This window comes from Streptococcus pyogenes (genome assembly GCF_002055535.1).
GTDB classification, from domain to species: domain Bacteria; phylum Bacillota; class Bacilli; order Lactobacillales; family Streptococcaceae; genus Streptococcus; species Streptococcus pyogenes.
In genome coordinates, this window is sequence record NZ_LN831034.1 from 1,610,026 (window position 1) to 1,667,696 (window position 57,671).

The following is a 57,671-nucleotide window of genomic DNA, read 5'->3' on the forward strand; positions in this document are numbered from 1 at the left end:
CAAAGGGAGTAAAGATAGTCTTGTCAAATATCTGGTCTAAAGATTCACTAAAGAGCTCTTCTAACATGAAGCCTAACAAGAGGAAATTGACATCTGTGTAATAAAAGTTTTTATTTTCTTTTTGAGTAAGATGATTAAGTGCTTTTCTTAATTGTTGTGCATTTAAAACATCTCTGTTAGGAATATAAGGATCAAGACCACTGGTATGAGTCAATAACTGTCGAATAGTGACAGTCGCATCAGCAATACTAGGATAATATACCTTTAAGGGATCATCTAATGCTAACGTACCATTATTCAATAAAATATTGCATATTGTGGCCACACCAACAACTTTTGAAACACTAGCCAAGTCATAAACTAAGTTAGCATCAACTGGTCGTCTTCCATCAATTGTTCCGATATGGTATTCTTGCCATCGACCAGATTGAAAGAGAGCCAGACTGGCCCCTTTGTATACTTTTTTGTGAAGATGGTTTTCAATACATTTAATGACCGCCAAAGTCATTTCGTAAACCATACTTCGATCTGACTTGGATCAGAAAGGACCAATACTTTGTGTTTTTTATCAATGTAGACCTTGTGCCCGTCTTCTTCTAAAGTTGCTTTTAGGACCTTCATATCATAGTCCTTTGAGACTTGAAATTCTAAAATTTCTAAATCCCAAGCAATATGGGGATCAATTGCCAAATCGGGACCTTCTTCTTGAATAAAATCCATAGTAATAGGTAACTGATCACTAAACAGATCCCGATAAAAAGCTTTTGAGCGTTCTTCACTAATAACATTTAAAACAATAATATCAAACTTAAATTGAGTTAAACCTTTAAAAGTCGCATCTTTTTCAAGCGATGGTAAATCAGTACCTTGGAGATGTTTAATATCTTGTTCAGCATGCAACAAGAATCGGTCTCCTTCTGGGGAAATAGTCTCAAAGGCATAGCCATTTTGACCTTTAAAAAGAGCGTCATAATGTGCTCCATGAGCTAATAATTGTTCGATTTCTTTAGGTTGATTTGTTTTGATGACAATCGTATTAACCTTTTTAGGGCCTTCTACCGCACGCGTTCTAACTGAAGGTGACTCTTCAATTACAAAACATTCCTGCCCTTCTCCCCAAGATGAAAAGATAGCAATCGCATTTTCTTCAGATACTAAACGAAGCCCTAAATTATTTTGATAAAATGCAATATTAAGGTCGCGATCATTAACGCGTAATACTGGAGTTTTAAAGGTAATATTTTCCATTAAAGTCATAATTTCCTCCTAATCCTCTGCTATTATAGACAAAATTCCTCTATTTGACAAGAAATTATACGTATTCATCCTACTAGATTTTTGATAAAGAGCGACAAACTAGCCTTTTAAACATTCACTACAATAACAGCTAAGCTCAGTAAGGGAAAAAGGAAGGCGTCCCCTTTCATGCAATATTAATATTTTAGCTTAATTTTAACAAAATACATCGAACTAAAGCTCTTCTAAGCATAGTGGCATGTTTTAATGAAGTAAATCACGTTGACGGCTAAGGTTTTTTTTTGTAAACTAGTCTTTATGAACGAATTGCTTATCCTTAGACTGATACAAGCTTTGCTAGTTTCGGCAATGCTTTTTATTTTCTTTATGTTAGTAAAACATCTTAAAAAAAATAAGATCAATCCTTTTAAACGCTTTTGGACGGGGTTTTGGATTGGCCTGCTAACAGATGCCCTTGACACCCTTGGGATAGGGTCTTTTGCTACTACCACAACGTGCTTTAAGTTAACTAAATTAGTCACTGACGATAGACAATTGCCTGGCACTATGACCGTAGCTCATGTGCTTCCGGTGCTCATTCAATCTCTTTGCTTTATTTTTGTCGTAAAAGTTGAGGTTCTAACTTTACTTGCTATGGCTGCAGCAGCCTTTATTGGAGCTTATTTTGGGACTCATATTACAAAAAACTGGCATGCTCCAACTGTCCAACGAATCCTTGGTAGTCTTTTAATCATAGCAGCTATAATCATGATCATTAGAATAATCTACCATCCAGGAGAACACCTTTCAGACACCATTCATGGCCTCCATGGCATCTGGCTTTTTGTTGGAATTGGTTTTAATTTTATCGTTGGAGTCTTGATGACTATGGGGTTAGGCAATTATGCTCCAGAATTGATTTTCTTTTCATTAATGGGTCTTAGCCCAACAGTTGCTATGCCTGTTATGATGCTAGATGCAGCTATGATTATGACAGCTTCTAGTAGCCAGTTTATCAAAGCAAACCGTGTCAGTTGGGATGGTTTTGCTGGAATTGTTTCTGGTGGTATTATTGGCGTTTTACTAGCTGTGTTTTTCTTAACGAATTTAGATATTAATAGCTTGAAACTTCTGGTCATCGCTATCGTTTTCTTCACTGGTGGAATGCTGATTCGTTCCTCCTTTACCTCTCATAAGCAACAAACAAATAGATAAGATAACGTTTCTGGGAATCACTAACCAGAGACGTTTTTAATATTTTACAACAAAAATGAAAAATTGTTTTTTGACTCTATCAGTGATTTAGTCCGTGCAAAATAGTTTCAACACCAGATAAAGGAAGTTAGAGATGCCTCGTTTATTTGTAACACCGTTTAGAGGCATTAGTCATCTTATCTGAGGAGAGGCTTTTTACAAGAAGTCTAATAAAATTTACAAAATACGCTATACAAGACAGTCAAGTTTGTATTAGATTTCGCTTAACTCATATAAAAAAGACAAGTTCCTTAAGCGAGCTTGTCTTGAGTCTAAAAGAAGCTTTAGTTCTTTTTTTATCTGATATAAAGGTATTTAAACGCTGCTACGGCTACTATCGCCGCTAAGATAGGTGCAACTACAGGAACCCATGCATACCACCATTTTGAATCACCTTTGGCTTGACCAAGAACTGATTTTGGTAAGAAGTGGTGTAACAAACGAGGCCCAAAATCACGCGCTGGGTTTAGTGCTGGCCCAGTTGGTCCACCTAATGAAGTAACCAAGACCATAACTAAGAAACCAATACCAATGTGAGCAACCGCCAATGAGCCTGTCACGTATGGTGAAATTTGTGTTGCTGCAGTTGTTTGGTCGTAGCCTGCTTCAATCAATTTACCAACTAACTCTACCCCAAAGTAGTTTTTAGTCAAAGCCAAAGCACCAAAGAAAAGAACAAATGAACCTACAAATTCGTTTAAGAAACCATTGATATAAGAGGCTTTATGACTGTCTTTTTGACCATTATCAAGAGATGAAATCGTTGAGAATGAGCCTAAAACATGATTTGGATTTTCAGTTTTCATAAAGTAAGGTTTATAAACCATTACCACTACCAACTGACCAAAGATAGCTCCAAGTAATTGTGCCACAACGTATTGTAAGACGTGAGCCCATGGGAACAAGCCTGATACTGCTAGTCCAACTGTGAAAGCAGGATTAATATGGTTTCCAGATACATTACCAAACATCAAAGCTGGCATCATAACTCCTAAGCCATAGCCAAAAGCAATCACTAACCAACCTGAGTTATGTCCTTTTGTTCCTTTTAAGTCGACGTTAGCAACAGCTCCATTTCCCAAAATAATCAAAAAAGCCGTTGCGATAAATTCTGTGATGTATTTCACAGTCCATGTCATTTCCATGTTTTCTGGTTTCCTCCAAATAATAAAATATAACAAATACCATTTTAACAGGCTTATTGATGAATGTAAAGGTAATAAAATAATAAATAAAATGATCATTAAGTGTTATTTTCACACAATAATAAAAGCGGTAAAGAAAAGGACCATAAAAGGCCTTATCTTTATCACTTTATTTCATAGTATTATAACATTTTTTATTAGCTCTCACTATCAACAGATCAATCTTAACATGACAAAGCCTATATTCTGATGTTAATCCAATTGTCATGTATCTAAACGTGCTTAATCCAATTGTACCTACTAAAAATAAGGCCACATTTTCTCTTTCACGAATGGCTTTTGCGAGTCATTTTTATTGACATGTACCAATAGCAAACTAGGATTATTTCAAAGCGCTATAGTAATGGCTTTACCCACAGCTAATCCCGGCTCATAGGAACTATCTACAGCTGTTAAGATACGTTTGTATTTAAGTATAAGACTAAACTCCTTTTCTTGTCCTTAAGACACAACCTGTCTTGTCTTTGTTTTTAACAAGTAAAGCAAGGTACAAATCAGTGGAATCACAGCAGCTAACCAGAATAAGTGCCTAAAGGAAGCCACACCACTACCAAGTGCCAAATCTTTAATCAAGCCCAAGAGGTAAGGCCCAGCACCTAAACCTAAATCAAGACCAATCATATAAGTAGACATAGCCGTATTAAAGCGGTGCTCATCCACTCCTTGTATGGAGGCGGCTTGACCACAAGACATAAAAGTGCCATAACCAAAGCCAATCAAGGCTCCTGAAAGCAAATAGCTTCCTCCAGACGATACACTACCTAGCAAGAAGAGTCCCATTGCTAAAAAAAGATAACTTGGGTACAAGACCCATTTATCGCCTTTAGCATCCATTAAACGTCCCATTGCTGGACGAGTGATGGTAATGATTAAGGCATAGACCACAAAGAAATAAGCGCCTACTGTTGTCAAATGAATTTCAGACGTGTATAATTTTTGAAATCCTAAAACTGAAGCATAGGCAATCCCCATTAAAAAGGCGATTGCAGTGATAAACAAGGCTTTTTTCTCAATGAAACTATCCACAGTCCACGATTTGGTTTTAGCCAATTGCTCCGCATTTAAAGACATGTTTTTGACTGGAAAAGCAAAAGCACCAACAACCACACACCCAATCAAGACGCTACATAAGACAATAATCATGCGAAAATCAATATGAAGATTATCCAACATAAAGGTTCCTACAAAAGGGCCAATAGCTGCTGCTAGACTGGTTGACAAGCCATAAAAATTAATTCCTTCTCCTCTTTTACGAGCTGGAATATAGGCTGTTACAATGGTATTTGTCGCAGTTGATACTACACCATAACCAAATCCGTTCAAGAAACGAACCAAGTACATCATGCTAATCGTTGGCATATAAAAGTAGGCTAAGGTCGTTAAGAGGTAAAAAATAGCACCTCCTCTTAAAACCAAACGACGACCAAACACCTCCAACTGCTTTCCAAAAATCAAACGGGCTAATAAAGTCCCTAGAATATAAATCCCTGTTGCCAATCCTGCCTGGCTAGTCTGAGCTCCTAGCTCTCTAGTCGCCACAAAGGCAATAATAACTGTAAAAAGATAGTAGACCATATAGACTATAAAGTTTATTACTGTGATGGCCACAAAATGTTTGTTAAACAATTTTTCTTCCATTGAAAATGAACTCCTCTCTATTTTCATAAACATTTTACAAAAAAAGCAGAATATAATATATTTCAATGGTATAATATAAGTGTTACTATCAAAGGGCATTAGCAAATGTTAATTTCTCTTGAAGATACAAATTATACATTGGTAAAAGAATATTTGGAGAAAAGCGTGAATCATCACATTTTGCAACGGTATATTGATAATCATAACTTTCCTATCATTGAAAAAAGTTATCACAAGTACTTGACTTTTGAAAGTCTCGAAGAGGACTTCACTTATATTTTAAAAGACGGCATTGTGAAACAGAGTGTTCTTTCAAAATATGGAATGGAATTTAATTTGAGATATGTTACAGGACTTGAAATTACTTCTGTTCTCAACACTGGTTATTCAAAAGATATGGGAGAGCCTTATAATGTTCGCATCGAGTCAGAGAAAGCTAGTTTTTACAAGGTTCGCCGCTCAGCATTTTTAAAAGATATAAACGAAGATATTGAACTACAAGGATATGTGAAGGACTTTTACCATAATCGTCTTCAAAAATCCATGAAAAAAATGCAATGTATGTTAACTAACGGCCGTATCGGTGCCATTTCTACTCAAATATATGACTTAATGACCCTATTTGGCGAAGAACTACCAAATGGCCAAATTTTAATTAATTTTGTCATTACTAATGAGGAACTCGGTAAATTCTGTGGCATTTCTACCGCTAGCAGCGTCAGCCGTATTCTAAAACAGTTGAAAGAAAAAAACATCATTCGCATTGATAAACAACATATTATCATTACCAATCTTGATAAATTAAAAGATAATATCGTTTTCTAAGCCACTAGAAAGGAAACTCCTATGCGCTATAATCAATTTTCCTATATTCCAACTAGTCTAGAAAGAGCGGCTGAAGAATTAAAAGAATTGGGCTTTGATCTGGATCTGCAAAAAACTGCCAAAGCTAGCCTAGAAAGCTTTTTACGTAAACTCTTCTTCCACTACCCTGATAGTGATTATCCTTTAAGTCATCTAATCGCCAAAAATGACATGGACGCATTGAGCTTTTTTCAATCAGAGCAAGAGTTATCCAAAGAGGTTTTTGATTTACTGGCCCTGCAAGTCCTTGGCTTTATTCCTGGAGTTGATTTTACAGAGGCCGATGCTTTCCTTGATAAACTGGCCTTTCCTATCCACTTTGACGAAACAGAAATTATCAAGCATATCCACCACTTATTAGCGACCCGTTGTAAGTCTGGCATGACCCTGATTGATGATTTGGTCAGCCAAGGAATGCTTACTATGGACAATGATTACCACTTCTTCAACGGTAAATCATTAGCTACCTTTGACACGTCACAGCTGATTCGAGAAGTTGTTTACGTTGAAGCACCTCTTGATACCGATCAAGATGGCCAACTTGATCTTATTAAGGTTAATATCATTCGTCCTCAATCTCAAAAACCATTACCAACTTTGATGACACCTAGTCCATACCATCAAGGTATCAATGAAGTAGCCAACGACAAAAAACTTTATCGTATGGAAAAAGAGTTAGTCGTTAAAAAAAGGAGACAAATCACTGTCGAAGACAGGGATTTTATTCCTCTTGAGACACAGCCTTGCAAACTTCCTATAGGTCAAAATCTAGAAAGCTTTAGCTACATTAACTCCTATAGCCTCAACGATTATTTCCTCGCACGTGGGTTTGCTAATATCTATGTTTCAGGTGTGGGAACTGCTGGTTCCACTGGCTTTATGACGAGTGGAAACTATGCTCAAATTGAAAGCTTTAAAGCCGTTATTGATTGGCTAAATGGAAGAGCCACAGCCTACACCAGCCACTCAAAAACCCACCAAGTGAGAGCTGATTGGGCAAATGGTCTAGTTTGTACGACTGGAAAGTCCTACTTGGGAACTATGTCTACTGGTTTAGCCACTACAGGCGTAGACGGATTAGCCATGATTATTGCAGAATCAGCTATTTCTTCTTGGTACAACTACTACCGCGAAAATGGCTTAGTTTGTAGTCCTGGTGGCTATCCTGGAGAGGATCTAGATGTCCTAACTGAGCTCACCTACTCGCGTAATTTATTGGCTGGCGATTATCTTCGCCATAATGATCGTTATCAAGAATTGCTAAACCAACAGTCTCAGGCGTTAGACCGACAATCTGGTGATTATAATCAATTTTGGCACGACCGCAATTACTTAAAAAATGCTCATCAAATAAAGTGTGATGTCGTTTATACTCATGGCTTACAAGACTGGAATGTCAAACCAAGACAGGTCTATGAGATTTTCAATGCGCTTCCTTCCACAATCAACAAGCACCTCTTTTTACATCAAGGTGAGCATGTTTACATGCATAATTGGCAATCCATTGATTTTCGCGAAAGCATGAATGCCCTTTTATGTCAAAAACTCTTAGGCCTAGCTAATGATTTTAGCCTTCCTGAAATGATCTGGCAGGATAACACCTGCCCACAAAACTGGCAGGAGCGTAAAGTCTTTGGAACCTCAACCATCAAAGAGCTTGACCTCGGTCAGGAACTGCTTTTAATTGATAATCACTATGGTGAAGATGAATTTAAAGCTTACGGTAAAGATTTCCGTGCGTTCAAAGCAGCTCTCTTTAAAGGCAAGGCCAATCAAGCCCTGATTGATATTTTACTGGAAGAGGACTTACCTATTAACGGTGAAATTGTCCTACAGTTAAAAGTGAAATCAAGTGAAAATAAAGGACTTCTATCTGCACAAATCCTTGACTATGGTAAGAAAAAACGCTTGGGCGATCTTCCTATTGCTCTCACCCAATCAAGTATTGACAATGGGCAAAATTTCTCTAGGGAACCCCTTAAAGAGCTACCATTTAGAGAAGATTCTTACCGTGTTATTTCGAAAGGTTTCATGAATTTACAAAATCGCAATAATTTGTCGTCAATTGAAACTATTCCTAATAATAAATGGATGACTGTTAGACTTCCTTTGCAACCAACCATCTATCATCTAGAAAAAGGAGATACCCTTCGAGTCATCTTATACACAACCGATTTTGAACATACTGTCCGTGACAACAGCAACTATGCTTTAACTATCGATCTCAGTCAGTCTCAATTGATTGTGCCAATAGCATCAAATTAACAAAGAAAAGTGCTTAGCAATATAACTAAGCACTTTTTTGTTAATTGGTCTTACTAATAGCAAACAGAAAACGATCGTCTTAGTTCATAAATTCCGAATCTATTCCTAAAAAAATATCATCAACGGAAACCGCTAATGCTTGTGCAATACCTTTTAGCTTCTCATATTTTGCTCGCCTTAGCTTTTTAGTATCTTTTTCATACCTAGCAATCGTTCTGACAGAAATACCTGTTAAGTGAGACAATTCCTGCTGTGTCATTTTCTTTGTTGTTCTTAACTCTTTTAAAGTTGATTTGGTCACAATTTTCCCTCCACACTAAAATGAGATTAGTTAATCATGTTAAGTTTATTATAAACTTCGGTTTTTATGAAGTCAAGTTTTTAGAGAGTTTTTAGACCATCTTTTACGATACCTTTTGCTTTAACCTCTTTTATGGTATCATATTTTATATAAAGAAAAGGAGAAAAATATGTCCGCCAAGAAAACTTTTTTGCAAGTAATTTAAAGTACCTTAGATTAAAAAAGAACATGGAACAATTAGAACTTGCTAATCTCCTAGGACGAAAAAGCTCTTCTTCAATCAGTGAGTGGGAAAAAGGAAAATATACTCCAAAGTCTGGTCTATTAAGTGATATTGCTGCTATCTTTGATGTTAGTTTAACCGCCCTAATGGAAGAAGATTTAACCTTAGAAAATAAGGGAGTCTCTTATCAGTTGCCACAACGAGAGTTAGCGATGATTTCAGAACAATTATCCGAAAATAACTACACTAAGTGGGTTGACTTCGCACAAATTCTTTTAGAACAACAAGCTAAAGAAGATCGTGAATTAGATAACCACTAAGTCGGACTAGTCTATGACAAAAATAGTTCATTTCTAGACTTATTCTGTCATTAGCCAGACCCTTGCTGCTAATCCATCTTATCCATAGCGACTTTCTTACTGATACAGGCTAGTCTACTAACTGACATTGTTTTTATTGCCTCTTTTTATGTGTTATAATAGTTAGTATTAAATTAAGGAGAGTATAGTCTTATGATGAACATGCAAAACATGATGAAGCAAGCACAAAAGCTTCAGAAACAAATGGAGCAAAAGCAGGCGGATTTGGCTGCTATGCAATTTACTGGAAAATCAGCTCAAGACCTTGTCACTGCCACTTTCACGGGTGATAAAAAATTGGTTGGGATTGACTTCAAAGAAGCTGTTGTAGATCCTGAAGATGTAGAAACGCTTCAAGACATGACCACTCAAGCCATTAATGATGCCCTTACGCAAATTGATGAAACAACTAAGAAAACATTAGGCGCTTTTGCTGGTAAATTACCATTCTAAAAAAACAAAAACTAGCTTGAGAAGGATCTCAGGCTAGTTTTTTTATGAGTTAGTGCTTATCTTCTTGAGACAGTGTCCTCTTTTGCCAGTTCCAAGCAATACGATTTTTGATGGCAATGGGAGCAGGTTAACTTTCTGGTTCGTGGTGTATGGCCTGCAAGGGCAAATTCATTAAAGCTAGGTTCAAATTTCTGATGACAATGGGGACAGAGATAAATAAATTGCTTCCTAAAATAAATTACCAACCAACTGAAACCTGGTAGAAATAGTCCCATAGCAACATAAACTAACCAAAATTTTTGCAGATAACTAGATAGTAAAATAAGTCCTACATATGAAACAATGGCTAAAAATATACTGATACCCATCTTCCATTGTAATTTTTTCCAAGCTTTTTGATTTTTCATGCTAAGCGAAATGTCCATCAGAAAATCTAGTGACTGGGGGTCTTGTTTTCGAAGTCTGTCAAGTATCTTGACAGCTATGTCAACTTGTTGCTCTTTTGCAGCCAAGTCTTCCTTGGCAGTCGCAATATGATCAACTAGAAGCAATTCCAGCACCTGGGCTGCATTTTCCTCTGCTAAGACTTTGCGAATCTGCTCAATGGAAAATCCCAAATCGCGCAGAAAGCAAATCATGCGTAATTGTTCTAAATCAGAATCCGTATAGAGTCGCCGTCCACCTGCTGTCAATGCTGTCGGAATCAAAATCCCACGTTGGTCATAGTATTGGACAGTTCGAATAGAAACGCCAGCTAAGTTGGCCAATTCTCCAGTCGAATAGAATTGAGACATTTCCACACCTTCTTTCTATCATTTAGTGATCAAAAGCAACTCGTGTGCACCCGACTCCCTCTTGATATGCCCCTATCTTACATGACCTAGCGTTATAAGCAAGGGCTAACCCTAGGAATTTTTTTATTTTTCAAAAATAGCAGAGCCTTTAGTCGAAAAAGTCTCCCAAAGCTGCGAAAGGGTTATCTGTGGTTACCTCTTCTTGCTGGCTGAGATATGCTTTGTTTGTATCTGTTTCTAAAAAAGACTTATAGATTACTGCTGTCATTCTGGCATCTTCTAAGCTATTATGACCTCGACCCTTAATGCCTAAAAAGGTTGCCACTGTTTGCAGACGAAGGTTAGCAATCCCATTTAAGTCTGCGCTACGTCTATCGTAAGCTTCATCAAAGAGGTCAATCTGGTATTGGTCCCTTAAATCCAAGCCATTTTCAGCTAGAATAGGCAGGTCAGATTTTTGAGCATTATAACCAATCAGTGGTAACTCTCCCACAAAATTTTTAAACGCAGCCATAACCTCCTCTACTTTTGGTTCCGCAGCAATCTTGTCAGATGTGATTCCTGTTAGGCCATTGATAAAGCTCTGTAAGGGAACATCTGTGTAAACATAGGTGTCAAAGCTGTCAACTTCTTTATGGTGGTCATATTTGACTGCTGATACTTGAATGATATGACTAACGTCATTGACAGTGTTAAATTCTAAATCAAAGGCAATATAAGTATCTAAGTGTTTCATGTTTTCCTCCAAAAAAGACCCTGATAGGGCCTTCGTCATTTTTTGTGATTATTTCGCAAACAAGCGGGTGAAAAAGCCTTTTTTAGGGCCAACTTCAGCCTGAACTTCTTCGACTTGTAAGCGAGCTTGGTTGGCTTCTGCTTTAGCTTCTTCCAATTCTAATTTTAGGGTTTCTTTATCAGCCATGGCTTTAGCAGTTAATTGTTGCTGCTGATCCAATTGTTTATCTTTTTCAGCGATCTGCACGTCTTTAACACGCATTTGCTCATCTTTTGAGGCAAGTTGAGCATCTTTGGCTTTGAGTTGCTCATAAAGGCGCGTGATTTCAGTGTTCTTCTCATCCACGAGAATCTCTAAAAGCTCACGTTGTTTCGTTTCTTCACTGATAGGCTCATCGTCAAAAATTGTTTTTTTATAGATCTCTTCCAGCTTAACAAGACCACTGCGCTTAACCACAGTAACGCCTTTTTCATTTTTGTCAAGATCTTCTTCGGGTAAAGACTTAACACGATTATTGACGGCCTGACGACTCACTCCCAAAATATCAGCTAGTTCACTAACTGTCTTTTCAATTCCCATATTTTCCTCTTTATCACTATCACTGAATATTCTTATTAAAAATAGTACCATAATAGGAGTATTCTGTCAATTTGACCTCATTTCAGTCGTGCCAAAGGCATCAATTATTTCTTGAAAGCATTGTTTAAATGCGTAAAAAACGGTATGCCATGTTAGTTCATTTACCTGACTATTAAATCCCCCGCTTTTATGCTAAAATAAGGCTATGACTCAATACGATACGATTATTATTGGAGGTGGCCCTGCTGGCATGATGGCCGCCATCTCCAGCAGCTACTATGGCTATAAAACTCTCTTAATTGAAAAAAATCGCCGCTTAGGCAAAAAATTAGCGGGAACCGGTGGTGGACGCTGTAATGTCACTAATAGTGGTAACCTTGATGTCCTTATGGCTGGCATTCCTGGAAATGGCCGCTTTTTATATAGTGTTTTTTCCCAGTTTGACAACCATGACATCATTGCCTTTTTCGAGGAAAACGGCGTCAAACTCAAAGAAGAAGACCATGGACGGATGTTCCCCACAACAGATAAATCAAGGACAATCATTGATGCTCTGGAGAAAAAAATCAAGGCTCTTGGGGGTCAGGTGCTAACCAGCACTGAAGTGGTTTCCGTTAAAAAACAAGATGACCTCTTCTACCTCAAATCTGCAGACCAGACTTTCACCTGCCAAAAATTGATTGTGACCACAGGAGGCAAGTCCTACCCTTCAACGGGTTCAACAGGTTTTGGACATGATATTGCACGGCATTTTAAACTGACCGTGACTGATTTAGAAGCTGCTGAGAGCCCTCTGTTAACTGATTTTCCTCACAAAGTCTTGCAAGGTATTTCCCTAGACGACGTTACTCTTAGTTATGACAAACACGTCATCACACACGACTTACTCTTCACCCACTTTGGCCTTTCAGGACCTGCAGCTCTTCGTCTGTCCTCTTTTGTGAAAGGTGGAGAAATTGCAGAGCTGGACTTTTTGCCACACTTATCAACAGATGACTTAACCGCTTATCTGAGTGATCAACGTGATAAAAACATCAAAAATGCTCTTAAAGGCCTACTGCCTGAACGAGTAGCTGATTTTTTATCAGAAGATTACCCCGAAAAGGTCAAACAACTCTCTCCAAAACAAGAAAAGGAATTGCTTGATAAACTCAAACACCTCCAGATACCCATTACAGGAAAAATGTCTTTGGCTAAATCATTTGTGACCAAAGGAGGCGTAGATTTAAAAGAAATCAACCCTAAAACCTTGGAAAGCAAGAAAGTTCCTGGCCTGTATTTCGCTGGAGAGGTCTTAGATATTAATGCTCATACCGGAGGGTTTAATATTACCTCAGCTCTTTGTTCAGGATGGATCGCAGGGAAGTCTTCATAGCTAAAAAAGCCTATTATCACTAAGATAGTAGGCTTTTTAACTCCTATTATATGAGTTTTTTGTTTTAGTCTCAAGCTAAATCGGTATGATTAAGTTAATAGCTATCGGTTTTTGTAGCTTCGTTCTTAACAATCTTGATGATACGGCTAGTACCCAAGCGTGAAGCTCCTAAAGCAATAAATGTTTTAGCATCTTCCAATGATGAGATTCCACCTGCTGCCTTAATTTTAACACCTTCGCCGACATATTTTGCCATCACTTCAACATCTTCAAATGTAGCACCTGCTGTCGAAAAACCAGTAGAGGTTTTAATAAAGTCTGCACCTGAACGTGTGACAACTCCACAAAGTTCGATAAGTTCTTCTTTAGTTAATTGACATGTCTCAACGATAACTTTTAAGATATGGTCTTGACATTTAGCTTTGATTTGACGAATTTCTTCTTCAACAGTATCAAAATCCCCATTTTTAACGTCTGTCAAATTAATGACCATGTCAATTTCATCAGCACCATTTTGAATAGCATCTTGACATTCAAAAACCTTCGCCGCAGTTGTACTATAGCCATTTGGGAACCCAATAACAGTACAAATAGCTAATTTACCTGAAACGTATTCTGCTGCTTTTTTGACGTAAGAAGCTGGAATACATGCTGAAGCTGTTTCATAAGCCATGGCATCATCTAAAATTGTTTGGATTTCTGGCCACGTTGCTGTTGTTGCTAGCAAAGTATGGTCTACCGTTTTTAAAATATCTTTTACTTCCACGTTACTATCCTTCTTTCTTTTGTCAACGTTTAGAATAGAGTTACAATACCGACGATAAAGGCGCTAAGCATACTTACAGCAATACCACCAATCATTGCACGGAAAACAAGTCGAGCTAGGGTGCTACGTTTCTCCGGGCAAAGAACAGCAATACCTGAAACACAAATACCTAAACTTGATAAATTAGCAAAACCACAGAGTGAAATAGTTGCTACCAATGCTGTACGATAATCTAAAGATTTGATTAGGTGACCCAATTGTTGGAACGAAACAAACTCATTTAAAATCAACTTACTTCCAAGAAGGTTTCCTTCTAGAAGAATGTTTTTGTGGTCAAATCCCATAAGAAAACCAAATGGAGCAAAAACATATGAAAAGATTTGTTCTAAGCGGATTCCCAATCCACTTAACATCATATTAATCAAAGAAACTAAACCAACAAAGGCAATCAAACTAGCACCAATTGAGAAAGCCATTTGTGCACCTGTGCTTGCACCCTCAGCGATTGCATCAATCACATTGGCGTTATTACCTTTATTATCCATCTTAATGTCATCAATTTTTTGAACAGGTTCTGTTTGAGGCAATAAGATTTTAGCAATGAGAATACTGCCAATAGGAACCATTGTTGAAGCAATCAAGAGATATTCCATTGGAATGCCTAATGCAATATAGCCACCAAGAATAGAAACTGACATACTTCCCATACCTGATACCAACACAACCATTATCTCACTATCAGTCATACGACCTAGGTATTTGCTAACCAAGATTGGACTGTCTGTTTGACCAAGAAACATATTAGCTACAGCAACAAAACTCTCAACCTCTGAGGATTTCATAATTTTACCAACGCCCTTACCTATCCATTTTACTACAAATCCAAGGATTCCTACATAATAAAGTAGACTAACTAGGGCAGATAAGAAAACAATATTACCAAGCGTTTGAATAGCGAAAATAAAACCAGTTTTTGCGCCACTATCTGCTAATGACCCAAACACAAAATTTAAACCAGCTTGACCACAGTTGATTACGCTAGTAACTCCAGTTGAAACAACACTAACAATTTGTTGGCCTAGTGGGATACGTACTAAGATTAGCGCAATAATGAATTGAACGATAAGAGCTTTTCCAATTAAACTTAGAGAAACACTCTTACGATTGAAAGAAATTGCATACACAATTCCTAATACCAATAAAATACCAATAATACTATAAATAAATTGCATGATGACTTCCAAAACCTCGCTTATTGTGATTTATCATTTTCAATAAGTGTGCGGAGTGCTTCAACAGCAACTTGAATAGCTGCTTCTGTATCATGAGCCATTGGGTTATCCATACCCAAAGCGTTGCGTTCTTGATTACCAACAACAAGGAAATCTGATCCACAACGAACTCCTAGATGACTTGCTGCTACAAAAAGAGCTGCAGATTCCATTTCAGACGCTTTTGTTCCCAGACGTTTCCATGCTTCCCATTTATTTAATAATTCATAACTAACTGGCATACGTTCTGGCTCATGTTGCCCGTAAAATGCATCTTTACATTGAACTACTCCTGCGTGACTTGTATAACCAAGCTTTTTAGCTGCATTAACTAGAGCATTTGTCACTTCCAAGTCAGCTACAGCAGGAAATTCAATCGGAGCATATTCTTTACTGGTACCTTCCATACGGATAGCTCCAGTTGCAATAACGATGTCTCCGCCTTTAACATCAAGGTCAATACCACCACATGTTCCAACACGGATAAAGGTATCAGCGCCACAAAGTTTCAATTCTTCCATCGCAATAGACGCTGATGGACCACCAATACCAGTTGAAGTAACACTAACTTTTTCACCGTTTAATGTACCTGTATACGTAACATATTCACGGCTGTCTGCTACAAGAACTGCATTATCAAAATGTTCTGCAATTTTTGCACAACGTTTTGGATCACCTGGCATGATAACATAACGACCTACATCACCTGGACGAATCTGTAGGTGATATTGCAATCCGACTTCACCTGAATAATTTTGCATGTTAAAAACCTCCTGTATTTTACTTGTCTAATTTTTGATACACTTGTATAGTATCACACACACTCTATTTTGTAAACGCTTTTTTAAGGTGTTTTTCATCTCTTTTTTGACAAAAAGTACCTGAGTGTGAGATACTAACACTATAGATGGGTACAATTCTAATCAAGGAATACTGTTAGTGCTAAAATAGTTTTTAGACAAGTTAAACTCCACTAAAGATTATTAATGAGGTAAGTGATATGTCTACTAACGACTTAACCAAAAAACTCAAAAAACTTAAACATGTGCAAGTATATAATACTATTTTTCAACTTATTCAAGATGGTACATATAGTCCTGGCATGCAACTGCCATCAGAACCTGAACTTGCTAGACAGCTCAATGTCAGTCGGATGACACTACGTAAATCCCTAGCCCTCCTCCAAGAGGATCATCTCATAAAAAATATCAGAGGAAAGGGAAATTTTATACTCAAGACTCCTGAAACTAAATATCACCAAGGTTTCGAATATCTTCAACACCCCATATATGCAAGCCTATCATCTGACATCACAAAGGTTGAGTTGGAATATCGGATTGAAGTGCCCACTGTTGCCATTACAGCATCCCTAAAACAAGAAACTCCTGTTGTGATTATTGTTGATCGCTGGTATCATAGCCAAAATAAAGCTATTGCTTATAGTTTATCTTTTATCCCTATTGAGGTTATTTCTAAATATGCTATAAATCTCAATCAAGAAGAGCCCCTTCTTACTTTCTTAGAAGAGAAAATCTATGAATCTGGTAAAGCTTCTCATTCCTGCAACCAAATCGGCTATACCAAGACTGGCAATTACACAGCAACTAAGTATACTCTATCAGAAAATAGTGCTTTTATTTTAATCCAAGAAACTCTCTACAATGGTAAAGACATCTTGGTCTCAACCAAACACTACGTTCCTGCTGATTTATTTGACTTAAAAGTTCAATCTCAAAGTTGCTAAAGCGACACTCATTAAACACCTTTAAACAGTTATTAATACCTGACTCCCACACTTAGATGTGGAGTTTTTTGATATTATGGCTAAAAAAGATAACTAGTTAATTTTTTTTATTTGCTTTTGCTTTTATTTATTGTATAATGATTATATATCCACTTAACCAGTTAAATACCAGTTAAGTGGATTCAGAGCGCTGATAACGACTCTGAGGTTATTAAATATTAAGAAGGAGAAAGCAATGGCAAAAAAGTCAAAAATTGCTAAATACCAAAAGCAGCTCCAACTGATTGAACAGTACGCTGACCTTCGTCGTGACTTAAAAGCGAAGGGCGATTATGAATCACTGCGCAAATTGCCTCGTGATTCAAATCCAAACCGCTTGAAGAACCGCGACAAAATTGACGGCCGTCCTCATGCTTACATGCGTAAGTTTGGTGTTAGCCGTATCAATTTCCGTGACTTAGCTCACAAAGGACAGCTTCCTGGCGTCACTAAAGCTAGCTGGTAAGCTTACTTCACCTTAGGCAGACAATTATTTTGCAGGTAATTATCTGAATTATTAGTAACCATAGAAGCCAATTACTTATCATCATGACAACCCGGTATGCCAAGATACCGGGTTGTTTTTTCAAAGGGAGATTCTTATCCATTATAAATCTTACTAACTAGCAAGTGTGACTAGTTTATTACAAAACTGTCTGGAAACTGGTCAAAAGCTAAACTAGGCTTCGCGTTTAGGCTCATATTAGCAAAATGCTGTTTGTCATACTCAATAGCTGCTGCTAAAGCAATCATACCCGCGTTATCTCCACAGAGTCTTAGTTTAGGAATCACAACTTCTATATGTGTAATTTCTTGTGCTAATCTATCTCGTAATCCTTGATTTGCCGCTACACCACCAGCCACTACAAGCATCTTTGCAGGGTATCTGCTCAGAGCTTTTTTTGTTTTGGCCAATAAAATATCTAGAACAGCTGCTTGAAAAGATGCACACAAATCTTCTAGAATCAGTTCATCGCCTTTTTGCTTAGCATTATGATGAAGATTGATAAAAGCGGACTTGAGTCCTGAAAAGGAAAATTCTAAGTGGTCTTCTGTTATCATAGCACGAGGGAAATGATAAGTATCTTGACCTTTATGAGCCAACTGGTCAATTTCACGTCCTGCCGGATAGGTTAAGCCCATCACACGCCCAACTTTATCATAAGCCTCACCAACAGCGTCGTCACGCGTCTCGCCAATAATATGATAATCCCCTGGCTCTGGGACATAAACCAATTCTGTGTGTCCTCCTGAAACCAACAGTGCTATTAAAGGATAAACTAAAGGCTTTTGTTCACGCGCTGCCATTAAGTGACCTGCCATATGATTAACCGGAATCAAAGGTAAATGATTTGCCCAAGCAAAAGCCTTCGCAGCTGCTAATCCAACTAACAAGGCTCCAACAAGTCCAGGGCCATAAGTTACCGCAACTGCTGATAAATCTGAAGCACTGATGCCAGCTTCTTGCAAAGCATCCTCAAAGCAAGTCGTAATCACTTCGACATGGTGTCTACTAGCTACTTCTGGCACCACACCACCAAAGCGTTTGTGGCTCTCAACCTGACTTGCAATGACATTACTTAAGAGGGTACTTTCGTTTTTTAAAATCGCTACACTGGTCTCATCACAAGAACTCTCAACTGCTAAAATATACCTATCTGTCATGTTTTCCTTCCCGTTTCATCAATAAAGCTGTTTCTATAGGATTTCTATAGTAGTCTGGTCTTTTGCCAATAAATTTAAAACCAAACTTCTGATATAAACCCTGTGCTCTATGATTAGATTCTCTAACCTCTAAAAAGATGTCACTTTCAATGCTATCTAAATGCGTCATCAATTGAGACGCTAGCCCAAGTTCTTGATGACTAGGTAGTATAGCAATTTGAGTCATTTCAACTTCACCAGCTAAATCTTGAATAGCTAAAAAACCTAGCAATTTATCATGATCATATAGTAGGAAATAATCTGTTTGATCCCGCCGTATATCGATTAATACTTGTTCTAAAGTCCAAGGAGACGTGCCATAAACCATTTCCAAAAGCTGATAAATATTTTTTGCTTGTTCTTCAACTGTTTTCATATTAGATTCGCTTAACGTAGTGACTATCATCTTTTATCTCATTATCTTTGAGCCAGTTTTCTTCAGCTTCCACTCTCTTGAGATATTGAGGGACAAAGGCGTCTACATTTTCTGGTGCCAAACTTTGCCCCAAAAGACCACATTCGTAAGCAGAAGGAAGGGTTGGAAGTAGTATCGCCTGAGGTAGTTTCTTTTGAATTTTCTCAGCAAAAGGAGCAGTCTCCCCAACAAAAATCAGCTGTCCTTCTTCTACTAATTGTTCTATAATAACTTCTAGTGAAGCATGGGCTTGTGGCATCACTGATTTTCCTTGCCGATAATAACCTACATACGCATTTTGCCTTCTAGCATCAATCAATGGCACCACCAAAGTATTTGGATACTGTTTACAAGTAGACGCAGCCAAAGCATATAGACTCGAAATCCCGACCAATGCAATATTTAAACTGTACGCTAACGTTTTTGCAGTAGCAACTGCCACTCGTAAACCTGTGTAAGATCCAGGGCCTTTTGCAACCACTATTCTTTCTAAATCTTGAGGTTTAAGATCAGTACAAGTCATCAAAAAATCAATAGCAGGCATAAGGCTAACACTATGATTTTTCTGAATGTTAAGGGTCATATCTGCTAGAAGTGTCTCATCATCAAGTATAGCAAGGGACAAGGTTTTATTTGAGGTATCAAATGCAAGTGTCTTCATTTTATGCCTTTCTACTGCAAGTTCTAGTATCAATTATAACACAAATTAAGAATCATAAACAAAAAGGCTGACTCTTAATTTGATTTAGACTATACCATAAATGTACCTAAATTTTTTACTAAAAGCTAAGTTTATGGTATAATTGTAATAATTGCACAGAATCAGGAATTAATCTACTACACAATAATGACAACATATAAAACCGTCAAAATGGAACACCTACCTTTTGACCTATTTATTATTGTTTGGATAATTGATTCATAACGAAAGGAATTTAAAAACAAATGATTTATAAAGTTTTCTATCAAGAAACAAAGGATCAAAGCCCACGTCGTGAAAGTACTAAAGCACTCTATCTTAATATTGATGCTACTGATGAACTCGATGGCCGTATCAAGGCTCGTCGTCTCGTTGAAGATAACACCTATTATAACGTGGAATTTATCGAGCTACTTTCTGACAAACACCTCGATTACGAAAAAGAGACCGGTGTTTTTGAATTAACGGAGTTCTAAGATGACAAATATCAGTTTAAAACCTAATGAAGTTGGGGTGTTTGCCATTGGTGGTCTGGGAGAGATTGGGAAGAATACTTATGGTATTGAGTATCAAGACGAAATCATTATCGTTGATGCCGGTATCAAATTCCCAGAAGATGATCTTTTGGGAATTGATTACGTTATTCCAGACTATTCTTACATTGTCGATAACTTAGACCGGGTCAAAGCTCTTGTTATTACACATGGTCACGAAGACCACATTGGTGGTATTCCATTTCTTCTCAAACAGGCTAATATCCCTATCTACGCAGGACCTTTAGCACTTGCTCTTATCCGTGGTAAATTGGAAGAACATGGTCTTTGGCGTGAAGCAACTGTTTACGAAATCAATCACAACACCGAGTTAACTTTTAAAAACATGAGCGTCACTTTCTTCAAGACTACTCATTCCATTCCAGAACCGGTCGGTATTGTTATCCACACCCCTCAAGGTAAGATTATCTGTACTGGTGATTTTAAATTTGACTTCACGCCAGTAGGAGATCCTGCAGATTTACAACGTATGGCAGCGCTTGGTGAAGAAGGTGTCCTTTGCTTATTATCAGACTCAACTAATGCTGAAATCCCAACCTTTACTAACTCTGAAAAAGTTGTTGGCCAATCCATTTTAAAAATTATCGAAGGTATTCATGGTCGTATTATTTTTGCTTCCTTCGCTTCAAACATCTACCGTTTGCAACAGGCTGCAGAAGCTGCTGTTAAAACGGGACGTAAAATTGCCGTTTTTGGTCGTTCTATGGAAAAAGCAATTGTTAACGGTATTGAACTTGGCTATATTAAAGTTCCAAAAGGTACCTTCATTGAGCCAAGCGAACTTAAAAATCTTCATGCTAGTGAAGTTTTAATTATGTGTACAGGTAGTCAAGGTGAGTCTATGGCAGCACTTGCTCGTATCGCTAATGGCACTCATCGTCAAGTAACTTTACAGCCTGGTGATACTGTGATTTTCTCATCAAGTCCAATCCCTGGTAATACCACAAGTGTCAATAAATTAATCAATACCATCCAAGAAGCTGGTGTTGATGTTATTCATGGAAAAGTCAATAATATTCATACTTCTGGTCATGGAGGACAGCAAGAACAAAAGCTCATGCTTAGTTTGATTAAACCAAAATATTTCATGCCAGTACATGGTGAGTATCGCATGCAAAAAGTTCATGCAGGACTGGCGATGGATATTGGTATTCCAAAAGAAAATATCTTTATTATGGAAAATGGAGACGTTCTAGCTTTAACCAGTGACAGTGCGCGTATTGCTGGTCACTTTAATGCCCAAGACATCTACGTGGATGGTAATGGCATCGGGGATATTGGAGCAGCCGTTTTACGGGACCGCCGTGATTTGTCAGAAGATGGTGTTGTCTTAGCTGTTGCAACTGTTGATTTTAACACACAAATGATTTTAGCTGGACCAGATATTCTGAGCCGTGGTTTCATTTATATGCGTGAGTCAGGTGACTTGATCCGCGAAAGCCAACGTGTGCTCTTTAACGCTATCCGTATTGCTTTAAAAAATAAGGATGCTAGCATCCAATCAGTTAACGGTGCTATCGTCAATGCTCTTCGTCCATTCTTGTATGAAAAGACTGAGCGTGAACCAATTATCATTCCGATGGTCTTAACACCTGATAAGCACTAAAATCAAATAAGACTCATTTCTTAATACTATCTGTCTATATCTTTAACATATCAGTTCTAGTTCAGATAATTATCAAACTAAAACCAGTCCTCATAGAACATGGACTGGTTTTTAGTTTTCTATAATGGAAAATCAATTGGTGTCCGATCAGCTAATAATAGCTTGCTAGCTCAAATACAATAGCTCATCCAAAAGACCCACTCAACTTGAGCAGGTCCTGATAAGTCTAATAATTATGAATATAATGGTCAATTTCCCATTGAGAAACAAAAGTTGCATAGGAAGACCATTCAATTCGTTTTGCTTCTAAGAAATTAGTGTAGATATGGTAACCTAGTGCCTTTTGTACCACATCATCTTTTTGAAGAGCTTTTAAGGCATTATGAAGCGTTGATGGCAAATCAATAATGCCTGCTTCATTTCGTTCTTCCATTGTCATGGTATAAATGTTAGCTTCAACGGGTTCTGGAGCTTCAATTTTGTTAATGATACCATCTAATCCAGCTTCCAAGAGAACAGCCAAGGCTAAATAAGGATTAGCTGTCGGATCAACCGAACGTAACTCCAAACGCGTTCCCATACCACGTGATGCTGGAACACGGATAAGCGGTGAACGATTACTTCCAGCCCAAGCGACATAAACAGGTGCCTCATAACCTGGAACTAATCGTTTATAAGAATTCACTGTAGGGTTAGTGATAGCAGTGTAGTTATAAGCATGCTTCATTAGTCCTCCCAAGAAATAATAAGCATCTTCTGATAACTGCATCCCTCGCTTATCAGCTTCATCATAAAAAGCATTATTACCTTGGTTATCAAACAAAGACATGTTACAGTGCATCCCTGATCCAGCTATTCCAAATTTTGGTTTAGCCATGAAAGTAGCATAAAGTCCATGTTCACGGGCAATCGTTTTTACAACTAGCTTAAAAATTTGAATATTATCACAAGCTTTCAAAACATCTGCATATTTAAAATCAATCTCATGTTGACCAACAGCCACTTCATGATGACTAGCTTCCACTTCAAAACCCATTTTCGTTAAAATATTCACAATTTCACGGCGCGTGTTGTCTGCTAAGTCAATTGGCGCTAAATCAAAATAACCACCATTATCGTTAACTTCAAGTGTCGGATTACCTTTATCATCCATCTTAAAAAGGAAAAATTCTGGTTCTGGTCCAAGATTAAATGATTTGTAGCCGATCTCGTTCATGTGTTTCAGGGCTCTTTTTAAATTTCCTCTAGGATCTCCTGCAAAAGGCTTTCCTTCTGCTGTATAAATATCACAAATTAAACCTGCAACTGCTCCATTTTCATCTCCCCAGGGAAAAACAATCCAAGTGTCTAAATCGGGGTAAAGGTACATATCTGACTCATTGATCCGTACAAAACCTTCGATAGATGAACCATCAAACATAACCTTGTTAGACAATACTTTGTCTAACTGTTCTTTAGTTGCAGGAATCTCCACATTTTTCATAACGCCCATGATATCAGTGAACATCAAGCGAAGAAACGTTACATTTTTTTCTTTGACTTCACGACGAATGTCAGCTACTGTTATTGCCATTAAATAGGTCTCCTTTAAATTTTATACAATTCATATCTTAAATACGAAAATTACCAATATGCTGTGAGGGAGTAGAAAAACCGCTTTGTGTCAGCATTTCATCATGTAAGATCCGTCTGACATCTGCATCTGTTAGAGCTTTTTGTTTTTGCATTAACTTACCTTGACGCTCGACATATTCGCGTTTAATAGCTGCAATATTTAATCCCTCAGACAAAAAATCTTTAATTTCCAAAAGTCGGTCCATGTCATTTAAGGAAAACATACGCCGATTCCCTTGCGTTCGTTCAGGCTTAATTAAACCTTGATCTTCATAATAGCGAATTTGTCTCGCAGAGAGATCTGTTAATGTCATCACCGTTCCAATAGGAAAAACAGCCATTGAGCGTCTAAGTTCTTTTTCTTTCATGACAAACTCCTTTCATCTTCCTTATTATAGGCTGAAAAAAATAACCTGTCAAGTATATATGTTATATTATCTAACATCACTGTGTTTTTTGTTAAACCATTTATTTTTAATAAGTTCAACATCAGTATTAACTAAAATAGCTACAAAGACGCCACAAAATGTTTCAAATACCCGCGAAGTCACATAAATAAACGTTTGTCCTGTTGGAATAGACAGTGTAATAATCAAAAGAGCAGCCACTGCCCCAATAATACCTGATTTATTATTACATGCAACATTAACCATGATACATAACATGGTACAAATAGGAACAATTAATAAAGTAACCCAAAAAGCTTGATGAAATATCTCATTGAATGCAAAAAATACTAAGGAGAGTAGGCCACCTATACTATTACCAATAATTCTAGAAAAGCCAAAGTGCACGCTTTTATCAAAGTCTTCTCTTAAACTAAATACAGCAGTTAGAGCACCAATTTGGAGCCCTTTCCAACCAAATAAATGAAAAACCAATAAAACTAAAAAGACCGATAAGCCTGTTTTCAATGTTCTCATTCCCAATTTAAACTTTTTAATATCAAACTTGTAATTAGATAATAATTTTCTTAACGTTTTCATACCTATCCCTTCACTATCTATTTTAACATATCAATCCATAAAACCCTTTTGGTAAACGTTTTATTTATGATTAGGATATCTTTTATAAACCAATTGATATGAAATCGTCATAAACTTTTGAAAAATGCAGTGTCAGCCAAATACCACTATATCTAAAAACTAGTAAATGATAAGTGAAGTTAGGGAAAGTTCAATAACTCTACATGATCAACTAAAAAAAGACATGCATCAGCATGCCCTTTACTATATATTATAATGACTATTATTTTTCAGTCAATGCTGCCAAACCTGGTAATACTTTACCCTCGAGAAGTTCCATGCTAGCGCCTCCGCCAGTACTGATCCATGAGAATTTGTCAGCACGGCCAAGGTTGATAGCAGCAGCTGCTGAATCACCACCACCGATGATGGATTTAACGCCTGGTTGTTTAACGATAGCGTCCATGACACCGATTGTACCAGCTTGGAAGTCAGGGTTTTCAAAGACACCCATTGGACCATTCCAAACAACTGTTTTAGCACCAGTAAGTGCTTGGTCAAACTCAGCGATTGATTTAGGACCGATGTCAAGACCAAGGAAGCCTTCTGAAACTGCTTCACCTTCAGTGTCGCGAACTTCAGTGTAACCAGCAAATGCGTTTGCTTCTTTCGAGTCAACTGGCAAGATCAATTTACCATTTGATTTTTCAAGGAGGTCTTTAGCAACATCCAATTTGTCTTCTTCTACAAGTGAGTTACCGATTTCGATACCTTGAGCTTTGTAGAATGTGTAAGTCATACCACCACCGATAAGAACTTTATCAGCTTTTTCAAGAAGATTTTCGATAACACCAATCTTATCAGAAACTTTTGATCCACCAAGAATAGCTACGAATGGACGTTCTGGAGTTTCAACTGCTTCTTGGATGTAAGCAATTTCGTTTTCAAGAAGGAAACCAGCTACAGCTTTTTCAACGTTTGCTGAAATACCTACGTTTGATGCGTGAGCACGGTGTGCTGTACCAAATGCATCGTTAACGAAGATTCCATCTCCAAGTGAAGCCCAGTATTTACCAAGTTCTTCGTCATTCTTAGATTCTTTCTTACCGTCAACATCTTCAAAACGAGTGTTTTCAACCAAAAGAACTTGTCCATCTTCCAAAGCATTGATTGCTTCTTCTAATTTTGAACCACGAGTAACACCTGGGAATACAACATCTTGACCAAGTTTAGCAGCTAAATCAGCAGCTACCGGTGCAAGTGATTTTCCTTCTTTGTCAGCTTCTTCTTTAACACGTCCAAGGTGAGAGAAGAGGATAGCACGACCACCTTGTTCGATGATATACTTGATTGTTGGAAGAGCCGCAGTGATACGGTTGTCGTTAGTGATAACGCCGTCTTTCAAAGGCACATTAAAGTCAACACGAACGAGGACTTTTTTACCTTTCAAATCAACGTCTTTAACAGTCAATTTAGCCATGTGAATAGACTCCTTAATATTTTTTATACTCCTCCATTATACCACAATTCCTAGCATAAAGATAAAATATGAAAATAATAAAATAATCATTTCACAAAATCAACATTTTTTTCAGTCATTAACCCTATTTTCAGAAAATAATAGTACTTAAAAAGAGGTTACATTTTCTTTTGCACCTCTTTTTCAATTACTTTATTTAAAGCTTTTTAAACTTTTACGGCGTTCCTCTAGTTGCTTAAGCACATCCAGCTTTTCACCTTTATAAATGGCACCTTCCCATGAACCATACATAGGATTAGGGAAAATGATAAAGCGTCTTCCAAACTCTTCTTGTAAATCTGATAATAAAGCTGTTCTATCTTCTTGAGATTTTTTTGAAAAATCAGCAAAATCTAGAAGATTATCACCAAATAGCATCGTTACATTAGTTGTTTCTTTGACCTTTTGACGACGACTCTCCTTTGATTTTACGCCTTTTTCTAAGAATAGAAGATGATCACGACCTTGTACTGGAATACCTTCTTTTTGGAGATTTTCCATTGTAGCATCTACTTGAGTAGTTGATCTGTCTGAAATGTAGTAAATTTGAACACCATTTTGGTCTGCAAATTGCAAAAAGTCTTTAGCACCAGCAACCGGTTTTGCTTCTTTCTTTTGTACCCAATAATCCCAGCTTTCAGGTGTAAATCCTGTTCCTTCCAAAACATTTTTAGCTTGATAAGGGCTATTATCAAGAACTGTTTCGTCAATATCTAATACAATTGAATAAGGTTTATCCGTTGGTTTATTGAGTTGTTCTTTTAAGCGATCCGTTGCTAACTGATACCCCTGTAAATAAAGCGCTTGAGTTTCCGCAGCTCGCTGGTACCATAAAACAGACATGGTATTTTCACGCGATCTTAATTGGTCATCACTATAGCTATTATAGGTTTGTTTAGTAGCAGGCTTAAGATTAACTGATTTGTTGTTATCAACTTTAGCACAACCTGTCACCAAAAAAAGGGATAAGGTAAGTGATATAACACTAACAACTTTTTTGGATTTCATTGAAAATCTCCTTTTTGCTTATTAAGTTGATTTTAAACTTATTTAATTTAAAAGTCAATACAACTTAACATTTAATCAATACTATGTTGTTAATCATGAAAAAGGCTTTTTTTACTTTCATTTCTCCAATAAAAGTAATGTATTCATTTCGTCGTTTGCCACTTCACAAGGTATGATAGCCTTCTGCTAAATCCAGTATTGAGCAACTTTTTAGCCAAGCTTTTACACGTTATTTTGTTTTAAGGGCAGATAAAACTTGTGTACGGATATCCTCTACCCCACTTGGTGTATTTGGTAGAAAAAGGGTTTGGTTTCCTTTTGCCGCAAAGGTATTGAGGGTATCCAGGTATTGGTTGGTCAACAAAATGGACATGATTTGTTCTTCGTTTAAGGAAATATTCGCTTCTTTAAGCTCTTGAATAGACTCCGCCAAACCATCCACAATGGCCTTACGCTGTTGGGCAATCCCTACCCCGTGCAATCGATCTTTTTCAGCCTCTGCTTCTGCTGCTGTCACAATTTTAATTTTATCTGCGTTTGCCAACTCTTGAGCAGCTACACGTTTGCGTTGAGCCGCATTGATTTCATTCATTGACTGTTTGACTTCAGCATCAGGCTCCACCTTGGTAATCAAGGTTTTGACAATAATATATCCATAGGTTGACATTTCTTCTGCCACTTGATGTTGTACTTCCAAGGCAATTTCATCTTTTTTCTCAAACAATTCGTCTAAGGTCAACTTCGGCACGGATGACCGCAAGGCATCTTCAATATAAGACTTGATTTGAGATTCAGGTTTCATTAATTTGTAGTAAGCATCTGTTACATTTTGTTCGTTAACACGATACTGAGTGGCAACATTCAAAGTTACAAACACATTGTCCTTGGTTTTGGTTTCAACGATGATTTCTGACTGTAAAAGACGCAGCTGCACACGCGCAGCAATTTTGTCAATCCCAAACGGAAGTCGGATATGAATACCACTCGTGGCTGTTTTTTGGTATCTACCAAAACGTTCCACGATGGCAACAGATTGTTGACGAACAACATAAAGGGTACTGGCAACAATAGCTAGGATTACAATAACCCCAAAAGCAATAAAGATAAATGGTCCTAACATAAAATCTCCTCCTTGTCATATCTTAGAACTGAACCGTTTTCAGTTCTTGACTTATTGTTATAATACAATTATAATGTTTTTCTAGGTTTTGTCAAATTAAATCGTAACCATTAGCTTTGTGATGGATTACCCTCATTTTTTAGGGGCTTACCATCACTAAAACCACTCATTACGACATCAATATAGACAAAAAGAGTCAGACCTTTGCCTAACTCCTCTTTTTTTATTATATTCTATTATTCTACACTCATGAGATATGGGTAAACAGGCTGATCTCCTTGATGGATCTCAACTTCCACATCTTCGTAAGTCTCTCCTAAATACCCAGCAAGTTCTTCTGCTAAGTCTTGATCACCTTCTTCACCAACAAAGATAGTCACAATCTCGCTATCTTCGTCAATCATCTTTTCAAAGGCAGCTTTTAGAGTTGCTTCCATGTCTGGGTTTGAAACGATGATTTTACCATCAACCATTCCCAAGAAATCATTTTCATGGATTTCTAAACCATCAATGGTGGTGTCACGGACTGCCAAAGTAACGCTTCCACTGACCACGTCAGAAAGACTAGTTGACATATCTGCTACATTGTCCTCTAAAGATTTTGAAGGATCAAAGGCCAACAAGCTGGTAAATCCTTGCGGAACAGTACGTGTTGCAACAACAGCAGCCGGAATATCCACCACTTCTGCAGCAGATTGGGCAGCCATAAAGATATTTTTATTGTTTGGCAAGATAATGACTTGTTTGGCATTAACTGCTTCAATAGCTTTAACAATATCTTCTGTAGATGGATTCATGGTTTGACCACCAGAAATCACGTAATCAACACCTTGCGCCTTGAAAATTTCAGATAAACCTTCTCCAGCTACTACTGCAATCAAGCCAAAGTCTTTTACTTCAGCCTTGTTTTTTTCGACATCAGTCTTTTGAACCTGTGCTTCATGCTGGTTACGCATATTGTCCACTTTAATCTTGATGAGCGAACCATATTTAAGACCTTCTTGCATCACAAGTCCGGGGTCTTCAGTATGGACGTGAACTTTAACAATCTCATCATCATTGACCACTAACAGCGAGTCACCAAGGCCACTAAGGTAGCCTTGAAACTCATCATAGTTGAATTCTTTCACATAGGTTGGGCCTTGTTTAAGGGCAACCATGATTTCAGTACAATAACCGTAGGTAATGTCTTCAGTAGCCACATGACCAACAACGGATTTGTGATGCTCAGCATTAATCATTTCAGACATGTTAGCAGGAGTCGCTTTAAAGTCTGCTGAAGTCACATAGTCGCCATTCAAAGCAGATAGGAAACCTTCATAGATAAAGACAAGACCTTGACCGCCTGAATCAACCACACCAACTTCTTTAAGGACTGGTAATAAATCAGGTGTCTTAGCAAGGGCACCTTTGGCACCGTCTAAAGCAGCTTGCATGACTTCCACGGCGTCGTCTGTAAGATCTGCTTTTTTTAAGGCAGCAGTCGCTGCACCCCGAGAAACAGTTAAAATTGTTCCTTCAACAGGTTTCATCACTGCTTTGTAGGCAACTTCTACACCCACTTGAAAGGCTTGTGCCAAATCTTTACCTGTCAGCTCATCTTTTCCCTTAATGCTTTGACCAAAACCACGAAAAAGTTGTGAAGTAATAACTCCAGAATTTCCACGCGCTCCCATCAAAAGACCTTTTGATAACATTTGTCCAACTTCTCCCACAGTTGACGCAGGTTTATCAGCAACTTCCTTGGCACCATTGTCCATAGTCATGCTCATGTTTGTTCCTGTATCACCATCTGGAACAGGAAAAACATTTAAGGAATTAACATATTCTGCTTGTTTGCCAAGGCGAGTCGCTGCCGCTTGGACCATTTCTTGGAATAAGCTTGTTGTAATATTTGACACTAATTTTCTCCTACAACCTTAATATTTTGCACGTAAACATTAACCATATCAGCAGTGAGACCAAGCTGACTTTCAAGGTTAAATTTCACGCGTTCTTGGATATTTTTAGAGACTTCACTGATTTTCACACCATAACTCATCACAGTGTAGACATCAACAGAAATACCCAGATCTGTTGATTTTACTACAACACCCTTAGCGTAGTTTTCTTTGCGAAGTAGTGATTGAAAATTGTCTTTTATTGCACTTTTGCTGGCCATTCCAACAACACCAAAAATTTCCGTTGCTGATCCTCCCACGACAGTTGCAATCACATCGTCGGATAGCTCGATTAGACCATCTTTTGTATTAATTTTTACAGTCATAGTTACTACCTCAAAAAGTTTTTATCATCCTATTTTATCATATTTTAGAAGTAATGTAAAAGAGATAGAATAGCTAACGATAGCGTTTATTACCTTGACTAGCTTATGGATAGAAATAAGCTAATAAAAAAAGCCCTAAGGCTTATTTCTATTAGATGCGTTCTACTTTACCAGATTTAAGCGCACGAGCAGAAGCCCAAACTTTTTTAGGTTTACCATCAACAAGGATAGTAACTTTTTGAAGGTTTGGTTTAACTGTACGTTTTGTTTGGTTCATCGCGTGTGAACGGTTGTTTCCAGAAACGGTTTTACGTCCTGTAAAATAACATACTTTAGCCATTTTGATCTATTTCCTCCTACGTAGAATATGTTTACGGATGTGCTAGCACCACATACCTATCTATTCTATCATAGGGTGCTTAATTTGACAAGGTATTTCCCATTTTCTTTTTCAACAATTTTACGGAATTACTATTACAATAGTCTACGTACTCATTTTTCACTACATTTTTTAGCTAAAACATATTAACATTACGCTTAACCTCTTTAACAATAACAAAAAGACTTACCATAGATAGCAGGGTCCAGATTTTAATACTCTAAATTATGCTTTGTTTGTTCACAATCAAAGATTATTTCACAGAAACTGGTATCCATTTTAGGGTGTCAATTATATCTAAAAAAGCCCTCAAGAGGGCTTTAGGGTGTTTAATACTCTAAATTATGCTTTGTTAGCTGATCCGAAAACATCGATACGTTCTTCAACAGCACCTTGAACAGCTTTCATACCTGGAGCCAAGAATTTACGTGGGTCAAATAATTTTTTACCATCATATTCTGCTTCGTTAGCTTCGTAGTTACGAGCAAATTCACGAGTTGCGTTAGAGAAAGCGATTTGACTTTCAGTGTTAACATTAACTTTAGCAACACCAAGACGGATTGCTTCTTTGATTTGATCGTCAGGAATACCAGAACCACCGTGCAATACGATTGGGAAACCTGGTACAGCTGCTGTTAATTTTTCTAAGTGGTCAAGAGCAAGACCTTCCCAGTTTTCTGGGTATGGACCGTGGATGTTACCGATACCAGCTGCCAAGAAGTCAATTCCAGTTTCAACCATTGCTTTAGCATCTTCGATTGGAGCGAGCTCACCTTTACCGATGATACCGTCTTCTTCACCACCGATTGTACCAACTTCAGCTTCAACTGAAACGCCTTTAGCATGTGCAATTTTAACAACTTCTGCAGTTTTAGCAAGGTTTTCTTCAACTGGAAGGTGTGAACCGTCAAACATGATTGAAGTGTAACCTACTTCGATACACTCAAGAGCATCTTCGTAGTGACCATGATCAAGGTGGATAGCAACAGGAACAGTGATACCCATTGACTCAACAAGGTTAGTAATAAGAGATTGACATACTTTATAACCACCCATGTATTTTGCTGCACCCATTGATGTTTGGATAAGAACTGGAGCTTGTTTAGCTTCTGCTGCACGCAAGATTGCTTGAGTCCACTCTAAGTTGTTTGTGTTAAATCCACCAACAGCATATCCGTTTTCACGAGCTGCTTGGACAAATTTTTCTGCTGAAACGATTGCCATTTGTAAGGCCTCCTCTTATTTTTCGGGATAACTCCCCGTTTACATTGTTCATTCTAGCACAATTTTCCATAAATTTCTAGCCTTTCACAAGCTTAAAGCGTTTTCCAAAAGCAGATTATCAAAAGTTTTCTCCAGTAAATCTATGCCTTCTTATCCTTCATTTAACCAAAAAAAAGAGACGAATCAATGATTCACCTCTTACATTATGCGGAGAGTGGGACTTGAACCCACACGACCTAAAGCGGTCACAGGATCCTTAGTCCTGCGCGTCTGCCAATTCCGCCATCCCCGCTACTCATCAGTAACATAAATTATTATAGCAACTGTGAGTTTAACTGTCAATACTTATTTCTCAACTTTTTTCAAAAAAGCGGCAATTTTTTTCTGGTATTGTTCTGGGTTTGTTTCAAAGGATTTGGCGTGTTTTGCCCCTTTAACAATCAAGATTTCCTTAGGACCTTTCGTGGCCTTATAATTGTCATAAACCATTTTTGTAGGAACAAAATCATCCTTATCACCGTGGATAAATAAAGTTGGACGTTTATTTTTAGCCAGCTGTTTCACTGAGCTCGCTTCTCCGTAACTAAAACCTGCTCGAATCTTAGATAAGGCAGAGACTTCATAGAGTAAAGGAAAGGCAGGCAAGTTGTACATAGCCTTGGCCTGAAACTTCAATTCGTCCCAAACACTGGCATAACCGCAATCTTCGATGAGGGAGGTGACTTGCGCAGGCAATCGCTCACCACTTGCCATCATTACTGTTGCAGCACCCATAGATAAGCCAAAGAGTGTGATTTGGCTTTCAGGGTTTTCCTTAATCAGTTGGTCTGTCCAAGCCATGACATTAAGGCGGTCATTCCAGCCATAACCAATCAAGTTCCCTTCACTTTCCCCATGGGCCTCATTGTCTGGCATTAAGACATTATAGCCCAAATCATGAAAAAGCATGGCATATGGCTTCATATCTTCTTTGTCATTCGTAAAACCATGAACAACAATAGCTGTCTTTTTTGTTTTTTGAGCAGCTGGTAAGTACCACCCCACTTGTTTTAACCCACGATTTGTTAGTTGACGTTTTTCGTAAGGTAAAGCGTCAAAAGACTGTTCAGCTGGGTATAATGGATTATTTGTACTCCGTTTCTTATTATTAATAAACGATTTCTCTTCTCTTATTTGTGCAACATGAAAGAAATAAAAACTAGCACCTACGCTAATAAGAGTTATCAAAAGGAATAGAATTCCTAAATACTTTGCTATTCGAATAGTTTTCATACCAAGTATTTTACAAAAAAATGACTGAAAAAGAAAGTGCTAACCTAAAAATATCACGTTTTTCTTTTTCTAATGCTATTTTTATAGAAAAGATCCCTTTAATAGCTAGTAATCTTTATCAGTATCTGCCAGCCAAGTAGAATGCCACAAACTTACCCTTAAAACCACTAATTGCTATTTTTAATAGCAGCTGTAACAAAAGCGGTGTATAGCTCCTCAGGACGATTTGGACGGCTTTGCAATTCTGGGTGGTATTGAGCTGCTACAAAGAATTTTTTCTCTTTCAATTCTACAATTTCAACTAAGCGGTTGTCAGGTGATACCCCTGAGAAAACAAAACCAGCTGCTTCAAATTCTGGACGGAATTTGTTGTTGAACTCATAACGGTGACGATGACGACGTTGCACCACCTCTTGATTATTGTAAGCCATTGCTGCTTTTGAACCTGGTTTCAATTTACATGGGTACAATCCCAGACGAAGCGTACCTCCCATATCTTCAATATCAATTTGATCACGCATGATATCAATGATGGGGTATTTAGTACTTGGCTCTAATTCAAAAGAGTTTGCACCTTCCATATTGAGGACATGGCGGGCAAATTCAACACAAGTCAACTGCATGCCAAGACAAATACCAAGCATTGGCACATCATTTTCGCGGGCATAGCGAATCGCTTGGATCTTGCCTTCTGTACCACGTTGACCAAAACCACCTGGTACAATAATCCCATCCGCATCTCCCAACAAGTCAGCTGCATTATCCACCGTCACATCGTTAGCATTGACCCATTTTAGGTCAATTGCGGTATCATTGGCATAACCAGAATGTTTCAAGGCTTCCACAACAGATAAGTAGGCATCTGGCAATTCCACATATTTACCAACCAAGGCAATTTTTGTTGTTTTTCTTAAATTCATCACCTTGTCAACCATAGCTGACCACTCGGTCATATCAGCTTGTGGCGCATTCAATTTCAAATGATCACAAACAATCTGATCCATTGATTGAGCTTGCAAGTTCAATGGAATTTGATACAAGTGTTCTACATCACGTGACTCGATAACAGCTTCTGAATTCACATCACAGAACTGAGCCAATTTATTTTTAATCCCCTGCTCAACTGGCTCTTCCGTACGAATAACCAACATATTCGGTTGAATCCCTAAACCACGCAATTCTTTAACGGAATGTTGCGTTGGCTTAGTTTTCATTTCACCCGCTGCCTTTAAATATGGCAACAAGGTGGTGTGAATATACATCACATTTTCAGAACCAACATCAGCTTTCATCTGACGAAGAGCTTCTAAGAACGGTAAACTTTCAATATCGCCAACAGTCCCCCCGACCTCAGTAATAATTACATCAGAGTCCGTTGTTGAAGCTGCGCGTTTGATTTTTTCTTTAAGGGCATCTGTGATATGAGGAATCACCTGAACAGTCGCTCCAAGGTACTCGCCTTTACGTTCTTTACGAAGGACTTCACTATAAATTTTACCTGTTGTAACATTGGAATATTTATTAAGATTGATATCAATAAAACGTTCATAGTGACCCAAATCCAAGTCGGTTTCAGCACCGTCATCTGTCACATATACTTCTCCATGCTGATAGGGGCTCATCGTCCCTGGATCAATATTAATATAAGGATCAAATTTTTGAATCGTCACCTTAAGTCCACGATTTTTTAACAATCGGCCAAGACTTGCCGCAACAATTCCTTTGCCAATTGATGATACAACACCACCAGTTACAAAAATGTATTTCGTCATAGTACTCCTTTATATAAGCTGAATAAAAGCATTGCTTTCTTGTTAATTCCCTATTAGTTGGTTCCACATTGGTTAGGTATCACCTTAGTTTTCTAAATATAGAGGCAAACTGGCATTATTCTAGAAAACAAAAATAGCCCCCTATTAACTAGAGAGCTTTTGCCTGACCTCATAAAGAGGTGCCCGAATAATAATATAAACTATAATAGACAATTTGTCAAATGATAATTACATTTTTATTTCTGAACTAAAGACATTAGAGAACTGGTTCTTCATCTTCTTCATCTTCTTCGTCTTCTTCATTGATATCAACTTCTTCAAAATCATCTTCAGGGATAATTTCATTCAATTCTGAATCATATGACTCCACTTCTGATTTTTCATCATCTGGATCTTCTTCATCATATTCAACCTCAGCTGATTCTTCTGTGAAATCTTCATCTTCTGGATCATCATCTCTATAATCAATAGCGTCTTCATCTCCATCCATGAAAGCATTAACGCGTTTTTTCTTACGTTTTTGTGCGCCATCTTCATCTTCTTCTAGAGTAATAATTTCTTCATCAATTTCATCAATAGCATACCACGAACGAAGTCCCCATTTGTTTTCACCTAGAGGAATAAATGAGCCATCCGTATTTAAGTCAGTATAGAAAAATGGTAATGCATGACGAATACCTGCATCAGATTTTCCTAAGTAATTTTGAATCTCATTGACTAAATCGCTAAAGTACATCTCATTGTCGCGACCGCGTTCTTCCAAAATGGCACGCGCCACTTCAATCATGGAAAGCTCGCTTTTTTCTTGTCCTGCAAATACGTCTAATTTCAAGGCAGTTCTCCTTATTTTATCATTCTCTACCATTTTACGCTAAAAAAAGTAATTCGTCAAAACTTTTATCAACTCATATCACTTCTTCTTGACAAATCTTTAAAGCTAATTCATTAAAATAACGTTTAACTAATTCCTTATTATTTCTTTAGAAAAAGAAAAACCAGACTAGAAAGACGTTCTAATCCGGCTTGTACGTTTTGTTCCTTAATAAGATTACTTAACGCTTGCTGTGCTTGTAATTACTTCAACTGCTTTTTTCATTGCAATATCATGTTTCAACATATCTGCTGAAAGAAGAGAACGAACTTGGTCAGCTGGCATGTTATATTCTGTTGCAAGGTCATTAATTTCTTGTTCAATTTCACTATCTGTTGCTTCAAAACCTTCTGCTTTAGCAATTGCTTCAATAACAAGGTTTGTTTTAACACGTTTGTCAGCTTCAGCTGAATATTGGTTATGTAAATCTTCTTGAGTTGTACCAGTCAATTGGAAGTACATTTCAGGTGAGATTCCTTGACGTTGCATGTTGCCCATAAATTCATTCACTGAACGGTTGACTTCTTCATGAATCATTTCTTCGGGTAAATCAACAATTTCAGCATTTGCAACTGCTAATTCAATCGCAGCTCCTTCAACAGCATCATCATAAGCAGTTTCTTGAGCTGCTTCAAGTTCTTTACGATATTTTACTTTTAAGTCTTCAAGTGTGTCAACATCTTCATCAATATCTTTTGCAAGCTCATCATCAAGCTCTGGTACTTCTTTTGTTTTGACTTCGTGAATAGTTGTCATAAATTTAGCGGCTTTACCTGCAAGATCTTCTGCTTGGTAAGATTCTGGGAATGTGACATTAACTTCTACTTCATCGCCAGCTTTAGCACCAACTAGTTGATCTTCAAAACCTGGGATAAATTGTCCTGAACCAAGTTCAAGAGAGAAGTTATCTCCTTTACCGCCATCAAACTCAACACCATCAACTGAACCAACAAAGTCAATCACAACAGTGTCACCTTGAGCTGCTTCACCGTCTTTAATAATGAGTTCCGCAAGGTTTTGACGTTCGCGCTCAATTTTAGCATCCACGTCTTCATCTGAAACTTCTTTTGAAGCATCAACTTCTACAACTAGGTTTTTGTAATCACCAAGTTTCACTTCAGGTTTTGTCACAACTTCAGCAGAAAGTGTCCACTCTTTCCCTTTTTCCATTGACACAACATCGATTTTTGGTTGTGCAACCACATCAAGACCAAGTTCCGTCACAGCTGCTTCATAAGCTTCTGGCAATACAATATTCAAAGCATCTTCATAAAGAACTTCTTCACCAAATTTTTGGTTGAAGACTGGACGAGGCATGTGTCCTTTACGGAAACCTGGTGCATTCAAGTCTTTTTTGATTTTATTAAAAGCTTTATCAAGAGCTGGTTTTATTTTATCTTGACTGATTGTAAATGTAATCACGCCACGATTTGTAGCTTTGTTTTCAAATGATGTAGACATTAAGTCATTTCTCCTTAAAATAATTTCGATACAGTTCATTTTATCATAATTTAAAGCGTTTTTAAAGCTTTTTATGCGTGAAATCAAACGCGCTATTAAGAGTATCTACCTGTCATTAGTCTACTAACAGTTATTTTCAATTTATAAAGGTTAATGTTAGACTTTTTCGCTTACTAACTGACTATTTTCAAGCATTATCACAACGGATGACTATGGCATTCTTTATGATAAAACAATTATCATAACTTTGGTTAAAATATTAATTTATCTCTTTTCAAGATTGGTTTTTTTTTGATAAACTATCAAAGAAAGGATTTCTCATGACATTTATATTACATTACCTAGAGCAGTCTCATATCGAAAATATTGGCTTAACGATTTTTAAAAAGCTAGTGTCTCTCATTATTCTATTACTCTTTTTTGCTATTTTAAAACGTGTTACTAACTATCTTTTTGAAAAAACCATTAACAAATCGTTTGCTTATTCAAGACAAAGTGAAGCTCGCAAAAAAACACTCTCTAAGCTCACTCACAACATTTTAAATTACTTATTATATTTTCTTCTCATTTATTGGATACTTAGCTTATTTGGCATACCTGTCTCTAGTCTTCTAGCAGGAGCTGGAATTGCTGGAGTAGCAATCGGGTTAGGTGCACAAGGATTTTTATCTGACGTTGTCAATGGCTTTTTTATCTTATTTGAGAATCAATTTGAAGTAGGAGATAACGTTACTATCTCTGACATAGAAGGCAGTGTCTTTGGTGTTGGAATTAGAACTACTCAAATTCGTGGATTCGATGGAACACTACATTTCATCCCAAACCGTAGCATCACCGTTGTCAGCAACAAATCTCGTGGTAATATGCGTGCCTTAATTGAAATTCCTCTTTATTCCACTGTTAATTTGAGCCAAGTCACTCGAATCATTGATGAAGTGAATCAAAAGGAATTGCCAAACCATCCTCAAATCGTTGGCAAACCAAATATTTTAGGGCCTCAAAATAACTCTAATGGACAGTTCACTTTTAGAATTGCTATTTTCACAGAAAATGGAGAACAATTTAAGATTTACCATACTTTTTATAGACTTTATCAAGAAGCTTTACTCAAAGAAGGCATTCAATTACCGACTGCAATCAGCTATTCTATCACCTCAAAATCTTAATATAATCTTAAAAAATCCTTTTTTCTAGAAAAAACACCAATTGTTTTATTCCAGAAAAAAGGGTTTAGGATTTACGGATAATATCCATATTGTAATCAGCCCTAGCTCCACCAATTAATTTTGGTCGACTAGCCAAAGCTGTCACATGAGCACCTCCTAGCTCTCGTTGACAAGGAATCAGAGGGATCTGAACACGCTTAATATGCATTCCTATAGCAGTATCACCTATATCAAGTCCAGCGTGTGCAATAACTTCTTCTACTTCGACAGGGTCTGACATAAGTTGAAAAGCAGCCATCTGAGCACTGCCACCAGCATGAAGATTCGGAACCACATTGACAATCTCTAACTGCTTAGATTCTGCCACATGCCTCTCTACTACCAAGGCACGATTGACGTGTTCACAACCTTGTACAGCCAAATGAACACCACGCTTATTTAATTCATCTAACACAACTTCAACAACTATTTGACCTACTTCTAGACTAGATTGTTTTCCAATTCTACTACCCAAAATTTCGCTAGATGAAAGACCTAGAACAAAAAGATTACCTGGTTGAATAGCAGAGCGTTCTACAACATCAATGACGATTTCCCTTGTTTGTTTCTCTAAATTATTCAACAACTTCTCACTCTCCTTATCTCTTTTTTTGCCTTAATATGGCCTTAAAGATAATAAAACCAACAAAAAGCCCTAATGTATTTTGCATGACGTTTCCCCAAATACCGGCTAAAGATCCCGAAAGGCCATAACCAAGCATAAGAGAGCCTAAAAAGTACCAAAAAATCATGATAAAAGAACCTATCACAACACCAAGCCAACGCTTGCGCCCTCTCCATCCCGCAAAATACCCTTGGACACTGTGAGCAATCAAACTATGAAACATCCACTGAGGGTATCCTGCCACTAAATCGATTAAAAAACCTGATAACCCTCCCACAATAGCTCCTTGAGCTGATCCAAAGGAAAAGCTGACAGCATAAATTCCTGCATCCAACAGCGTTAAAAAACCTGTTGGAGTAGGTAGCATGACAAATCTTCCTAAAACAACAACCAATGCTGTCAATATCCCTGTTAAACTCATTTGTCGTATCTTACTATTTTGCATAACTTTGTTTTACTCCGTATCTATCAGATTGTAAAATAGCTTGGTAGACTAACTCTTTTGAGTTTTTCACAGCTTCTAGTGGCGTTTTTTTCTTTACTAACTGACTAGCGATACTAGATGCAAAAGTACAGCCTGCGCCAATATTATTTTTCTCAAGTACAGGACATTCCAAGGTAACAATCTCTTTACCATCATAAAAAAGATCAATAGCTTTTTTCTGACTAAATCGATTACCACCCTTGATAACCACCTGTTTTGCCCCAAGTTGATAAAAATATTTAGCAGCTTCTTGCATATCTTTTAAAGAAACAATCTCTTTTTGAGATAATAGCTGAGCCTCTACCAAATTTGGAGTAACAACAGTCACATAAGGCAATAATTGTAAAATCTCCTGTCTTAGAGGAACTATTTTAACATCATCTATTTCTTTACATGCTAGAACAGGATCTAAAACCACTGGGATTCCCAGATGCCCCTTTATAAAATCCAAAACTATTTCACACATTTCCGCATTAGGTAACAAACCAATTTTAATAGCAGAAATTGGAGCGTTCGTAAAGCTATTCAACTGATCACGGAAAATTTCTTTAGCTACCGGAAATAGACTAAAGCCCTCTTCAGATCTAGTAGTTAAACAAGTTACCGCTACAAAGGCCTGTAGGTCATACCTTATGTAAGTCGCTAAATCAGCATAGAGACCACCTCCACTTAAAATATCGTTCCCAGATATAGTCACGATATAATCAGTTTTCATAACAAATCTCCTTCAAGTAAAGCCCATTTCCAGATATCGTTGGTCCAGCTAGCTGACGATTTTTGGAGCTCAAAATCACTTTAACTTGTTCAACTGGCATTTGACCATTACCAATTTTCAGCAAAGTTCCCACCATATTCCTCACCTGCTTATAGAGAAAACCATTTCCTGAAAAAGTAAACACCAAAAAATCAGTTTTTTCATCCCGAGATACCGTTGCTTTGGTAATCGTTCGCACCTTATTTTGTACCGAAGTTCCTGCTGCTGTAAAACCAGTAAAATCGTGTGTACCTACCAGACCGTTAATAGCTTCTTGCATAAGTTTAATATTAAGAGTATAAGGGTAATGAGTGGTATAGTGTCGCATCATCGGATTTTTAGGTCGACCATTATCAACTAAAAATTCATAAGTTTTTAAATGCTTCTGATAACGACAATGAAAATCATCAGCCACTTTTTCTATATTAACAACATCAATATCTTCAGGAGTCTGTGTATCAAGAGCAAATCGCAATTTTTCAACTTCTTGTTCTTGAGGCAAATCAAAATGGATCACCTGTCCATAAGCATGTACTCCTGCATCCGTACGTCCTGCACCATGAATTATAATTTTTGTACCGTTATTTAATTTATAGAGTGTTTTTTCAATCTCTTCTTGAACCGTACGTAAATGTCTTTGTCTTTGAAAACCCGAAAAAAGAGTCCCATCATAGGAAATCGTTGCTTTGTATCTTACCATGTTACTATTTTAACATTTCTTAAACGTAAGAGAAACTATTTTTAATCAAACTGTACCCAAACAAATGAAAGACGTATTGAAGCTTACTCTAAGCTACTAGCGATTTAAAAGCTATAAGAAAGCTATTTCCTCCAAACTCTCTCCTTTTTTCATAGATTTACCCCCAATTCCTTATAGGTCTTGCTTACAACTGCTGTGCAAATTCCTTAAAATAGGGACTGATCTTCCTAAGTAGAGCACGTCTTCCCTTGAAACGTTCGCCCCTGATAAGTGCTTGAAACTGCATACGCTCTTGCGAATTTAATTGGTTCTCTAAGCTAGCTATTACCTCTTGATAAGCCACATAGTCGTCTAGCCATAACCCTCTCGATGGAATGGCATGTGCAACCTCCCCTATCTCTTCATATGCTAACTTATGGAACTGACGCTTTTGACTTTCTTGACGGCGTAATAAATCTTTCAAATAAGATGAAAATTTTGTTTTAAAATAGCGATATAAACGCTCTTCTTCCTCAATTAACTCTGGGTACCTTTCTAGTAACTGTAATAAGATAATATGTCCTTCTTGTAACCAGTCATCTCTATCCCACAATTGAATATAATAGTGTCGCTTTAATTTCAAAATAATGGGCTTAACTTTTTCAAACGCTGCTCTTGTCTCTATCGACATTTTGAGTCTCCTTTTCTTTTTAACTATCCCTAGTATAAAGAGAACCACAAAAAAACAACAGGACATTAATGTCCTGTTGTTTTTTTCATTATGCACCCTAGAGGAGTCGAACCTCTAACCGCCTGATTCGTAGTCAGGTACTCTATCCAGTTGAGCTAAGGGTGCCAACGCATATCTTGCCTCTATCTTACCACACTCTTCTCTAAAATGCAAAAAAAGATAGGACGCTTCCTACCTCTCTCTACTCCGCCAGTAGGACTCGAACCTACGACATCATGATTAACAGTCATGCGCTACTACCAACTGAGCTATGGCGGATAAACGCTAAGCGACTACCTTATCTCACAGGGGGCAACCCCCAACTACATCAGGCGTTCTAGGGCTTAACTGCTGTGTTCGGCATGGGTACAGGTGTATCTCCTAGGCTATCGTCACTTAACTTGTAAATGTGCTATTTTCATAACCCACTCAAAATTGAATATCTATAGTCTAACAAGAATCCGTAACGTTGTCAATATTTCTTTTTGGATAAGTCCTCGAGCTATTAGTATTAGTCCGCTACATGTATCGCTACACTTACACTCCTAACCTATCTACCTGATCATCTCTCAGGGCTCTTACTGATATAAAATCATGGGAAATCTCATCTTGAGGGGGGCTTCGCACTTAGATGCTTTCAGCGCTTATCCCTTCCCTACATAGCTACCCAGCGATGCCTTTGGCAAGACAACTGGTACACCAGCGGTAAGTCCACTCTGGTCCTCTCGTACTAGGAGCAGATCCTCTCAAATTTCCTACGCCCGCGACGGATAGGGACCGAACTGTCTCACGACGTTCTGAACCCAGCTCGCGTGCCGCTTTAATGGGCGAACAGCCCAACCCTTGGGACCGACTACAGCCCCAGGATGCGACGAGCCGACATCGAGGTGCCAAACCTCCCCGTCGATGTGAACTCTTGGGGGAGATAAGCCTGTTATCCCCAGGGTAGCTTTTATCCGTTGAGCGATGGCCCTTCCATTCGGTACCACCGGATCACTAAGCCCGACTTTCGTCCCTGCTCGAGTTGTAGCTCTCGCAGTCAAGCTCCCTTATACCTTTACACTCTGCGATTGATTTCCAACCAATCTGAGGGAACCTTTGGGCGCCTCCGTTACTCTTTAGGAGGCGACCGCCCCAGTCAAACTGCCCGTCAGACACTGTCTCCGATAGGGATAACCTATCTGGGTTAGAGTAGCCATAACACAAGGGTAGTATCCCAACAACGCCTCATTCGAAACTGGCGTCCCGAAGTCAATGGCTCCTACCTATCCTGTACATGTGGTACAGATACTCAATATCAAACTGCAGTAAAGCTCCATGGGGTCTTTCCGTCCTGTCGCGGGTAACCTGCATCTTCACAGGTACTAAAATTTCACCGAGTCTCTCGTTGAGACAGTGCCCAAATCATTACGCCTTTCGTGCGGGTCGGAACTTACCCGACAAGGAATTTCGCTACCTTAGGACCGTTATAGTTACGGCCGCCGTTTACTGGGGCTTCAATTCAGATCTTCGCTTGCGCTAAACCCTCCTCTTAACCTTCCAGCACCGGGCAGGCGTCACCCCCTATACATCATCTTACGATTTAGCAGAGAGCTGTGTTTTTGATAAACAGTTGCTTGGGCCTATTCACTGCGGCTGACCTAAGTCAGCACCCCTTCTCCCGAAGTTACGGGGTCATTTTGCCGAGTTCCTTAACGAGAGTTCTCTCGATCACCTGAGGCTACTCGCCTCGACTACCTGTGTCGGTTTGCGGTACGGGTAGAGTATCATTAAACGCTAGAAGCTTTTCTTGGCAGTGTGACATCACTAACTTCGCTACTAAAATTCGCTCCCCATCACAGCTCAATGTTATAAAGATAAGCATTTGACTCATCTTACACCTCACTGCTTAGCCGGACTCTTCCAATCGTCCGGTTTAGTTAGCCTACTGCGTCCCTCCATCACTATATACTCTAGTACAGGAATATCAACCTGTTGGCCATCGGATACACCTTTCGGTCTCTCCTTAGGTCCCGACTAACCCAGGGCGGACGAGCCTTCCCCTGGAAACCTTAGTCTTACGGTGGACAGGATTCTCACCTGTCTTTCGCTACTCATACCGGCATTCTCACTTCTATGCGTTCCAGCGCTCCTCACGGTACACCTTCTTCACACATAGAACGCTCTCCTACCATGACACTTTTGTGTCATCCACAGCTTCGGTAAACTGTTTTAGCCCCGGTACATTTTCGGCGCAGGGTCACTCGACTAGTGAGCTATTACGCACTCTTTGAATGAATAGCTGCTTCTAAGCTAACATCCTAGTTGTCTGTGCAACCCCACATCCTTTTCCACTTAACAGTTATTTTGGGACCTTAGCTGGTGGTCTGGGCTGTTTCCCTTTCGACTACGGATCTTAGCACTCGCAGTCTGACTGCCGATGATATCTCGTTGGCATTCGGAGTTTATCTGAGATTGGTAATCCGAGATGGACCCCTCACCCAAACAGTGCTCTACCTCCAAGAGACTTAACATCGACGCTAGCCCTAAAGCTATTTCGGAGAGAACCAGCTATCTCCAAGTTCGTTTGGAATTTCTCCGCTACCCACAAGTCATCCAAGCACTTTTCAACGTGCCCTGGTTCGGTCCTCCAGTGAGTTTTACCTCACCTTCAACCTGCTCATGGGTAGGTCACATGGTTTCGGGTCTACAACATGATACTAAATCGCCCTATTAAGACTCGGTTTCCCTACGGCTCCGTCTCTTCAACTTAACCTCGCATCATATCGTAACTCGCCGGTTCATTCTACAAAAGGCACGCTCTCACCCATTAACGGGCTCGAACTTGTTGTAGGCACACGGTTTCAGGTTCTATTTCACTCCCCTCCCGGGGTGCTTTTCACCTTTCCCTCACGGTACTGGTTCACTATCGGTCACTAGAGAGTATTTAGGGTTGGGAGATGGTCCTCCCAGATTCCAACGAGATTTCACGTGTCTCGCCGTACTCAGGATACTGCTAGGGCTCAAAAGAATTTTAAATACGAGGCTTTTACTCTCTTTGGCTTACCTTCCCAGGTAATTCTTCTATCCTTTTAAAGTCCCACGTCGCAGTCCTACAACCCCGAAGTGTAAACACTTCGGTTTGCCCTCCTGCCGTTTCGCTCGCCGCTACTAAGGCAATCGCGTTTGCTTTCTCTTCCTGCAGCTACTTAGATGTTTCAGTTCACTGCGTCTTCCTTCTCATAACCTTAACAGTTATGGATACTAACCATTAGTTAGTGGGTTCCCCCATTCGGACATCTCTGGATCAGCGCTTACTTACAGCTCCCCAAAGCATTTCGTCGTTTGTCACGTCCTTCTTCGGCTTCTAGTGCCAAGGCATCCACCGTGCGCCCTTATTAACTTAACCTTATTAACCTAGTTTTTTTAAACTAGAAAACTTATTAAATAGTCACAGCGTTTTCGGTTTATTTTCTTGTTACTTTTCTACAATCTATTTCTAGATCGTGGAATTTGATATAGATATTCAATTTTCAATGGACTATTATATAGGATACTAAGCAACGCTCGCTTTAGCGAAACTTCTGTAGAAAATTAGGAATCTGACCATGTGGGCCTTGCACACAAGGGAAGATTGTCCATTTTCCTAGGAAGTGAGTTGCGTGTTCAACTTCACTTGTATTAAGTTTAGTAGGATTGTATCCTGATGGAGCCTAGCGGGATCGAACCGCTGACCTCCTGCGTGCAAAGCAGGCGCTCTCCCAGCTGAGCTAAGGCCCCACAAGACCTCTCAAAACTAAATAAGACGATAAACGTGTTCCATTTCCTTAGAAAGGAGGTGATCCAGCCGCACCTTCCGATACGGCTACCTTGTTACGACTTCACCCCAATCATCTATCCCACCTTAGGCGGCTGGCTCCTAATAGGTTACCTCACCGACTTCGGGTGTTACAAACTCTCGTGGTGTGACGGGCGGTGTGTACAAGGCCCGGGAACGTATTCACCGCGGCGTGCTGATCCGCGATTACTAGCGATTCCGACTTCATGTAGGCGAGTTGCAGCCTACAATCCGAACTGAGATTGGCTTTAAGAGATTAGCTTGCCGTCACCGGCTTGCGACTCGTTGTACCAACCATTGTAGCACGTGTGTAGCCCAGGTCATAAGGGGCATGATGATTTGACGTCATCCCCACCTTCCTCCGGTTTATTACCGGCAGTCTCGCTAGAGTGCCCAACTTAATGATGGCAACTAACAATAGGGGTTGCGCTCGTTGCGGGACTTAACCCAACATCTCACGACACGAGCTGACGACAACCATGCACCACCTGTCACCGATGTACCGAAGTAAAACTCTATCTCTAGAGCGGGCATCGGGATGTCAAGACCTGGTAAGGTTCTTCGCGTTGCTTCGAATTAAACCACATGCTCCACCGCTTGTGCGGGCCCCCGTCAATTCCTTTGAGTTTCAACCTTGCGGTCGTACTCCCCAGGCGGAGTGCTTAATGCGTTAGCTCCGGCACTAAGCCCCGGAAAGGGCCTAACACCTAGCACTCATCGTTTACGGCGTGGACTACCAGGGTATCTAATCCTGTTTGCTCCCCACGCTTTCGAGCCTCAGCGTCAGTTACAGACCAGAGAGCCGCTTTCGCCACCGGTGTTCCTCCATATATCTACGCATTTCACCGCTACACATGGAATTCCACTCTCCCCTTCTGCACTCAAGTTCTCCAGTTTCCAAAGCGTACATTGGTTGAGCCAATGCCTTTAACTTCAGACTTAAAAAACCGCCTGCGCTCGCTTTACGCCCAATAAATCCGGACAACGCTCGGGACCTACGTATTACCGCGGCTGCTGGCACGTAGTTAGCCGTCCCTTTCTGGTTAGTTACCGTCACTTGGTGGATTTTCCACTCCCACCATCATTCTTCTCTAACAACAGAGCTTTACGATCCGAAAACCTTCTTCACTCACGCGGCGTTGCTCGGTCAGGGTTGCCCCCATTGCCGAAGATTCCCTACTGCTGCCTCCCGTAGGAGTCTGGGCCGTGTCTCAGTCCCAGTGTGGCCGATCACCCTCTCAGGTCGGCTATGTATCGTCGCCTTGGTGAGCCTTTACCTCACCAACTAGCTAATACAACGCAGGTCCATCTCATAGTGGAGCAATTGCCCCTTTTAAATTACTAACATGCGTTAGTCTCTCTTATGCGGTATTAGCTATCGTTTCCAATAGTTATCCCCCGCTATGAGGTAGGTTACCTACGCGTTACTCACCCGTTCGCAACTCCTTGAACCGGTGCAAGCACCAGTTCTCAGCGTTCTACTTGCATGTATTAGGCACGCCGCCAGCGTTCGTCCTGAGCCAGGATCAAACTCTCTTTAATTTGCGTTTGAACTTACTCGTTCCTTCTGTCGCTGACAGATTTATTTCTCGTTTCTTGACGGGTAATATGTCTCCATATCACCCTCACGTTTGGTTCGTCTTATTCAGTTCTCAAAGGTCTTAACGTCTCCTAAGAGACAACTTCTTTATTCTATCAGGTTTCTCATAGCCTGTCAACTACTTTTTCATCTTTTTTCAATAAGTGTGTTACAGGAACCTCTCTGACAGCTTTATTAGTATACGATATCTTTACTGTCATTGTCAACTCTTTTTTACAAAATGTTTCTGTTTTTCATACTATGCTAATGAGTTAGCTCGTGCGTCTCCTTCTTCATAGGTTACTTTTAACCACCAAATGAATGCTACACAATCGAAAATAGATGAGTTTACTTATTAAACTGAGCTATCAATAGCATAAGGTTAGCTGCTAATATTTTGATATTAGAAAGTGTTGTTGTTTTATCTATCGCTGCTTCTAAGGAAATTGGCTGCTGTTGTATTGAAAAAACAGCCAAAAAGTCTTCTGCTGCTAGTCCTGTCTCAATCTTTACAGAACCACATAGAGCAATCGTTGGAACTTGATATTTTTTAGCCATTCTTGCAATCGCAACAGGTACCTTGCCAGATTGTGATTGTGTATCCAGGCATCCTTCTCCAGTAATAACTAAATCACAAGACTGAAGGGAATTATCCAGATTTAGTAGCTCTGCAATCCTGCTAAAACCACTAGTTAAGGTGCCTCCTAATAGGACAATGGCACCTCCTAATCCTCCAGCTGCTCCACTTCCTGGTATTGTCTGTAAATCAATGGTTGTTTGGCAAAAAACTTTTTTAGCAAAGTTACTTGCAATTTGATCAGTTTCTTCAATTTGACTAAGACTCCCACCTTTTTGAGGGCCAAAGACCGCAGCAAATCCTTGAGGGCCATGATATGGATTGGTCACATCAGTCAGCCCTAATAGCGTAACAGGTGATGCTAAAGTATCAAGATAAGATCTTCCTGTCATGAAATCATAGTTTAAACTTTCCAAAAACCCTTTGCCACCATCAGAAGTGCCTGTGCCTCCTAGCATGATTTCGATTTGAGTAGCTCCTTTTTGAATGGCATCTTTAACTGCCAAACCCAAACCGTAGGAAGTGGCTTGTGCATAGGTTACTGAATTGGAGGTGATCTTATCAATACCAATAATACTCGCAGATTCAATAAAAGCTTGCTTTGCGTGACGATAATAAGCGACTTTAATCGGGCGTCTTAATAGATCAATGGTTTTTACTTGATGCCACCTCCCCGCCACGGTTTGTGAGAGGGCTACTAAACTTCCTTCTCCTCCATCAGCGATAGCTCTTGTTTCAATAACTAACTGCTTATCGACAGAAAGAAGGGCTTGAGCTACACTAGTGTTAAGTTCTGGAGACGTTACCGATCCCTTAAAAGAATCTATGGCTACCAAAATTTTCATATCTTCAATAAATTCCTTTTCTGTATATTGTAGCAGATTATCATCCTTTAAAACCCTATTAATAGTCAAGCTAGATCTGTCTTAAGTTTTTTATCTATTTTGAGAACTCGACCTTTTTACTAGTGTTGTCTTATTACTTTCTTCACCTTAAATTATTGTCAAGCAAACTCAAAAATACAAGAACTTTCTCGATTGCATTTACATAGTCATAGCTTTGTTTAGCTGCTAGGATCTTAAGCATTCAACTAATCAAAAAAAAGACTGTTTGGAAGGTTTCAATAGCTTCGCCATTCTAAAAAGGATCCGCCAATGATATAATATTACTATATCATGTCGAATGGGGATTAAAAATGGGAAATCAAACTAAAACGGAACTTGAACTTGAAAAAGAGTTGATCCATCTCTTAGAAACAGGTGAAAGTCAATGGACATATCGTAAAGAATTAAAAACTGAAGATGCTTTATGGGATAATTTCTTTAAGATCTTAGCGCAAAATAACACGCAATATCTGAACGAGGAGCCTTTAACAGCTAGTGAAAAAGAGCAGATTAAGAATCAACTTAACTTTGTCAATTACTATGAAGCGGCTAAATGGTTAGCTGGTGAAAACGGCATTGCTAAAGTACAAGTGCAACGCGAAGATGCAAAACTAGGAACGATTCGTTTAGAAGTCGTTAAAGCAGACAATGTGGCTGGTGGAACTTCTGTTTATGAGATTGCCAATCAAGTTGCTTTCTCTGGTTCTCGTGATAGACGAGGTGATGTGACACTTCTCATCAATGGCTTACCTATGATCCAAATTGAATTAAAATCTCAGAATCATCAATGCATTGAAGCTTTTAACCAAGTCAAAAAGTATGATAAAGAAGGCCAGTTTAGAGGTATCTTTTCAACCTTACAAATGTTTGTGGTCTCAAATAAAACAGATACAAGGTATATCGCTGCAGCTAAAGAAAATAAATTAAACCCTAACTTCTTGACCCAATGGGTAGATCAAAACAACAAACCACAAAAAGATCTCTTTGCCTTTGCCAAAGAAGTCCTATCTATCCCTCGTGCTCACCAAATGGTCATGACTTACTCTGTCATTGATGATGATAAAAAAGCACTAATTCTCCTTCGTCCTTATCAGATTCATGCAATCGAAGCCGTCGCTGAAGCGAGTCGTCACCGCAAGTCTGGCTATATCTGGCACACAACAGGTTCTGGAAAAACCTTAACTTCCTATAAAGTGGCTCGCAATATCCTTCAAATACCGGCCGTTGAAAAATCCATCTTTGTCATTGACCGAAAGGATTTAGATAATCAGACCGCTTCTGCTTTTCAATCCTATGCGCAAAATGATATCTTTGATGTCGATGAGACAGAAGATACGAGACAACTCATCAAAAATTTAGAATCCAGCGATCGTCGTGTTGTGGTCACCACCATTCAAAAACTCAATGCCATGATCAGTCAGATGGAAAGTTATGACACTCCAAAATTCAAGAAACTAAAAGAGCGTCTTGCACACTTAAATGTTGTCTTTGTTGTGGACGAATGCCACCGTGCTGTCACGCCAGAACGTCAACGTTATCTCACGAATACTTTTCGTAACAGTCGCTGGTATGGCTTTACCGGCACTCCTATCTTTGTGGAAAATAAGCGTGCTCAATTAGGTGATTTAGCCCAAACAACGGAACAGCAATACGGCAAATGTCTCCATCAATACACCGTTAAAGAAGCCATTCATGATAAAGCGGTTCTAGGCTTTCAAGTTGAGTATAAGACAACCATTCCTGATATGCCTGAAGACAGTATTCCGGAAGAAGCTTATGATCATGAAGAACATATGTTAGCTGTCTTAGATAGTATCATTAATCAATCACGCAAGAAACTTGGTTTTAATAATGGAATTGGTCAGACATTCGAAGGTTTACTAACCGTTAAGAGTATTGCTCGTGCCCAAGCCTATTATGATCTGATGAAGAAAGTTAAGGCTGGTGAAACGGATTTAGTCATTTCTAAGAAGGTCAAAGAAAAACTACCAGACTTTCCAAAGGTAGCTATTACTTATTCTATCACTGAAAATGACAATGCGTCTATCAGCCGACAAGATAAAATGACCAAAAATCTAGAAGACTATAATCACCTCTTTGGCACTAACTTTACCATCGATAACTTACAAGGCTATAACAGAGATTTAAATGATCGCTTAGCCCGTAAAAAAGATAAATTCAAAGACCGTCATGAACAATTAGACCTCGTGATTGTGGTTGACCGTCTCTTAACAGGTTTTGATGCGCCTTGTTTATCAACGATCTTTATTGATCGCCAGCCTATGAAACCTCAGCACATTATTCAAGCTTTCTCACGAACCAACCGTATCTTTGAAAGTAGAAAACATTACGGTCAGGTTGTGACTTTCCAAACACCACTTCGTTTTAAAGAAGCTGTCGACAAAGCGCTTAGCCTCTACTCTAATGGGGGTGAAAACGACGTTTTGGCCCCTTCTTGGGAAGAAGAAAAAGCAAGATTCTTTGAAAAAGTAACAGTATTAAAAAATATAGTTCCTGATCCAGACGCTTTCCCAACTATTGAGAGCGCACAGACAGCTTTTCTCAAACAATACGCCAAAGCCTTTCAAGCGTTTGATAAACTCTTTGCATCTGTACAGGTCTATAGTGATTTTAATGAAACACTGTTGAGTGAGGTTGGGTTATCAGATGAAGTGATTGATACTTATAAAGGCACTTACCAAAATGTCATTGCAGAAATACGAAAGCGAAGAGAAGATGACGAAGCCATCCCAGAGATCAATATCGACTATGAGCTAGAAAGTGTTCAGATGGATGATATCAACTATCACTATATCTTGACCTTAATTCAAGCCTTTGTCGATCAAGAACAAGAAGCTCTTCAAGAAAGGCTCAATGACAATCCTATGGATCAATACATCCAAGATTTGGCAAAATCAAACCCTGCTATGGCTGACTCACTAGCTGAGTTATGGCAAGATATCCAAAAAGAACCCAAAGCCTATGAAGGGAAAAGCATTGTTTATGAGTTAGATAACCTCATTGGTGATAAGATCCAAAGGGCCATCAAACACTTTGCGGACCAATGGAAGGCAGATCCTGACAAATTAGCCTTTGTGGCGACTAATTATCATAGTGCTAACTCTACCAAACAAGTGGGCATGTCAACCTTAAAAGAATCCCTAGACTACCAAGCCTATAAAGAAAAACAAGGTGATTCTGCCATGAATAAACTCAAATACAAGAGCCAATTTGAACGGGAGTTAGTTCAATTCATTAGAGATCAAATCCAACCCTTAAAAGGGCACTAGGAAAGGAAAGAGATGACAAAATCTAAACAGCCTCAATATCGCTTTGACGGTTTTGAAGGGGAGTGGGAAGAAAAAGAACTAGGGGATATTGTTCAAATTACAATGGGCCAATCTCCATCAAGTCAAAATTATACTACAAACCCTTCTGATTATATTCTAGTACAAGGAAATGCCGATATAAAAAATGGATATGTTTTTCCGCGTGTCTGGACAACACAAATTACAAAACAAGCTGACAAAGGTGATATTATTCTTAGTGTTAGGGCTCCAGTTGGTGATGTTGGAAAGACAAATTATCATGTTATTATTGGGCGTGGAGTTGCTGCTATAAAAGGTAATGAATTTATCTTTCAAATATTAAAATACTTGAAAGAAATTGGTTATTGGAAAAGAATTAGTACAGGTTCAACTTTTGATAGCATTAGCTCTAGTGATATCAAATATGCTAAAATTCAAATTCCCTCCCTCCCTGAACAAGAAGCCATTGGCGAACTTTTCCAAATGGTTGATCAATTGATTCAGTTGCAGGATCAAAAGCTAGCAACCCTTAAAGAACAAAAGCAAACCTTCCTCAGGAAAATGTTCCCAGCTCAAGGACAAAAAGTCCCTGAAATCCGTTTACAAGGTTTTAAAGGAGAGTGGGAAGAGAAGAAATTGAGGGAAGTATCTACTCATAGAAGTGGAACGGCAATTGAAAAATATTTTGATTCGGAAGGTGAATTTAAAGTCATTTCAATAGGTAGTTATGGAACTAATAACCTCTATGTAGACCAAAATATTAGAGCAGTCTCAAATGAACTTACTAATTCTAAATTAGTTGCCTCCGGTGAATTAACAATGGTACTCAATGATAAGACAGCGAATGGGGCAATAATCGGAAGATGTCTACTTATTACAGAAAATAATAAATACGTTGTTAATCAAAGAACAGAAATTATTAGACCAGATATTAATATTTCCTCTTACTATCTTTTCCATTATTTAAATGGCGAATTTCGTAATGGTATCATTAAAATTGCTCAAGGTGGCACTCAAATCTATGTAAATTATTCATCTGTTGAACAATTAAAGATAAATATACCTACATTAAAAGAACAAGAAGCCATTGGTAATTTCTTCCAAACTTTAGACCAACAAATTGCTCAATCTGAAGAAAAACTAACAGAACTCAAAGCACTCAAACAAACATTACTCAATCGTTTATTCGTATAAGAAAGGACTCACATGGCAGAGAAAACAACTTCACTCCGTCAAGCACTATGGCATTCGGCCGACCAATTACGTGGCCAAATGGATGCCAATGACTATAAAAACTATCTTCTTGGACTTATTTTTTACAAACACTTATCTGATAAATTACTCTTGGCTGTTTGTGATAATCTAGAAAAACACTTCAATACCTTTACAGAGGCTCAAAAAATCTTTGAAGATGCTTATCAAGATGAAGGCCTAAAAGATGACCTCATTTCTGTTGTTACTGGTGATTTAGGTTACTTTATCGAACCGACACTGACCTTTGAAAAACTCATCCAAGATGTTTATCACAATACTTTCCAATTAGAATCATTAGCTCAAGGTTTTCGCGATATTGAACAAAGTGGTGAAGACTTTGAAAACTTATTTGAAGATATTGACCTCTACTCTAAAAAATTAGGCTCTACTCCTCAAAAACAAAATCAAACCATTTCTAATGTCATGAAAACATTAAATGAAATTGACTTTGAGGCAGTAGATGGGGATACTTTAGGTGATGCTTATGAGTACTTGATTGGTGAATTTGCCAGTGAATCAGGAAAAAAAGCAGGTGAGTTCTATACCCCACAAGCTGTCTCTCACTTAATGACTCAGATTGTCTTTTTAGGTCGTGAAGATCAAAAAGGAATGACCCTCTATGACCCTGCTATGGGATCTGGATCACTCCTTTTAAATGCTAAGAAATATAGTAACCAATCCGATACCGTTTCTTACTATGGTCAAGAAATCAATACTTCTACTTATAACTTGGCTCGTATGAACATGATGCTTCATGGCGTTGCCATCGAGAACCAACACTTAAGTAACGCTGATACCTTGGATGCAGACTGGCCAACAGATGAACCAATCAACTTTGATGGGGTGTTGATGAACCCACCTTATTCTTTGAAATGGTCAGCGACTGCTGGTTTCTTAACGGATCCACGGTTTTCAAGTTATGGTGTATTAGCACCAAAATCAAAAGCCGATTTTGCCTTTTTACTTCATGGTTTCTATCATTTAAAAAATACAGGAACTATGGCGATTGTCTTACCACACGGTGTCCTTTTCCGTGGAGCTGCAGAAGGCAAGATTCGCCAAAAACTACTCGAACAAGGGGCTATCGATACCATTATCGGACTCCCATCAAATATCTTTTATAATACAAGCATCCCTACGACTATTATCATATTAAAGAAGAACAGAACCAACAAAGATGTCTTCTTTATCGATGCTTCAAAAGAGTTTGATAAGGGTAAAAATCAAAACACAATGACAGATAACCATATCAAAAAGATCCTTGATGCTTATAAGAGTCGTGATAATTCTGATAAGTTTTCATATTTAGCCTCATTTGATGAAATCATTGAAAATGACTATAACTTAAATATCCCACGCTATGTTGATACCTTTGAGGAAGTCCCAGTTAAACCACTGCCAGAATTAGCTAAACAGCTCAGTGACATTGATCAAGAAATTGCCAAAACAAATGCCAAACTAGATCAACTCATGAAACAACTAGTCGGAACAACCAAAGAAGCACAAGACGAATTGGATACTTTTAGAAACTAAAAGACAAAAAAACACCACAGTAGATGATTACTACTGTGGCGTTTTATTTAAAATTGAGTAGTGAACCTTTATTGAGTACTTATCAAACAAGATTCTCCTTCTTCACCTATAAATCAAAATAGAATCATCTCATCTAACTTTGTCCGTTTCTTTGTTTTATTTAAAATAGTTATTTGAAGTTACAATGATTTCTCAAACGTTTAGAAATCTTAAACACGGTTAAGAGAAATTTTCAGGACAACTTTTGATCCTTCCACAAAAACCATGGTGCGAACCATAAAGTAGTTCCAATCGTTGATATATAAGCATATATTAACGTTCTGGGAGTTGTGAAGCTTTACAAGTTTTTTTAGACCTGGTTTAAACAACTTTTGTTTGACTAAATTTAAAAAGCTTTTCATATCAGGCATTTCCCTACTTTTTATAAAAGCGTTATCTCAATCAATTTCAATCAAAAAGAACTAAAAAAACAATGAGTTTAAATCTGGGTATTTAACAGGAAATCCCTAGCAACGACACAAGTAAAACTTATGTCGTTTGATTATCTGCAACTCAGAAATCCATAAAATACCCTAATTGTTCGGCTTTGTAGATAGCCTCCTGCTTATTATTTACCAAAAGCTTTGAGTAGATGTGGGTCAAATGATTAAATACTGTTCTCCTACTAATTTGTAACGTTTCCTCTATTTCTTTTATAGAGAATCCTTTCTTACTCAAATTTAAGATAGCTATTTCCTGGTCAGTTAAAGATTCAACATAATCCTGAGATTCGATTTGTTCAAAATACTTTTTTCCAGAATCCACTTTTTTTAAGATAGAAATGAGTTGTTTAGGGTCTATATTTTTATCTACAAAACCGTATGCTCCTACTTTTTTTGCCCTCTCTCTATAGATTGATTTAACATATCCTGTCAACATAACAACTTTCAAATGAGGAGTAGACTGTATGAGTTCTTTTGCTATCTCCAATCCATTTTCTTTAGAAATATTTGCTAAATTAATATCAAGCAATATAATATCGTACTTAGACAAATCAATCGTCACATCGTTAAAATGAGAAGTAATCGTATCTATGACATCTACTTCATCATACTGTTGGAATAACAGTTGGATACTCTTTGCAAATAGTCTGTGGTCATCAATTAATAAAATCTTCATAACACAATTTCCAATCTATGGGAAGTAATATTCTGATAGTAAATTGTTTAGTATCCATTTGTAGTTCTAGATCTCCATCAAAAGCTGCTAGTGTTTCTTGAAATGATTTCAATCCTCTGCCATAATTTATAGAGTGTACTTTTTCCACTACTTGATTGCTCTCCTCAATGATAATAATATCAGATTGAATCGTTAAAGATAAACGAATGTCTTTTCCATCTCCATATTTTATAGCATTGTTTATTAGCTCTTTTATAAACCTATAAACAATATCTCCATATGGGGATGGCACTACCATATTATCTGAACAGTTAAAATACAATAAGGTATTACTTTTTCTACTTTTAACAATATCATCAAAAAGAGACTGTATGTTTTCTTTCATTGTTTGATTAGCGGGAACTATTGGGTGGTAAGTATCCATTTCATCTCTGATACCAGAAACTAAATCATTCAACTCATTAACAATAAAACCATGTGTTATATTACTATTTTCTAGAGAAAACAAGTTTTTTATCGCTATGATATTTTGTAAAACATCATCATGCAAATAATTTGAGAACTCCACTCTCATGTTTTCCTCTGATTTCATAAAATAGTTCAGTCTTCTATTTTCATAGTCAAAATTTTGTTTGGAGTTTTCTAAATAATAAAAGATGCAAGAAATTACCACTAGACAAAACAACGTGCTTGCGTCAACAACTATAAAAAATAGCAAAAAATCTTTAACTAATACCTTCATGAGTACAATCCAACAAAGGATAAGAAGTAGAAATAATAGTTCTATACGAGCTTTGTAATCACCTAACCATCTTTGGGTAACAAAACTCAATTTATCATGTATGGTCTTAAAATAGTATATTACACTCATTATAAGGGGAAACAGATACCATCCCAAATTATTAAAGGCTTGATTAACATCTAGCATTTCTCCATAAAGTTCACTACCAAGTATTACCAGCAAAAGTAAAGAAAATAGTATCAATGAACGTCTAACAACTGATATTTGTTGCCTAAAGGACCTATAATATAGCACTATAACTAGTAACGGATACAGGTGTAAAATAGTAAAAACCATCAGGAATAAAAAATTAAATAAAATTCTATTAACAAAAAGGCTAGTTATAGAAACAAAAATAATTATTAACAAGCCCTTATCTAACTTATCTTTAAATTGTTTGTGCCCATATAATATTAAATTAGTAATCTCAACGGTATAACAATAGAGCAATATAATCTGTAGTCCACTGCTTAAAAAGAGAGGAGTTCCTCTTGTCAGCACAGATACTAAGTATTGCCAAATTGTTAAGGAGATGATAGAAATAATCCTTTTAAAAATATCACCTTGTTTTTGGCGTAATATTGTTGCCAGCCAAATAAAAGCTGTATCAATAAGGGTCATTACAAGAGCTACTTTTTCAGAGAAAAGAAGAGACAGGTTCTCTCGATTATAGACCAAAATTAACAAGGCTATTAATTGTTGCAACAAGATTATTGCAGTCCCAAAGAACTTACTCTTTGTTATGTTTTTT

The 57,671-nt window shown here is 38.2% G+C and carries 50 protein-coding genes, 4 tRNA genes, 3 rRNA genes and 1 pseudogene (2 of these 58 only partly in view); 14 read left to right on the plus strand and 44 right to left on the minus strand.

The annotated features are described in order from the left end of the window. A protein-coding gene (locus B6D67_RS08560) for a serine hydrolase domain-containing protein (protein WP_010922638.1) crosses the window boundary here: on the minus strand, positions 1 to 520 show its 5' portion. 431 nt of this gene lie to the left of the window's left edge; 520 of the gene's 951 nt are visible here — the first part of the coding sequence; it begins with the start codon at positions 518 to 520; its stop codon lies off the left edge, out of view. Continuing rightward, entirely contained in the window at positions 505 to 1,257 is a 753-nt protein-coding gene (locus tag B6D67_RS08565; RefSeq protein ID WP_002983053.1) for a CppA family protein, read from the minus strand. The genes B6D67_RS08560 and B6D67_RS08565 overlap by 16 nt, the downstream gene beginning before the upstream one ends. A 297-nt stretch (positions 1,258 to 1,554) precedes the next feature. Here B6D67_RS08565 and B6D67_RS08570 point away from each other — a divergent pair, with 297 nt between their 5' ends. Beyond that, a complete protein-coding gene (locus tag B6D67_RS08570; RefSeq protein WP_029714211.1) occupies positions 1,555 to 2,451 on the plus strand; it encodes a sulfite exporter TauE/SafE family protein in 897 nt (298 codons plus the stop codon). Positions 2,452 to 2,786: 335 nt separating this feature from the next. On the opposite strand, the gene gla is transcribed toward B6D67_RS08570, so the two are convergent. After that, positions 2,787 to 3,635, minus strand: a complete 849-nt coding sequence (gene gla, locus B6D67_RS08575; protein WP_002983047.1) for an aquaglyceroporin Gla — start codon at positions 3,633 to 3,635, stop codon at positions 2,787 to 2,789. Positions 3,636 to 4,136: 501 nt separating this feature from the next. After that, positions 4,137 to 5,333 (minus strand): MFS transporter, encoded by a 1,197-nt coding sequence (locus B6D67_RS08585; protein ID WP_011285703.1) that lies wholly within the window; start codon positions 5,331 to 5,333, stop codon positions 4,137 to 4,139. A 165-nt stretch (positions 5,334 to 5,498) separates the two neighbouring features. On the opposite strand from B6D67_RS08585, the gene B6D67_RS08590 reads away from it, so the two are divergent. Together B6D67_RS08590 and B6D67_RS08595 are read left to right on the plus strand one after the other, a co-directional pair. Beyond that, positions 5,499 to 6,158: a Crp/Fnr family transcriptional regulator gene (locus B6D67_RS08590; protein ID WP_014635687.1), complete on the plus strand. Its 660-nt coding sequence runs from the start codon at positions 5,499 to 5,501 to the stop codon at positions 6,156 to 6,158. Between the two features lie 21 nt (positions 6,159 to 6,179). Then, positions 6,180 to 8,462 carry a Xaa-Pro dipeptidyl-peptidase gene (locus B6D67_RS08595; protein WP_010922642.1) on the plus strand — a complete coding sequence of 761 codons (2,283 nt, stop codon included), beginning with the start codon at positions 6,180 to 6,182 and terminating at the stop codon, positions 8,460 to 8,462. Positions 8,463 to 8,541: 79 nt separating this feature from the next. Here the strand turns inward: B6D67_RS08595 and B6D67_RS08600 are convergent, their stop codons facing one another. Continuing rightward, the gene (locus B6D67_RS08600; protein ID WP_002988211.1) at positions 8,542 to 8,763 is read right to left on the minus strand and encodes a helix-turn-helix domain-containing protein; all 222 of its coding nucleotides are present in this window, start codon (positions 8,761 to 8,763) and stop codon (positions 8,542 to 8,544) included. 169 nt (positions 8,764 to 8,932) lie between these two features. Here B6D67_RS08600 and B6D67_RS08605 point away from each other — a divergent pair. Further along, a pseudogene (locus B6D67_RS08605) lies at positions 8,933 to 9,306 on the plus strand (helix-turn-helix domain-containing protein). 192 nt (positions 9,307 to 9,498) lie between these two features. After that, positions 9,499 to 9,798: a YbaB/EbfC family nucleoid-associated protein gene (locus tag B6D67_RS08610; protein ID WP_010922643.1), complete on the plus strand. Its 300-nt coding sequence runs from the start codon at positions 9,499 to 9,501 to the stop codon at positions 9,796 to 9,798. A 56-nt stretch (positions 9,799 to 9,854) separates the two neighbouring features. On the opposite strand, the gene B6D67_RS08615 is transcribed toward B6D67_RS08610, so the two are convergent. From B6D67_RS08615 to B6D67_RS08625, 3 genes are all read right to left on the minus strand, one after another. Continuing rightward, entirely contained in the window at positions 9,855 to 10,592 is a 738-nt protein-coding gene (locus B6D67_RS08615; protein ID WP_010922644.1) for a MerR family transcriptional regulator, read from the minus strand. Positions 10,593 to 10,740: 148 nt separating this feature from the next. Then, positions 10,741 to 11,328, minus strand: coding sequence for a 3'-5' exonuclease (locus tag B6D67_RS08620; RefSeq protein WP_011285705.1), 588 nt, complete (start codon positions 11,326 to 11,328; stop codon positions 10,741 to 10,743). A gap of 48 nt (positions 11,329 to 11,376) precedes the next feature. Continuing rightward, positions 11,377 to 11,907 carry a DUF536 domain-containing protein gene (locus B6D67_RS08625; RefSeq protein WP_002988196.1) on the minus strand — a complete coding sequence of 177 codons (531 nt, stop codon included), beginning with the start codon at positions 11,905 to 11,907 and terminating at the stop codon, positions 11,377 to 11,379. Between the two features lie 205 nt (positions 11,908 to 12,112). On the opposite strand from B6D67_RS08625, the gene B6D67_RS08630 reads away from it, so the two are divergent. Then, on the plus strand, positions 12,113 to 13,282 hold the full coding sequence (locus B6D67_RS08630; RefSeq protein ID WP_009880895.1) for a BaiN/RdsA family NAD(P)/FAD-dependent oxidoreductase: 1,170 nt from the start codon (positions 12,113 to 12,115) through the stop codon (positions 13,280 to 13,282). A gap of 94 nt (positions 13,283 to 13,376) precedes the next feature. On the opposite strand, the gene deoC is transcribed toward B6D67_RS08630, so the two are convergent. The 3 genes from deoC to udp are packed head-to-tail and all read right to left on the minus strand — an operon-like array spanning position 13,377 to position 16,080. Continuing rightward, entirely contained in the window at positions 13,377 to 14,048 is a 672-nt protein-coding gene (deoC, locus tag B6D67_RS08635) for a deoxyribose-phosphate aldolase (protein ID WP_009880896.1), read from the minus strand. 29 nt (positions 14,049 to 14,077) lie between these two features. Next, positions 14,078 to 15,280, minus strand: coding sequence for a NupC/NupG family nucleoside CNT transporter (locus B6D67_RS08640; protein ID WP_002992274.1), 1,203 nt, complete (start codon positions 15,278 to 15,280; stop codon positions 14,078 to 14,080). Between the two features lie 20 nt (positions 15,281 to 15,300). Further along, on the minus strand, positions 15,301 to 16,080 hold the full coding sequence (gene udp / locus B6D67_RS08645) for a uridine phosphorylase (protein ID WP_001182060.1): 780 nt from the start codon (positions 16,078 to 16,080) through the stop codon (positions 15,301 to 15,303). Positions 16,081 to 16,319: 239 nt separating this feature from the next. Here udp and B6D67_RS08650 point away from each other — a divergent pair, with 239 nt between their 5' ends. Both B6D67_RS08650 and rpsN read left to right on the plus strand, forming a co-directional pair. Then, on the plus strand, positions 16,320 to 17,063 hold the full coding sequence (locus B6D67_RS08650) for a GntR family transcriptional regulator (RefSeq protein WP_010922646.1): 744 nt from the start codon (positions 16,320 to 16,322) through the stop codon (positions 17,061 to 17,063). A gap of 235 nt (positions 17,064 to 17,298) precedes the next feature. Further along, complete coding sequence (gene rpsN / locus B6D67_RS08655) at positions 17,299 to 17,568, plus strand: 30S ribosomal protein S14 (RefSeq protein ID WP_002982921.1); 270 nt, start codon at positions 17,299 to 17,301, stop codon at positions 17,566 to 17,568. Positions 17,569 to 17,738: 170 nt separating this feature from the next. Here rpsN and tsaD read toward each other — a convergent pair whose 3' ends face one another. Genes tsaD through tsaB form a run of 3 tightly spaced genes read right to left on the minus strand, consistent with a single transcriptional unit; the run spans position 17,739 to position 19,882 of the window. Beyond that, on the minus strand, positions 17,739 to 18,767 hold the full coding sequence (tsaD, locus tag B6D67_RS08660) for a tRNA (adenosine(37)-N6)-threonylcarbamoyltransferase complex transferase subunit TsaD (RefSeq protein WP_002988178.1): 1,029 nt from the start codon (positions 18,765 to 18,767) through the stop codon (positions 17,739 to 17,741). Next, complete coding sequence (gene rimI / locus B6D67_RS08665) at positions 18,757 to 19,182, minus strand: ribosomal protein S18-alanine N-acetyltransferase (RefSeq protein ID WP_010922647.1); 426 nt, start codon at positions 19,180 to 19,182, stop codon at positions 18,757 to 18,759. Before rimI ends, tsaD begins: the two co-directional genes overlap by 11 nt. 1 nt (position 19,183) lies before the next feature. Next, positions 19,184 to 19,882 carry a tRNA (adenosine(37)-N6)-threonylcarbamoyltransferase complex dimerization subunit type 1 TsaB gene (tsaB, locus tag B6D67_RS08670; RefSeq protein ID WP_029714216.1) on the minus strand — a complete coding sequence of 233 codons (699 nt, stop codon included), beginning with the start codon at positions 19,880 to 19,882 and terminating at the stop codon, positions 19,184 to 19,186. 284 nt (positions 19,883 to 20,166) lie between these two features. Here tsaB and B6D67_RS08675 point away from each other — a divergent pair, with 284 nt between their 5' ends. After that, positions 20,167 to 20,397: a DNA-dependent RNA polymerase subunit epsilon gene (locus B6D67_RS08675; protein WP_002982907.1), complete on the plus strand. Its 231-nt coding sequence runs from the start codon at positions 20,167 to 20,169 to the stop codon at positions 20,395 to 20,397. Between the two features lies 1 nt (position 20,398). After that, positions 20,399 to 22,081 carry a ribonuclease J1 gene (gene rnjA / locus B6D67_RS08680; protein ID WP_002982901.1) on the plus strand — a complete coding sequence of 561 codons (1,683 nt, stop codon included), beginning with the start codon at positions 20,399 to 20,401 and terminating at the stop codon, positions 22,079 to 22,081. Positions 22,082 to 22,307: 226 nt separating this feature from the next. Here the strand turns inward: rnjA and glnA are convergent, their stop codons facing one another. The 15 genes from glnA to tig all read right to left on the minus strand — a co-directional run bounded on the left by glnA (position 22,308) and on the right by tig (position 37,552). After that, positions 22,308 to 23,654 carry a type I glutamate--ammonia ligase gene (gene glnA, locus B6D67_RS08685; RefSeq protein WP_009880482.1) on the minus strand — a complete coding sequence of 449 codons (1,347 nt, stop codon included), beginning with the start codon at positions 23,652 to 23,654 and terminating at the stop codon, positions 22,308 to 22,310. 37 nt (positions 23,655 to 23,691) lie between these two features. Continuing rightward, positions 23,692 to 24,063, minus strand: coding sequence for a MerR family transcriptional regulator (locus B6D67_RS08690; protein ID WP_002982895.1), 372 nt, complete (start codon positions 24,061 to 24,063; stop codon positions 23,692 to 23,694). Between the two features lie 66 nt (positions 24,064 to 24,129). Continuing rightward, positions 24,130 to 24,681 (minus strand): FUSC family protein, encoded by a 552-nt coding sequence (locus B6D67_RS08695; protein ID WP_002982891.1) that lies wholly within the window; start codon positions 24,679 to 24,681, stop codon positions 24,130 to 24,132. Positions 24,682 to 24,943: 262 nt separating this feature from the next. Further along, complete coding sequence (locus B6D67_RS08700) at positions 24,944 to 26,140, minus strand: phosphoglycerate kinase (protein WP_002982888.1); 1,197 nt, start codon at positions 26,138 to 26,140, stop codon at positions 24,944 to 24,946. Positions 26,141 to 26,332: 192 nt separating this feature from the next. Beyond that, positions 26,333 to 27,187, minus strand: coding sequence for a 5'-nucleotidase, lipoprotein e(P4) family (locus tag B6D67_RS08705; protein ID WP_010922649.1), 855 nt, complete (start codon positions 27,185 to 27,187; stop codon positions 26,333 to 26,335). A gap of 229 nt (positions 27,188 to 27,416) precedes the next feature. Then, entirely contained in the window at positions 27,417 to 28,307 is an 891-nt protein-coding gene (locus B6D67_RS08710; RefSeq protein ID WP_010922650.1) for an SPFH domain-containing protein, read from the minus strand. 236 nt (positions 28,308 to 28,543) lie between these two features. Continuing rightward, positions 28,544 to 30,208: a DAK2 domain-containing protein gene (locus tag B6D67_RS08715; RefSeq protein ID WP_002992286.1), complete on the minus strand. Its 1,665-nt coding sequence runs from the start codon at positions 30,206 to 30,208 to the stop codon at positions 28,544 to 28,546. After that, the gene (locus tag B6D67_RS08720) at positions 30,208 to 30,573 is read right to left on the minus strand and encodes an Asp23/Gls24 family envelope stress response protein (protein ID WP_002982874.1); all 366 of its coding nucleotides are present in this window, start codon (positions 30,571 to 30,573) and stop codon (positions 30,208 to 30,210) included. Before B6D67_RS08720 ends, B6D67_RS08715 begins: the two co-directional genes overlap by 1 nt. Positions 30,574 to 30,724: 151 nt before the next feature. After that, positions 30,725 to 30,913 (minus strand): 50S ribosomal protein L28, encoded by a 189-nt coding sequence (rpmB, locus tag B6D67_RS08725; protein ID WP_002982870.1) that lies wholly within the window; start codon positions 30,911 to 30,913, stop codon positions 30,725 to 30,727. 381 nt (positions 30,914 to 31,294) lie between these two features. Next, entirely contained in the window at positions 31,295 to 32,176 is an 882-nt protein-coding gene (locus tag B6D67_RS08730; RefSeq protein WP_002982850.1) for a class II fructose-bisphosphate aldolase, read from the minus strand. 206 nt (positions 32,177 to 32,382) lie between these two features. Beyond that, positions 32,383 to 32,468 (minus strand) — tRNA-Leu (locus tag B6D67_RS08735). Positions 32,469 to 32,521: 53 nt separating this feature from the next. Continuing rightward, entirely contained in the window at positions 32,522 to 33,448 is a 927-nt protein-coding gene (locus tag B6D67_RS08740; RefSeq protein ID WP_010922651.1) for an alpha/beta hydrolase, read from the minus strand. A 167-nt stretch (positions 33,449 to 33,615) separates the two neighbouring features. After that, positions 33,616 to 35,220 (minus strand): CTP synthase, encoded by a 1,605-nt coding sequence (locus B6D67_RS08745; protein ID WP_002988149.1) that lies wholly within the window; start codon positions 35,218 to 35,220, stop codon positions 33,616 to 33,618. Positions 35,221 to 35,476: 256 nt separating this feature from the next. Beyond that, a complete protein-coding gene (gene rpoE / locus B6D67_RS08750; RefSeq protein ID WP_002988147.1) occupies positions 35,477 to 36,052 on the minus strand; it encodes a DNA-directed RNA polymerase subunit delta in 576 nt (191 codons plus the stop codon). A 216-nt stretch (positions 36,053 to 36,268) separates the two neighbouring features. Beyond that, a complete protein-coding gene (gene tig, locus B6D67_RS08755; protein ID WP_011054989.1) occupies positions 36,269 to 37,552 on the minus strand; it encodes a trigger factor in 1,284 nt (427 codons plus the stop codon). Between the two features lie 320 nt (positions 37,553 to 37,872). On the opposite strand from tig, the gene B6D67_RS08760 reads away from it, so the two are divergent. Further along, positions 37,873 to 38,718, plus strand: coding sequence for a mechanosensitive ion channel family protein (locus B6D67_RS08760; protein ID WP_002982833.1), 846 nt, complete (start codon positions 37,873 to 37,875; stop codon positions 38,716 to 38,718). 64 nt (positions 38,719 to 38,782) lie between these two features. Here B6D67_RS08760 and B6D67_RS08765 read toward each other — a convergent pair whose 3' ends face one another. From B6D67_RS08765 to B6D67_RS08820, 12 genes are all read right to left on the minus strand, one after another. Continuing rightward, positions 38,783 to 39,343: a TIGR01440 family protein gene (locus tag B6D67_RS08765; RefSeq protein ID WP_002995157.1), complete on the minus strand. Its 561-nt coding sequence runs from the start codon at positions 39,341 to 39,343 to the stop codon at positions 38,783 to 38,785. Between the two features lie 13 nt (positions 39,344 to 39,356). Continuing rightward, on the minus strand, positions 39,357 to 39,827 hold the full coding sequence (locus B6D67_RS08770; RefSeq protein ID WP_002988139.1) for an ECF transporter S component: 471 nt from the start codon (positions 39,825 to 39,827) through the stop codon (positions 39,357 to 39,359). Further along, the gene (locus B6D67_RS08775) at positions 39,817 to 40,581 is read right to left on the minus strand and encodes a bifunctional hydroxymethylpyrimidine kinase/phosphomethylpyrimidine kinase (protein ID WP_002988136.1); all 765 of its coding nucleotides are present in this window, start codon (positions 40,579 to 40,581) and stop codon (positions 39,817 to 39,819) included. Before B6D67_RS08775 ends, B6D67_RS08770 begins: the two co-directional genes overlap by 11 nt. Next, on the minus strand, positions 40,571 to 41,320 hold the full coding sequence (gene truA, locus B6D67_RS08780; protein WP_002988132.1) for a tRNA pseudouridine(38-40) synthase TruA: 750 nt from the start codon (positions 41,318 to 41,320) through the stop codon (positions 40,571 to 40,573). The genes B6D67_RS08775 and truA overlap by 11 nt, the downstream gene beginning before the upstream one ends. A 184-nt stretch (positions 41,321 to 41,504) precedes the next feature. Beyond that, a complete protein-coding gene (locus B6D67_RS08785; RefSeq protein ID WP_010921894.1) occupies positions 41,505 to 42,056 on the minus strand; it encodes a sigma-70 RNA polymerase sigma factor region 4 domain-containing protein in 552 nt (183 codons plus the stop codon). 25 nt (positions 42,057 to 42,081) lie between these two features. After that, a tRNA-Arg gene (locus B6D67_RS08790) sits at positions 42,082 to 42,155 on the minus strand. Between the two features lie 79 nt (positions 42,156 to 42,234). Further along, positions 42,235 to 42,308, minus strand: a tRNA-Asn gene (locus B6D67_RS08795). A 5-nt stretch (positions 42,309 to 42,313) separates the two neighbouring features. Continuing rightward, positions 42,314 to 42,429: ribosomal RNA gene (gene rrf, locus B6D67_RS08800) — 5S ribosomal RNA — on the minus strand. Between the two features lie 85 nt (positions 42,430 to 42,514). Further along, positions 42,515 to 45,417 (minus strand): 23S ribosomal RNA (locus B6D67_RS08805). Between the two features lie 298 nt (positions 45,418 to 45,715). Then, positions 45,716 to 45,788: transfer RNA gene (locus B6D67_RS08810), tRNA-Ala, on the minus strand. 51 nt (positions 45,789 to 45,839) lie between these two features. Beyond that, positions 45,840 to 47,388, minus strand: a 16S ribosomal RNA gene (locus B6D67_RS08815). Together the 16S, 23S and 5S rRNA genes with 3 tRNA genes alongside form the textbook arrangement of a ribosomal RNA operon. A 385-nt stretch (positions 47,389 to 47,773) precedes the next feature. Next, positions 47,774 to 48,847 carry a glycerate kinase family protein gene (locus B6D67_RS08820; RefSeq protein ID WP_010922654.1) on the minus strand — a complete coding sequence of 358 codons (1,074 nt, stop codon included), beginning with the start codon at positions 48,845 to 48,847 and terminating at the stop codon, positions 47,774 to 47,776. Positions 48,848 to 49,197: 350 nt separating this feature from the next. Between B6D67_RS08820 and B6D67_RS08825 the strand changes: the two genes are divergently transcribed. The 3 genes from B6D67_RS08825 to B6D67_RS08835 are packed head-to-tail and all read left to right on the plus strand — an operon-like array spanning position 49,198 to position 54,981. Continuing rightward, positions 49,198 to 52,176, plus strand: coding sequence for a type I restriction endonuclease subunit R (locus tag B6D67_RS08825; RefSeq protein WP_010922655.1), 2,979 nt, complete (start codon positions 49,198 to 49,200; stop codon positions 52,174 to 52,176). A gap of 12 nt (positions 52,177 to 52,188) precedes the next feature. Next, entirely contained in the window at positions 52,189 to 53,388 is a 1,200-nt protein-coding gene (locus B6D67_RS08830; protein ID WP_010922656.1) for a restriction endonuclease subunit S, read from the plus strand. 12 nt (positions 53,389 to 53,400) lie between these two features. Beyond that, the gene (locus B6D67_RS08835) at positions 53,401 to 54,981 is read left to right on the plus strand and encodes a type I restriction-modification system subunit M (protein WP_010922657.1); all 1,581 of its coding nucleotides are present in this window, start codon (positions 53,401 to 53,403) and stop codon (positions 54,979 to 54,981) included. A 209-nt stretch (positions 54,982 to 55,190) separates the two neighbouring features. Here the strand turns inward: B6D67_RS08835 and B6D67_RS10570 are convergent, their stop codons facing one another. From B6D67_RS10570 to B6D67_RS08850, 3 genes are all read right to left on the minus strand, one after another. Further along, the gene (locus B6D67_RS10570) at positions 55,191 to 55,391 is read right to left on the minus strand and encodes a hypothetical protein (protein WP_011018219.1); all 201 of its coding nucleotides are present in this window, start codon (positions 55,389 to 55,391) and stop codon (positions 55,191 to 55,193) included. A gap of 142 nt (positions 55,392 to 55,533) precedes the next feature. Next, positions 55,534 to 56,139, minus strand: a complete 606-nt coding sequence (locus B6D67_RS08845) for a response regulator (protein ID WP_010922658.1) — start codon at positions 56,137 to 56,139, stop codon at positions 55,534 to 55,536. Continuing rightward, positions 56,120 to 57,671, minus strand: partial view of a sensor histidine kinase gene (locus B6D67_RS08850; protein WP_011285713.1) — the 3' portion only. 11 nt of this gene lie beyond the right edge of the window; only the last 1,552 of its 1,563 coding nucleotides appear in the window; its start codon lies beyond the right edge, outside the window; it ends in the stop codon at positions 56,120 to 56,122. The genes B6D67_RS08845 and B6D67_RS08850 overlap by 20 nt, the downstream gene beginning before the upstream one ends.

What these genes read in the sequence shown, in the direction of transcription:
- rpsN (WP_002982921.1), top strand. Translation starts at nt 17,299, where the DNA reads ATGGCAAAAAAGTCAAAAATTGCTAAATACCAAAAGCAGCTCCAACTG.
- B6D67_RS08700 (WP_002982888.1), bottom strand. Translation starts at nt 26,140, where the DNA reads ATGGCTAAATTGACTGTTAAAGACGTTGATTTGAAAGGTAAAAAAGTC.
- glnA (WP_009880482.1), bottom strand. Translation starts at nt 23,654, where the DNA reads ATGGCAATAACAGTAGCTGACATTCGTCGTGAAGTCAAAGAAAAAAAT.
- udp (WP_001182060.1), bottom strand. Translation starts at nt 16,080, where the DNA reads ATGCAAAATTATTCAGGTGAAGTCGGATTGCAATATCACCTACAGATT.
- B6D67_RS08690 (WP_002982895.1), bottom strand. Translation starts at nt 24,063, where the DNA reads ATGAAAGAAAAAGAACTTAGACGCTCAATGGCTGTTTTTCCTATTGGA.
- B6D67_RS08650 (WP_010922646.1), top strand. Translation starts at nt 16,320, where the DNA reads ATGTCTACTAACGACTTAACCAAAAAACTCAAAAAACTTAAACATGTG.
- B6D67_RS08640 (WP_002992274.1), bottom strand. Translation starts at nt 15,280, where the DNA reads ATGCAATTTATTTATAGTATTATTGGTATTTTATTGGTATTAGGAATT.
- B6D67_RS08610 (WP_010922643.1), top strand. Translation starts at nt 9,499, where the DNA reads ATGATGAACATGCAAAACATGATGAAGCAAGCACAAAAGCTTCAGAAA.
- B6D67_RS08775 (WP_002988136.1), bottom strand. Translation starts at nt 40,581, where the DNA reads ATGAAAACTGATTATATCGTGACTATATCTGGGAACGATATTTTAAGT.
- tsaB (WP_029714216.1), bottom strand. Translation starts at nt 19,882, where the DNA reads ATGAAGACACTTGCATTTGATACCTCAAATAAAACCTTGTCCCTTGCT.
- B6D67_RS08830 (WP_010922656.1), top strand. Translation starts at nt 52,189, where the DNA reads ATGACAAAATCTAAACAGCCTCAATATCGCTTTGACGGTTTTGAAGGG.
- B6D67_RS08760 (WP_002982833.1), top strand. Translation starts at nt 37,873, where the DNA reads ATGACATTTATATTACATTACCTAGAGCAGTCTCATATCGAAAATATT.
- B6D67_RS08585 (WP_011285703.1), bottom strand. Translation starts at nt 5,333, where the DNA reads ATGGAAGAAAAATTGTTTAACAAACATTTTGTGGCCATCACAGTAATA.
- B6D67_RS08730 (WP_002982850.1), bottom strand. Translation starts at nt 32,176, where the DNA reads ATGGCAATCGTTTCAGCAGAAAAATTTGTCCAAGCAGCTCGTGAAAAC.
- B6D67_RS08785 (WP_010921894.1), bottom strand. Translation starts at nt 42,056, where the DNA reads ATGTCCTGTTGTTTTTTTGTGGTTCTCTTTATACTAGGGATAGTTAAA.
- B6D67_RS08770 (WP_002988139.1), bottom strand. Translation starts at nt 39,827, where the DNA reads ATGCAAAATAGTAAGATACGACAAATGAGTTTAACAGGGATATTGACA.
- B6D67_RS08625 (WP_002988196.1), bottom strand. Translation starts at nt 11,907, where the DNA reads ATGGGAATTGAAAAGACAGTTAGTGAACTAGCTGATATTTTGGGAGTG.
- B6D67_RS08565 (WP_002983053.1), bottom strand. Translation starts at nt 1,257, where the DNA reads ATGACTTTAATGGAAAATATTACCTTTAAAACTCCAGTATTACGCGTT.
- rnjA (WP_002982901.1), top strand. Translation starts at nt 20,399, where the DNA reads ATGACAAATATCAGTTTAAAACCTAATGAAGTTGGGGTGTTTGCCATT.
- B6D67_RS10570 (WP_011018219.1), bottom strand. Translation starts at nt 55,391, where the DNA reads ATGCCTGATATGAAAAGCTTTTTAAATTTAGTCAAACAAAAGTTGTTT.
- B6D67_RS08825 (WP_010922655.1), top strand. Translation starts at nt 49,198, where the DNA reads ATGGGAAATCAAACTAAAACGGAACTTGAACTTGAAAAAGAGTTGATC.
- tsaD (WP_002988178.1), bottom strand. Translation starts at nt 18,767, where the DNA reads ATGACAGATAGGTATATTTTAGCAGTTGAGAGTTCTTGTGATGAGACC.
- B6D67_RS08570 (WP_029714211.1), top strand. Translation starts at nt 1,555, where the DNA reads ATGAACGAATTGCTTATCCTTAGACTGATACAAGCTTTGCTAGTTTCG.
- B6D67_RS08835 (WP_010922657.1), top strand. Translation starts at nt 53,401, where the DNA reads ATGGCAGAGAAAACAACTTCACTCCGTCAAGCACTATGGCATTCGGCC.
- truA (WP_002988132.1), bottom strand. Translation starts at nt 41,320, where the DNA reads ATGGTAAGATACAAAGCAACGATTTCCTATGATGGGACTCTTTTTTCG.
- rimI (WP_010922647.1), bottom strand. Translation starts at nt 19,182, where the DNA reads ATGAAAACAGTTGAAGAACAAGCAAAAAATATTTATCAGCTTTTGGAA.
- B6D67_RS08620 (WP_011285705.1), bottom strand. Translation starts at nt 11,328, where the DNA reads ATGAAACACTTAGATACTTATATTGCCTTTGATTTAGAATTTAACACT.
- B6D67_RS08615 (WP_010922644.1), bottom strand. Translation starts at nt 10,592, where the DNA reads ATGTCTCAATTCTATTCGACTGGAGAATTGGCCAACTTAGCTGGCGTT.
- B6D67_RS08695 (WP_002982891.1), bottom strand. Translation starts at nt 24,681, where the DNA reads ATGAAAACGTTAAGAAAATTATTATCTAATTACAAGTTTGATATTAAA.
- B6D67_RS08845 (WP_010922658.1), bottom strand. Translation starts at nt 56,139, where the DNA reads ATGAAGATTTTATTAATTGATGACCACAGACTATTTGCAAAGAGTATC.
- B6D67_RS08595 (WP_010922642.1), top strand. Translation starts at nt 6,180, where the DNA reads ATGCGCTATAATCAATTTTCCTATATTCCAACTAGTCTAGAAAGAGCG.
- B6D67_RS08745 (WP_002988149.1), bottom strand. Translation starts at nt 35,220, where the DNA reads ATGACGAAATACATTTTTGTAACTGGTGGTGTTGTATCATCAATTGGC.
- B6D67_RS08675 (WP_002982907.1), top strand. Translation starts at nt 20,167, where the DNA reads ATGATTTATAAAGTTTTCTATCAAGAAACAAAGGATCAAAGCCCACGT.
- B6D67_RS08710 (WP_010922650.1), bottom strand. Translation starts at nt 28,307, where the DNA reads ATGTTAGGACCATTTATCTTTATTGCTTTTGGGGTTATTGTAATCCTA.
- B6D67_RS08820 (WP_010922654.1), bottom strand. Translation starts at nt 48,847, where the DNA reads ATGAAAATTTTGGTAGCCATAGATTCTTTTAAGGGATCGGTAACGTCT.
- B6D67_RS08705 (WP_010922649.1), bottom strand. Translation starts at nt 27,187, where the DNA reads ATGAAATCCAAAAAAGTTGTTAGTGTTATATCACTTACCTTATCCCTT.
- tig (WP_011054989.1), bottom strand. Translation starts at nt 37,552, where the DNA reads ATGTCTACATCATTTGAAAACAAAGCTACAAATCGTGGCGTGATTACA.
- B6D67_RS08720 (WP_002982874.1), bottom strand. Translation starts at nt 30,573, where the DNA reads ATGACTGTAAAAATTAATACAAAAGATGGTCTAATCGAGCTATCCGAC.
- B6D67_RS08740 (WP_010922651.1), bottom strand. Translation starts at nt 33,448, where the DNA reads ATGAAAACTATTCGAATAGCAAAGTATTTAGGAATTCTATTCCTTTTG.
- B6D67_RS08630 (WP_009880895.1), top strand. Translation starts at nt 12,113, where the DNA reads ATGACTCAATACGATACGATTATTATTGGAGGTGGCCCTGCTGGCATG.
- gla (WP_002983047.1), bottom strand. Translation starts at nt 3,635, where the DNA reads ATGGAAATGACATGGACTGTGAAATACATCACAGAATTTATCGCAACG.
- rpmB (WP_002982870.1), bottom strand. Translation starts at nt 30,913, where the DNA reads ATGGCTAAAGTATGTTATTTTACAGGACGTAAAACCGTTTCTGGAAAC.